Here is a 56,973-nt window from a genome sequence, read left to right on the forward strand (position 1 = left end):
CGACCCGGAGAACTCCGCGTTCTTCCCCGGGTGGGTCACCGGCGCGTCCGACTACGGCACCGGGATGCCGTCGCGGATCGAGGGGATCGGGCGGCCGCGGATGGAGCCGAGCTTCGTGCCGTCGGTGATCGACCTGATGATCCCGGTACCCGACGCCGCGAGCGTCGCGGCGGCGCGGCACCTGCACGACGTCACGGGGCGCTGGGCCGGTGGGTCGACGGGCACGAACATGTGGGGCGTGTGGCAGCTGGTCGCCCGGATGCGCGCGGAAGGGGTGCGGGGCAGCATCGTCACGCTCATCTGCGACGGCGGCGAGCGGTACCGGCACAGCTACTACGACGACGCCTGGGTCGAGGCGCAGGGCATGCAGCTCGGGCCGTACCGGAAGACCATCGAGTCCTTTCTCGACGGTAGCGAGTGGATTCCGCCCGATCTCGGCTGAGTGGATCGTCGATGGTCATCTCCCGTTCACCTCCCGGCCGCGTTGGTGGGAAAGCGTTCGGCCCTGCCGGGGAGCTCACCCCGGGCAGTGCGTGAACGGAGAGACATGACCAAGGGACTGTCGCGCCGCGACCTCCTCCAGCGCAGCGCCGCGGCCGGCGCCGGCGTCTTCCTGATCGGCAGCACCGACATGCTGGTCACAGCACCTTCAGCGGCAGCGGCGCCGCGGCAGGCCGGCTACGGCCCGCTCGTCCCCGACCCGGCGAAGCGCCTCGCGCTGCCGGAAGGTTTCACGTACACGGTGGTCACGGAGGCCGGTGTCACCACGTTGGACACCGGCGAGCCGACGCCTCGGAACCACGACGGCACCGGCGCCTTCGCCCGCCGCGGCGGCGGCACGGTGCTCGTCAACAACCACGAGATCGCCGACCCGTTCGGCACCGACCTGCCCGTGCCGCACCACGAGGGGCTGACCTACGACCCGGCCGCCGCGGGCGGCTGCACGGTGATCGAGGTCGACCGCGGGGGAAATCGGATCAGCGAGCACGTGGGCGTCGCGGGCACGGCGACGAACTGCGCGGGCGGCGTCACCCCCTGGGCCACCTGGCTGACCTGCGAGGAGGTCGACGCGAAGGCCGGGCAGAAGGGGTTCCAGAAGGACCACGGCTACGTCTTCGAGGTCGACCCGTACGAGCGGGAGGCCAACCGCGACCCGAAGCCGATCATCGCGCTGGGTCGGTTCGCGCACGAGGCCTGCGCCGTCGACCCGCGCCGCGGCGACATCTACCTCACCGAGGACGCCGGCGACCCCAACGGGCTGCTCTACCGGTGGGAGGCGCCGAGGGAGTTCCGGATGGGCAAGGACAGCCTGCACCGGCTCGGCCCGACCTCCGGCGGGTACACAGCGATGAAGGCGAGCGACGGCAACGGTCGGCACGTCCCCGACCTCTCGCTCGCGACGCAGCCCGGCACCACCTACGCGGTGGAGTGGGTGCCGGTGCCCGACCGCGACGGCCGTGAGAAGCCGACCCGGCTGCAGCTCGGCGACGGCGACGTCACCCGCTCCCACAAGCTCGAAGGTGCGTGGTGGCACGGTGACGGCGTCTACATCGTCGCCAGCTTCGCCGGTGAGGAGAGCCCGGTCGTGCACGACGGCCAGGTCTGGTTCTACGAGCCGAAGAAGAAGACGATCACCCTTCGACTGCTGCTGACGAAGAACCCGGACCCCGACGTCGACGGCGCGTTCGACGGGCCCGACAACATCAGCGTCTCGCCGTACGGCGGCGTGATCATCGCTGAGGACGGAAAGGGCGTGCAGCACCTCGTCGGCGCGACCCCGAGCGGGCAGACGTTCCCCGTGGCCCGCAACGACTTCGACTCGGGCAAGGCGCAGGGCAGCGAGTTCACCGGCCCCGTCTACTCGCCGGACAAGAAGATCCTCTTCGCCAACATCCAGACGCCCGGCTACATGTTCGCGATCACCGGCCCCTGGCGGCGCCAGACGTGAAAGACGACCAGCCACCCCGGCGCCGCACGGCGAGGGTCAGGAAAGCCTTGTGCGCGAACGGCACTTTCAGGCCAACCTATCGTTCGAAAGTGCCGTTCGCGCAGCTCACGCCCTCGCGTGCGCAACGCACACACCCCGGCCGGCCACCACGGCCCCGGCCCTGGCCGCGGGGTTGGTCGTGCACAGGTTCACCTCCCCGTGCACAGGTTCGAACCTGTGCACGGCGGCACCAACCTGTGCACGAGCGCCCTGCGCGCCCTGTTCGGGCACCCACCCCGGTCTGCGGTCGCGTACCCGGAGCTGCACCCCGGCACGGATTCTCATCCCTCGTGGCGGCCCGGAGGGCCATGGCGGACTTTCCTGAACCACCTTGGCCGGTCGACGGCGCGTCGCTCGACCTCCGTCGGAGGTCGTCTCCGTCCTCCGTCGCGGTGATCCCGACGGAAGGATGACGACAGCCCCGTACCGGTAGGGCATGGTGCTCGCGTGACACACGCACCGACGACAGCGTCCCCACCTGCACGGTTGCGGCTGCGGCCGCCGAACAACCCCGTCCACCCGCGCGCGACGACGTGGTGGCGCCTGCAGGACGCCGGGTTCTACCTCGTTGTGCTCGTCGTCGCCGCAGGCGCGTTGTTCTGGGTGTCCACGGCCTGGCTGGTCGGGGTCGTCGCGGTGATCGTCGTGGTCGGAGCGGTCGACATCGTCGTCACACCGCCGATCCGCTACCGCAAGCACCGGTGGGAGGTCACCGACCAGGCCGTCTACGTCCGGACGGGGTTCTTCGTCGAGGACTGGCGGGTCGCGCCGCTCTCGCGCGTGCAGACCGTCGACACCAAGCGCGGTCCGCTGCAGCAGTGGCTCGGGCTCTCCACGGTCACGATCACCACGGCGTCGACGGCGGGCGAGCTGAAGATCAAGGGCCTGGAACGGGGGTTCGCGGCGGAGCTCGTCGAGCAGCTGACGGCCGCGACCGAGGCGACACCGGGTGACGCGACATGACCGGTGCATCACCGGCCGACACCGCAGTGCAGGGCACGGTCGCGCAGCCCGAGTGGCAGCAGCTCGACCGCAGGTCGATCTGGGTCGCGCCGGTGCAGCCGCTGGCCGGCCTGCTGCTGGCCGGGCTCGTCGCGATCACCTTCCGCGGCTGGGACCGCTTCGGCGTGATCGAGCCGGCCATCGGTGCGGCCGTCGCGATCGGCGTGTTCGCGCTGAGCGCGTGGCACTGGCGCACCACCCGCTATCGCATCACGCCCACGCACGTGGAGATGACCAGCGGGATGCTGGTGCGCAAGCACCGCTCGGTCGCGCGCGACCGGCTCCGCTCCGTCGACCTGACCTCCGACGTCGTGCACCGGCTGGCCGGGCTGTCCGTGGTCGCCATCGGCACCGGGCGGCAGGGCGGCGAGTCGGACGACGAGCTGAAGCTGGACTCCGTAACCACCGAGGAGGCCGAGCGGCTGCGCAGGCTGCTGCTCGACCGCGGATCGCGCGCACCTGCCGTCGCGGTGGCAGATCCAGGGGGCCCAGCCGAGCCTGCTCCGCTGGCGAGGTTCGAGGCGTCGTGGGTCAAGCTCGCGCCGCTCTCGATCATGGGGCTCGTCGCGCTCGCCGTGCTCGCCGGCGGTGCTGCGCAGCTCGCCCGTTCGGTCGGCGGCGACGAGATCTGGCGCTCCGGCCCCGTCCGCGGCGCGTGGGACTGGGTCGTGGCCACCCCGATCCTGACCGTCGTGATCGGCGGGCTGGTCGGGCTGCTGGTGCTCAACGCCGTGCTCTCGACCGTCCTCTACGTGCTGTTCTACGGCGGCTACACCCTCGTCCGCGCCGACGACGGCACCTTGCGGATCTCCTACGGCCTGCTCACACAGCGGTCGGTGTCGATCGAGGAGCGGCGGATCCGGGGCGTGCGGATGGACGAGCCGCTGATGCTGCAGCTCGGCCGTGGCGCGCGGCTGCGGGTCGTTGCGGCCGGCCTGGGCACGAAGGACGGCGAGGGCAAGGAGAAGAAGGACAGCGACATGCTGCTCCCGACCGCTCCCGCCGCCGTCGCGCACCGCGTCACCGCGGACGTGCTGGGCACACCGACGTCACCCGTGGGCGCGCCGATGCGCCGCCACCCGGTCGCCGCGCTGCGGATCCTGCTCCTGCAAGGAGTTTCGCTGGCGTTGGTGCCGGCCGCGGTGCTGCTGATGCTCGCGCTGGTCGGGCTCGTCCCGCACTGGATCTGGCAGGTGCTGTTGCTGCTGGTCGTGCCGGCGGTCGTCGGGGCGTGGCTGGAGTACCGCAACCTCGGGCACGCGCGGGTGGGGGAGTTCCTCGTCGCGCAGGGCGGGCCGGCCGGACGGCACACCGTCGCGGTCCGGACCGACGGGATCATCGCGTGGCAGTTCCGGCGCACGGTGTTCCAGCGCAGGCCGCGCGTGCTGACCGCGATCGCCGCCGTGGCCGCCGGCAAGGGCACGCAGACGATCAAGTACGCGCTGCAGGACGACGTGCTGCCGGTCGCGCGCGACTGCGTCCCCGGTCTGCTCGACCCGTTCCTCGAGCCCGACCACCCGTAGAAGTTCCCCACCGTTTTGTCCACCTGCGCGCCGAAACTGCGCGCAAGTGCACAAAACGGTGGGGAAGTTGGGGGGTCAGACGTAGCTGCGGGGGGCCGCGGCGCCGGTGCGCGGCACCGCCTTGCGCTCCAGCTGGGCCGCCGCGGCGAGCAGCATGGCCTCCGAACCAGGGCGGCCGACCAGCTGCACCCCGGCCGGGCGGCCCTCGACGACGAGCGGCGCGACGACGGCCGGCAGGCCCGCGAGGTTCCACGCCTGCGTGTACGGCACGCGCCTCGCCTGGACCAGCAACGTGCTGAGGTAGCGCCTGCCGGCGGCGGCGTCGACCGGCATCGGCGGGCCGGCAACGGCCGGGCTGATCATCAGGTCGTAGCCGCCGTCGTCCAGCCAGCCGACCATCGCGTCGCGCCACGCCGCCGCGGCCGCCGGTCGCGGCCGGGTGAAACGCCGGACGCGCCGGCCCTTGCGGACCACGGTCGCGGTGCGCCGTTCCAACGCCGAGCGCTCCAGCCCGAGCGCCTCCACGTCGTGCGCCACGCCGGCGTGCCAGCGCCGCGCCCACTGCGCGTGCATGCCCCGCGGGTAGGGCGGCTCGGTGAGCGACACGACCGCCCCGGGGCGGGCCCGCAACCGGGCGGCCGCACCGATCGCGGCGGCGCGGTGGTCGGGGTGCAGCCGGCCGAACGGGACGGGGTTGCGCAATGACAGCGCGATCCGGCTGGGGCTCGTGCCGGCGAGCTCGATCGGCTGCCCGCTCAGCACGCCGAGCATGAGAGCGGCGTCGCCGGCCGTCCTGGCGATCGGGCCGGCCGCGGTGAGCCCGCCCCAGTGCTCGTCGGCGCCGCCCGGCAACGGCACCACCCCGGTGCCGGGCTTGACCCCGACCAACCCGCAATACGCTGCAGGAATCCGGATCGAGCCACCGCCGTCGGTGCCGAGCGCCAGCGCGGCCATGCCGGCGGCCACCGCGGCGGCGCTGCCACCGCTGGAGCCGCCCGGGTCGAGGTCGCCGTCGAGCGGGTTGCGGGTGCTGCCGAGCGCGGAGTGGGTGAAGCCCCAGATGGCCAGCTCGCACAGGCGGGTCTTGCCCAGCACGACGGCGCCGGCCGCGCGCAGCCGTTTGACCAGGTCGTCGTCGCGCTTCGCCGGCTCGGTGGACGTCGCCGCCGAGCCGTGCCGGGTGGGGTAGCCGGCGACGTCGATGTTGTCCTTGATGGCGATCGGGACGCCGGCCAGCGGCAGCGCGAACCGATCGGGCCGCGCGTCGACACCGCCCGCCTCGGCGAGCACCCGTGCCGGATCATGATGTTGGAACGCGCCGGTGGTGCGGTCGAGATCGGCGATGCGGGCCAGGTGGGCCCGCGCCACATCAACCGCGCTGCTGCGTCCGTCGTGCACCCGGGCCGCGATCTCGGCCGCGGTCAACGCGGTCAGGTCGGGGGCCTCCATCCCCCCACCATGGCATTGATCAGGTGTTATGGGAGCCCGACCCGCCGACTCTTCCGTCAACGGCGCCCACATGCACGAGCCTTCCCCGGATCGAGTGATCCACTAAGTTGAGCCGACTGGACTCAACTTAGCTTGACGGGTGATTGCTCCTGAGCTTGAGTACTTGAGCCATGGGGACTCAATTGCAGGAGCGGCTGCCGCGCTCCTTCCGGGTGTGGGTGGGCGCCGCGACGGTCTCGCAGATCGGCGACGGGATCCTGTACTTCGCGCTCGGCTGGACCGCCAGCGCGTACGGCGGCGTCGCAGCAGGGGCGGTGCTCGCCGCGCTGATCGTGCCGAGGACTCTGCTGATGCTCCTCGGCGGCGCGATCGCCGACCGGGTCGGCGCCCGGCCCGTCCTGATCGCCGCCGACGTCGTGGTGCTCGTGGCATCAGCGGTCGTCGCGGTGGCCGCCGCGGCGGTCGGCGGGCCGCTGTGGCTGCTGCTGGTGGTCGCGGTTGTCTTGGGCATCGCGACCGCGTTCGCGTTCCCCGCGGCGGGCTCGCTCCCGGCCCGGCTCGTCGACGCACCGCAACTGCCGCGCGCACTCGCGCTGCGCAACGCCGGTTTCCAGGTCGCGCAGCTCGCCGGTGCGCCGCTCGGCGGGCTGCTCGTCGTGGCCGGTGGGCTGGTCGCCGCGCTCGGGGTGAACGCCGTTTCGTTCGTCCCGGTGGTGGTCGCGACGATGCTGCTGCATGCGAACCCGGCTGGGCCGGCCGGTCGCGCGTCGCTGCTGCGCGAGATGGGGGACGCGCTGCGCGTCGCGGTGCGGGTGCCCGCGTTGCGGGTCGTCCTGGCCGCCTACGCCGTCGCGGGCGGGTTCGTGCTGCCGGTGCAGGCGCTGCTCGTCCCGTTGCTGGCCAGGGAACGCGGTTGGGCGGCCACCGACGCCGGGCTCGTCGAAGGGGCTGTCGGCGCGGCGGCCCTGCTGTGCGCGCTGGTGGTCGCCCGCACCGGGACGTCCCGGCTGGCCGGTCCCGCCGCCGGGCTCGGGCTGCTGGGCACCGCGGTGGGAGCGGGGGTGATCGCGGCCGTTCCCGCGGCGCCCGTCGCGATCGGGGCGGGCCTGCTGCTCGGCGCCGGCCTCGGGGTGTTCATCGCGCACGCGGGCCCGGTGCTGATGACGGCCTCGCCCGCCTCGCACCTCTCCCGGATACAGGCGCTGCTCGGGGTCGTCCAGAGCGGCGTGATGGTCGGCTCGAACCTGCTGCTCGGCTGGCTCGCCGGCACCGGCGGGGCCGCGACGGCGACACTGGCGGCGGCTGCCGTCCTGGCGATCGCGGCGGTGCTGACGGGCACGAGCCGCCCCCTCCGCTGACCCCGCACCGCACCGGCCGACGGGGCGCCGGGGAGGGCAGGAAAGCCACTTTCCTGCCCTGTGAGGGCCTGAAAGTGGCTTTCCTGCCCTCGTGTGCGGGAACGCGCGCGTCCCGATCAGGTCCACCCGACGATCTCGAGGAGCAGTATCAGCGTGTGCTCGGCGCCCGTGCCGAACGCGGTCGCCAGCGCATAGGCGACGGCGACGTCCTGCGGCTGCGGCGAGTGCGGCTCCCAGGTGGCCGTGAGCTCGATCGACTCCGGCTCCAGGAGGATGAGTCCGTAAGGCTTGCCGTCGCGCAGCACGGTGCTGGTGTGCTCGTCCTTGGGCTTCATCCGGTACCGCGTGCCGCCGATGACGCTGTCGACGCGGTGCGAGCGGCGGGTGAAGCTGCCCCGCCCCGGCGTGACGGTGCCAGGCCGGCCGTCGACGGTGATGGTGAGGAACTCCGCCCGGCGAGTGCCGATCGGCACCAGCTGCGTGACGGAGGCGGCCTCCGAGCGGCTCACGACCACCGAGGGCAGGCCGTCGCCGGCGATCTCCACCGAGCCGTTCTCGTTGTCCGTGTGGACGATGACCAGGCCGAACAGGTCGTCCTGCACGGCGCAGGACTGGATCAAGGGCACAGGACCGGAGTATTCCGGCTGCCTGCTCGGGGGAGCAACGCGGTGGCGGAGGCGGACGGGAATCGAACCCGCCTGGCCGAGATGCTCGGCCACGTCGGTTTTGAAGACCGCGGGGGCCACCAGGCACCCTCACGCCTCCCAGGCGTCACCGCGGTCACCGCCCGGCGAGAGCCTCCAGCGCCTGCGGCACCCCGTCGGCGACGGTGAACAGCTGCAGCAGTCCGGTGGCCTCGAGCGCGCGCCTCGCGATCCGCGACCCAGGCACCAGCCAGAGCGTGCCGCCGCGGCTCTCGGCCTCGTCCTTGCCCCCGACGAGCACGGCGAGCCCGGCCGAGCCGAGGAAGGAGACGTCGGTGAGGTCGAGCACGAGGTCGCGCACCTCGGCGAGCTGTTCTTGCAGGCGTTGCTGGAGCACGGGCGAGGTCAAGGTGTCGAGCTCGCCGACGACGTGCAGCACGCGAACACCGGGGCCGTGGTCGACCACGTCGAAGCGAAGGATCTCCCCGACGTCCGCCCCCTGCTCACCGGGTGGATCGAGATTCATGTGCTCCGGCTCCTCGATTGAGCGTCGTGGACTCGTGGCACCGGCCGTTGACCGCAACCGTGCGCGGCCGTTTCGAGCCGCTCGCCGAACCCTACGACGGGCCCGAAAAGCCGACAACAACACCCCTGGGCATGCTGCTCGCATGGAGCGCGAATTCGCCGTGCGGGTGCACGTCCGCAGCTACGAGGTGGACGTGAACGGGCACGTCAACCACGCCAACTACCACCGGTACGGCGAGCACGCCCGCACCGAGCACCTCACCGCCGCGGGCTGCTCGATCGACCGGCTCACGGAGCTCGGCGTCGGGATCGTCCTCTTGGAGACGCATGTCCGGTTCCTCCGTGAGCTGCGCCACGGCGACGCCGTCGACATCAGCTCCGACCTGGCCTTCGGGGAGGGCAAGACCTTCACGATCGAGCACACCCTCCGCAAGACCGACGGGGTGGTCGCGGCCGAGATCAGCTGCCGGATGGGCCTGCTCGACGCCACTGCGCGCAGGCTGGTGGCCGACCCGCGGGCCCGGCTTGCGGAGATCGCGACGGAGCCCGCCGTGCTCGGGATCGACTGAACCCTCGATCGGATCCTCGCCGGCCGGACGGCGCGTGCGGCGCCGCCGGCCCGTACCCTGCTCGCGTGAACCAGGTGGAGCCGCTCCCCTTCGTACACGGCGACCGTGACGTCATGCGGGTGCTTCTGGACCGTCGCGCCGACGGCAGCCGGCCGGGTCAGCGCCACGACGAGCACCACGTCGCGCTCGTCATCGGCGGCGGTGGGATGCGCGGCGCGTACGTCGCGGGCATGCTGCGCGCGCTCGAACGGGCGGGCTTCCAGCAGGGCTTCGACGAGGTCTACGGGGCGTCGTCGGGCTCCTACAGCGCCGCGGCGTTCCTCACCGGCAACGCCGCCGACTGCGCGGCCTGCTTCCACGAGGACCTCGCCACCGACGTCTTCATCAACATGCGCAGGCTGGGCAGCCGCAAGCCGGTGGTCTCGCTCGACCACCTCGTCGACGCCATCGGCAAGCGCAAGCCGCTGGACTGGGCAGGTCTGGGCGACATGCCGGCCCCGCTGCGGGTCGTCGCGACCGACACCGCCGACCTGCGGCCGCACACGCTCGTCGGGATGCGGACCGCGGCCGACTGGAAGCGCGCGCTGCGGGCGAGCGCGTCGATCCCGCTGCTCTGCGGCCCTCCGGTCGAGTGGGACGGGCGGCGCTGGGTCGACGGGTCGGTCGGCGAGCCGCTGGCGATGGCCCGCGCGCTGCGCGGCGGCGCGACGCACGTGCTCGTCATGCTCTGCCGCGGCGCCGACGACCTGCACCACGACGCCGACGCAGGGCTCTCGCTCTGGGCGCGGGCGCTCGACCGGATCGTGCCCGGGCTCGGCACGGTCGCGCAGGGCTCCCGGCGCTACGGCGCCGACCTGCGGCTGATCACCGACGCCGCGCACCCCGACCGCGAACCCGGTCACCTCCTCGCGATCGCGCCGTCCCGGTCCGCGGAGATCGGCGCGCTGTGCATCGAGCGCGATCCGCTGCGCGAGGCCGTCCGCATCGGCGATGAGTCGGTCGTCGCGGCGGTCGAGTCGGTCGCGGCGGAGCGGCGCGACCTCGATCCCGCCTGATGGCGGCCACGGGGGAGCGGCCGCGGGCCGCGGTCGTCGTCACCGGGAGCGAGCTGCTCACGGGGGTGATCGCCGACCGGAACGGGCCATGGGTCGCGGCCGAGCTCAGCCGGCTCGGGTTCGAGGTCGCGCACCTGCTCGTCGTCGGCGACCGGCCGGACGACCTGACCACCGCGCTGCGGTTCGTTGCCGACGCCGGGGTCGAGCTGATCGTCACCAGCGGCGGGCTCGGCCCGACTGCCGACGACCTGACCGCGGAGGTCGTCGCCCGGTTCGCGGGCCTGGAGATGGAGCTCGACGAGGGCATGTACGCCCACATCGCGGAGATCCTCGCCGCGTGGGCGAAGCGGACGGGCTTCGACGGGCCCGCGCTCGACGCGTCGAACCGCAAGCAGGCGATGGTGCCGCGCGGCGCGGTCGCGCTGCCGCCGGTCGGGACCGCGCCCGGGCTCGTCGTGCCGCGCGCGGGCGGGCCGCTGGTCGTCGTGCTGCCCGGCCCGCCGCGCGAGCTGCAGGGCATGTGGCCCGCGGCGCTCGACGCAGCACCGATGCGGGAGCTGCTCGCCGGCGTCCCCGCTGCCGAGCCGCGCCTGCTGCGGTTCTACGGCCTGCCCGAGTCGGAGATCGCCGCGACGTTGCGCGAGCTGGGCGAACCAGCGGGCGTCGAGGTGACGACCTGCCTGCGCCGATCCGAGCTGGAGGTCGACATCCGGCCGCGGCCCGGCACGGAGGGCGCCGCGGCGGCGCTGGCCGACGCGGTCGCCGACCGGCACTCGAAGCACCTGCTCAGCACCGACGGGAGCAGCACCGACGAGCTGGTCGCCCGCGGGCTGCTGGCGGCCGGCGCGATGGTCGCGACCGGTGAGTCGTGCACCGGCGGCATGCTCGCGTCGCGACTGGTCGACCGGGCGGGGTCGTCGGAGTACGTCGCCGGCGGGGTGGTCGCCTACTCGAACGAGGCCAAAACGGCGCTGCTGAACGTCCCCGCCGAGATGATCGCCGAGCACGGCGCCGTCTCGCCGGAGGTGGCCCTGGCGCTCGCCGACGGCGCCCGCGCCAAGTTCGGCGCGACCGTCGGCGTCGGGATCACGGGCGTCGCGGGCCCGACGGGCGGGTCGCCGGACAAGCCGGTCGGGCACGTCTGCTTCTGCGTGACCACCAGCAGCGGCGAGGTGATCGCCCGCACCGTCCGGCTGCCGGGCAACCGCACCGACATCAGGGAACGCGCGACGGACGTCGCGATGCACCTGATCCTGCGCGCGACCCAGCGCCTCTGACCCGGCGCCTCTGACCCGGCGCCTCTGACCCGGCGCCTCTGACCCGGCGCCTCTGACCGCGGGGTCCTCGCGGAGCCGTGCTCTGCGAGGACCCCGCACGGTGGTCACGAGGAGAAGCGCTGCTCCGCGTCGGCCCAGTTGACGACGTTCCACCACGCCTTGACGTACTCCGGCTTCACGTTCTTGTACTGCAGGTAGAACGCGTGCTCCCACATGTCGAGCATGACGACGGGGACGAGGCCGATCGGCACGTTGGCCTGCTGGTCGTACAGCTGGACGATGTGCAGCCGCTGCGCGACGGGATCCTTGGCCAGGATCGCCCAGCCGGAGCCCTGGATCGTCGTCGCGGTGGCGGTGAACTGGCCCTGGAACGCGTCGAACGAGCCGAACTGGTCGTCGATCGCCGCCGCCAGGTCGCCCGTCGGCTTGCCGCCGCCGTCGGGGGAGAGGTTGTTCCAGAACACGGAGTGGTTGATGTGCCCGCCAAGGTTGAAGGCGAGCGCCTTCTCCAAACCGACGATCGCGCCGAAGTCGCCCTTCTCGCGGGCGGCGGCGAGCTTCTCCAGCGTGTCGTTGAGACCGTTGACGTAGGTCTGGTGGTGCTTGGAGTGGTGCAGCTCCATGATCTCGGCGGCGATGTGCGGCGCGAGTGCGCCGTAGTCGTAGGGGAGATCGGGAAGCGAGTACTCGGCCACGAGTTCCTCCTGCTTGCTGCTGTGGATCTGCTGTGCGAATCGCTGGCAACAGCGATACTTCCGCAACAGTGCGCGGGATGCATGTGTGGGGTCCGGCACTCTGTGGCTCTTGCAACTTATTGGCAATTGCGTCTAGCGTCCGGCCGTGATCCGTCGTGCCGTCCTCGCGGTCTGCCTCCTGCTCGTCACAGCATGTTCGGTACCGACCGCCCCGGGGGGTGCGACAGGCAGCGGCGACGGCAGCTCGATGGTGCTCGCCGACGGGTTCGAACCGGAGAGCCTGCACCCGCTGCTCGGTTACGGCACCGAGGGCGCCTCCAAGATCTTCGACGGGCTCGTCGCGCACGATGCGCAGCGGACGTTGCAGCCCGTGCTGGCGGCGAAGCTGCCCGAGCGCGCGCCCGACGCGCTGACCTGGACCGTACCGCTGCGCGCCGGCGTGACCTTCCACGACGGCAGCACGTTCGACGCCGACGACGTCGTCGCGACCTACCGAGCGCTGCTCGACCCCGCCTACGCGTCGTCGATCCGCTCCGACTTCACGACCATCGCGCGGGTCGAGAAGATCGACGCGCAGACCGTCCGGTTCACCACCACCCGGCCCGACGCCGCGTTCCTGCACCGCCTGACGCTGGGCATCGTCCCGGCCGAGAGCGTTGCGACGCCGGCACCCGCCGCCGACTCGCCCTTCGGCACCGCGCCGGTCGGCACCGGTCCCTACCGCTTGGGCGAGTGGCGCAAGGGCAGGTCGATGCGGCTCGTCGCGAACGACGGCTACTTCGGCGGCGCGCCGGCCGTCAAGGAGATCACCGTCGTCTTCGCGGTCGACGACAACACCCGCGCGCAGCGGCTGAGCTCCGGCGAGTTCGACGGCACAGTGCTGCCGCCCGCGCTCGCCGCGACGTTCCAGGGCTCGGAGTACACCGTGCTCGACCACCCGAGCGCCGATTACCGGACGATCACGCTGCCCACGGCGCACCCCGTCACCGGCGATCCCGCGGTCCGGCTCGCGCTCAACTTCGCCGTCGACCGGCAAGGCATGATCGACGCGCTCTTCGCCGGCAAGGGCGCCCCGGCGTCGACGCCGATCCCCGAGGTGCTGACCGAGTACGCCGAGCCTGCGGCGCAGTTCCGGTTCGACCGCGCCGAGGCCGAGCGCATCCTCGACGCAGCAGGTTGGCTGCGCGGCCCCGACGGGACCAGGGCGCGCGGCGGCGTGCCGGCCCGGTTCACGCTGATGTACGCGGCGACCGACTCGATCCGCCGCGACTTCGCGCAGGCCTTCACGTCCGACGCGCGCGCGGTCGGGGTCGACGTCGCGCTGGAAGGGCTCGGCTGGGAGGCCATCGAGCCGCGGATGGGCGCCGACGCGCTCGTGCTTGGTGGCGGCAGCCCGTTCGACCCCGACATCGTCAGCTACCCGCTGCTGCACAGCTCGTACGCCGGCGACGGGTTCAACAACCCGGCGTCCTATGTCAACCCGGCCGTCGACGCCGCGCTGGACAAGGCGCGCGAGGCCGTCGACCCCGCCGCGCGGGTAGCGGCGGTGAAGGAGTGGCAGCGCGCCTACGCGGCTGCGCCGGGCTTCGTCTTCCTGGCCTTCCTCGACCACTCCTACCTGGTCAGGGACCGGTGGGACGGCTACCAGCAGGCAGTCGACCCACACTCGCACGGCACCACCTGGGGGCCGTGGTGGAACGTCGAGGACTGGACCCCGCGGCCGTGAGCCGGGAGCTCGGCGCGCTCGTGCTGCGCCGCCTCGCGTTTGCGGTGCCGGTGCTGGTGATCGTCGCCATCGGGGTGTTCCTGCTCGCGGCGTCCTCGCCGTTCGACCCGATCTACCAGTACTACGGCGTGGACGTCTTCACAGCGACGGACGCCGATCTCGCCGCCACGAGGGCCCGGCTCGGGCTCGACGACGGCGTGTTCCAGCAACTGGGCAGGTGGCTCTCCGGGGTGCTGTCGGGGGATCTCGGAAGCAGCCGCTCGTTCCGGCAGCCGGTCGGCGAGGTGATCGCCGAGCGGCTGCCGTGGACGATCCTGCTGGTCACGGTCGGACTGCTGGTGGCGCTCCTGCTCGCGCTGGTCGCCGGCACGGTCGCGGCCTGGCGGCAGGGTGGGATGTTCGACCGGGTGGTCACGGCGATCGGGCACGCGATGGAGGGCATCCCGCCGTTCGTGCTGGCGCTCGTCGCGATCGCGGTGTTCGCGCTCGGCCTGCGGTGGCTGCCCGTCGCGGGCCTGACCGACGCCGGGGCGCCGGCGACGGTCGGGCAGATCACCCGGCACCTCGTGCTGCCGGCGCTGGTGCTCGGGGTGTCGCAGACGCCGTGGCTGGTGCTGCACGTGCGCGGCTCGCTGCTGGGGGCGTTCGCGGAGGACCACGTCGCCGGTGCGCGGGCGCGTGGGCTCTCCGAGCCGGTTGTGGTGCTGCGGCACGCGCTGCCGACCGCGCTGCTGCCGTTCGTGACGCTGCTGGGCACGCGGGTGCCGGAGCTGGTGACGGGAGCCGTCCTGGTCGAGACGGTGTTCTCCTGGCCGGGCATCGCGGAGGCCGTTGTCACCTCCGCGCTGGCCGTCGACTTCCCGATGATCGCGGCACTCGCCGTGCTCGCGACGGCTGCGGTGTTGCTGGGCTCGTTGCTCGCCGACGTCGCCGTCGCGGTGGCCGACCCGAGGGTGCGGGCCGATGGTTGACACGCACGCGCCTGCGGCGCGCAAGGCCGCGGGGGAGCCGCAATGGCGTTCCGCGGCGCGGGTCAGGGCGGGCACCCCACGCGGCCGCGCCGCCGGCCGGGCCCGATCCCGGCTGGTCGCGGGCGTCGGGCTGCTGGTGGTGCTCGTGCTGGCCGCGGTGCTGGGGCCGTGGCTGGGCGGGCTGGACGAGCGGGCCGTCGACTACAGCGCGATCCGGCTGCCGCCCTCGTTCGAGCACCCGTTCGGCACCGACTCGCAGGGCCGTGACCTGCTGCTGCGCAGCCTCGCGGGGCTGCGGGTCTCGCTGCTGGTCGCGGCGACGTGCGCGGTGGTCTCGACGCTGCTCGGCGCGCTGTTCGGGGCGGCGTCCGGGGTGCTCGGCGGCTGGCCCGACCGCCTGCTCATGCGGGTGGTCGACACCGTCAACGCCGTGCCGCACCTGCTGCTCGGCATCGTCATCGTCGCGCTCTACCGCGGCTCGGTGATCGCCGTGATCGCGTCGATCGCGCTGACGCACTGGACCGGCGTGGCGCGGATCGTCCGGGCCGAGGTGCTCTCGTTGCGCGACCGCCCGTTCATCGATGCCGCGATCTCCGGCGGCGCCACTCGGATGCGGGTGCTGCGCCGGCACCTGCTGCCCGCGATCGTGCCGCAGGCCGCGCTCTCGACGGTGCTGCTGCTGCCGCACGCCGTCTGGCACGAGACCGCGCTGAGCTTCCTCGGGCTCGGCCTGCCGCCGCACCTCGCGAGCATCGGCAACATCCTGGGGGAGGGCCGGGCCGCGGTGCTGCTCGGCGCCTGGTGGATCGTCACCTTCCCGGCGCTGCTGCTCGTGGCGTCCGCGCTCGCCGTCGCCGGGATCGCGGCGTGGTGGCGCGACCGGACGCTGCCGCGTCGCCGATCGGAGCTGGAGCTGTGACCGGGCTGGTGGTGGACGGCCTGTCGGTGCGGTTCCGCCGCGGCCGGCGCGAGGCGACGGTGCGCGCGGTGACCGGCGCGACCTTCACGCTGCGGCCGGGCCGGCTGCTCGCGCTGGTCGGGGAGAGCGGCTGCGGCAAGTCGGTGCTCGCCTCGGCGATCATGGGCCTGCTGCCGGCGAACGCCGAGGTGGCCGGCCGGGTGGAGCTGGACGGGCGCGAGCTGCTCGCCGCGTCGGAACGGGAGCTGCGCCGCGAGGTGCGCGGGCGACGGATCGGGCTGGTCCCGCAGTCCGCGGCCACCCACCTCACCCCGGTGCGCACGGTCGGGTCGCAGCTCGTCGAGACCGTCAAGGCGCTGCGTCCGGACGACCGCGACCCCCGGGCGAGCGTGCGTGCGCTCGCCGCCGCCGTCGGGCTGCCGGAGGTGATGCTGGGGCGCTACCCGCACGAGCTCTCCGGCGGCACCGCGCAACGGGTCGGCGTGGCGGCGGCGCTGGCCGGCGACCCGCCCGTCCTGCTGGCCGACGAGCCCACGGCCGGGCTGGACCGCCCGCTGGTCGACCGGACCGCCGACCTGCTGGCCGAGCGGGCCGCCGCGGGCCAGGCCGTCCTGATGATCACCCACGATCTGCGCGCCGCGCGCAGGGTCGCCACCGACATCGCCGTCATGTACGCGTCGCGGCTGGTCGAAATCGGCCCGGCCGGCGACGTGCTCGGCGACCCGTGGCACCCGTACACCCGCGGACTGCTCGACGCGTTGCCCGGCAGCGGGTTCGTCGCGGTCCCCGGCCACCCGCCCGACCTGACCGCGCTCCCGCCCGGCTGCGGGTTCGACCAGCGCCGTCCCGACCTGCACACCTGCGTCCCCGACCCGGTGCTGAGCTGGCACGGCGAGCGGGCCGTTGCGTGCGCGGAGGTGCCCGCATGACGCTCGAAGCAAGCGGGATCGTGGCCGGCTACCGGCGCGGGGAGCGGGTGCTCGACGGCATAGATCTTGCCGTCGAGCCCGGGGAGGTCGTCGGGCTCGCCGGTCCGAGCGGCTGCGGCAAGTCGACGCTCGCACGGGTGCTGGCGTTGCTGCTGGCGCCGTGGGCGGGCCGGATCAGCATCGACGGGACCGTCGCGCGCGGGGTGCGCTATCGGGCGCCGCGCGAGCTGCGGACGTCCGTCGGGGTGGTGTTCCAGCTGCCGCGGCAGGCTTGCGACCCGCGGATGGTGCTGCGCGACATCGTCGCCGAGCCGTTGCTCGCGACGGGCCGCGGCCGCGCCCCGGAGTGGGAGGCCGAGCTGCACGAACGGGTCGGGCTCACCGCCGAGCTGCTCGGCCGGCGCCCGCACGAGGTGAGCGACGGGCAGCTGCAACGCGCCTGCCTCGGCCGCGCGCTCGTGCTGCGCCCGCGCTACCTCGTCTGCGACGAGATGACCGCGATGCTCGACGCGTCGACGACAGCGGCGCTGGTCGCGGTCGTGAACGCGCAGGCCGCCGACGGTGTCGGAGTGCTCGCCGTCTCACACGACGAGGAGCTGCTGGCCGTCTGGGCGACCCGCGTCGAACGGCCCTGGGTAGCGGCGCCGGCCACCGTGGCGTAACTTGTTGCAAGCAGTTTGCAAGAGCCCAGGGTGATCGTTCTGGCTGCTCGACACCCGTGGGGTGCGCCTGGCCGGCGTCTCGGACCGCCGGCCAGGCGCGACGCAGCCGTCAGTTCCGCTCGTAGACGCAGTGCCCGTTGCCGTCCGACTGCTCCACGACGACCTCGTCGTCGAGGGTGATCCGGCACCCGACGTTCTCGCCGCCGACCACAACCACCTGGAACTGCTGTGGCAGCGTGTCGGGCACCACGAACTCCCGCTTCCACGGCAGGTCCACGTAGGTGATGAAGTCGGACGTGTCGGCGGCCCAGGCGAGGGAGTAGGCCTGGCCGGTGCCGAGCGCCTCCAGCACGAGCTTCTGGGTGCCGCCGGCCGGTGTCGTCCTTGCCGTCTCGGCCTCCTCGGTCGGCGCGTCCTTCTCGGCCGCTGCGGTCGGAGTGGGTGTCGGCGCGGTCCGCTGCTGGGCAGCGGTGGAACCGGGCAGCCCCGAGCAGCTTGCGGTCAGCAGGACCGCGGCCGCCGCCGCGACGAGCGCGCTGCTGATGCGGAACATGGACATGTGCACTCCTCGGATCCGTTCGGTCCGAGGAGCCTCGTCGCGCCGGGGCGACCGCACACGAGTGGTGGACTACCTGATCGCCGGTCAGCGAAGCGGGCGGAAGAAGGCCCGCAGCTCGTCGACGTAGACCTCCGGCTGTTCGAGGCTCGCGAAGTGCCCGCCGGTGGTGGGCTCGTTCCAGTGCCGCAGGTCGGTGTAGCGGCGTTCGATCCAGCTGCGCGGCAGGCGCCACAGCTCCTTCGGGAAGAGCGTGACGCCGGTCGGGACGTCGACCGGGTCCATCCGCCTGCGCTTGAAGCTCTCCCAGTACAGGCGCGCCGACGACGCCGCGGTGCCGGGCAGCCAGTAGAGCATCACGTTGTCGAGCAGCCGGTCGCGCTTGATCACGTTCTCCGGGTGGCCCGCGCAGTCGGTCCAGTCCCAGAACTTCTCGACGATCCACGCGCACTGGCCCGACGGGGAGTCGACGAGCCCGTACCCGAGCGTCTGCGGCCGCGTCGACTGCAAGGCCGAATAGCCGGTGCCGAGCTTCTGGAACGTCTCCCGCTCCGCCAGCGCGGCCTTCTCGGCGGCGGTCAACCGCCCGACCGTGCCGTCCTCGGGGCGCAGCGCGAGCGGCATGGTCAGGTGGATGCCAGCAACGTTCTCGGGCATGCCGGTGCCCAGCGCCGAGGTGATGATCGAGCCCCAGTCGCCGCCCGCGGCGCCGTACCGGTCGTAGCCGAGCCGGTCCATCAGCTGCGCCCACGCGGTCGCGATCCGCTCGACACCCCAACCGTCGACGGTGGGTTTGGCGCTGAACCCGTAGCCGGGCAGCGAGGGCGCGATCACGTGGAACGCATCGCGCGGGTCCTCGGGGTTGGTCAGCTCCTCCAGCACGCCGAGGAACTCGACGACGGAACCGGGCCAGCCGTGCGTCAGCAACAGCGGCATCGCCTTGCGGTACGGCGAGCGTGCATGGATGAAATGCACCTCGACGGCGTCGTCGCCGCCGCCGTCGAGACCGGTCTTGAACTGGGGGAACGAGTTGAGCTCCGCCTCGCAGCGGCGCCAGTCGTAATCGTGGGCCCAGTATTCGCACAGCTCGCGCGCGTAGTCGAGCGGGATGCCCTGTCCCCACCCGTCGGTGGTGGCCGCCTCCGGCCAGCGGGTGCGCGCCAGCCGGTCGCGCAGGTCGTCCAGCTGCGACTCGGGGATCTCTACGCGGAATTCGCGCACTAGAGCTGAACCCCTCTGGTGAGGGCGCCGTCGACGACGAGGTTGGTGCCCGTGATGAACGACGCGCGCGGGCTCGCCAGCATCGTCACGGCGTAGGCGATCTCCTCGGCCCGCGCCATGCGGCCGGTGGGGTTGAGGCCGAGTGCGGTCGAGAACATGTCGGGGTTGCCCTGCTCGATGCCCTGCCAGACACCGCCGGGGAAGTAGGTGTTGCCGGGGGAGACGCAGTTGGCGCGCACCCCGCTGGCGGCGGTCTGGAACGCCAACCCGGAGATGTAGTGCACCACGGCGGCCTTCATCGTGCCGTAGGCGTCCTTGGCGAAGTCGATCTCGCGGCCGGACACCGACGACACCGCCACCACCGAGCCCTTGGTCTGCTCGAGGTGCGGCAGCGCCGCCTCGCACAGCCGGACGGTGTGCATGAGGTCGACCTCGAAGCCGGCCTTCCAGTTGTCCTCGCCCGAGCCGATCGCCAGCGCGCTGACGTTGGCCACGACGACGTCGACCTGGCCGAACCGCTCCGCGGACGCACCTACCCAATCGGTGAGCGCCGCCGCGTCGGCGACGTCGACGGCGCTGCCTGCGACGTCGTGTCCCGCGTCGCGCAGCTCCTTCTCGGCGGCCTCGACGTCGGTGGCGGTCCGGGCGCAGAACGCCACCCGCGCGCCCTCATCGGCGAGCGCCTTGACGACGGCACGTCCGATGCCTTTCGTCCCGCCGGTCACGAGCGCCACCTTGCCGGTGAGCTGCAGATCCATCGCGCGTCCCTTCTTACAGTGAGCGAGCTTGTTCGCGCAGGTGGCGGTGCATGCCACCGAACGCGTCGCCGGCCGGCAGCAATGCCTTCTCGACGAGCGTCAGCGCGCTGTAGTTCGTGTCGACGACGTTCGCCAGCGGCGCTTTGCTGATCTGCGTGAGCAGCTGGTAGGCGTCGAGCTGGTCGAGGCCGTAGAGATCGCCGAGCCAGCGCACCATGCCGATCTGACTGGCCCGCCACGCGTCTTCCAGCGGCCGGGACGAACCGACCACGGCGTAGTGGTCGTCGTGCTCCAGCCGCGGCCATTCCGGCGCGCCACCCTTGATCAGATCGACGATGAGCGTGACGTCCATGGCGCCCTCGACGGCGGTGCCGCAGCTCTCGCCCTCACCCTGGCGGTAGTGGCCGTCGCCGACGGAGAAGAGCGCGCCCTCCACGTTGACGCCCAGGAAGCAGGTGGTGCCGGCCTTCATCTCGGGGGTGTCCATGTTGCCGCCGAACTTGTCCGGCACGAGGCTGGAGCGCACCTCCCGGCCCGCGGGGGCGACGCCGACGGTGCCCAGCATCGGGTTGCAGGGCAGCTCGATCCGCACGTCCGACCGCCGGGCCTCGAACAGGACCGTGTTGGCAGCCCGGTCCAGCTGGTAGATCCACGTCTCCTCGGGGAGCGGCTCGTTCAGCAGCGCGGTGCGGTCGGTGCCGGTCAGCGCGCCGAAGAACGGGATCGTCGTGGAGGCGCCCCAGTCGCGGGCCGGCGTGAGGTCGACGATGTGCAGCGCGAGCGTGTCGCCCGGCTCGGCACCCTCGACGTAGAAGGGGCCCGTCTGCGGGTTCACCTCGGTCATGTCCAGCACCGCGCTGGGGCGGTCGGTCGGCCGCTGCAGCCGCCCGGAGAACGCGTCCTCGGTCCACAGCTTCAGCGCGGTGCCCGGCTTGATCCGATGCGTCGGCGCTACACCGCCGAACGTCCATGCGTACTGATCCGGCTGGGGGCGGAACTCGACGACGTCCACGCGGTGATCGTTGTGCTGGACGGTGGGCGGCGCAACCCCCGTCAGGAGGGGGTCGTGAGTCGCAGCGGGAGCGACTCCAGGCCGCGCAGCGTGTTGTTGAGCATCCGTCGCGGTGGACCGTCGTGCTCGATGCCCGCGGCGTGCCGCGCCAGGGCCGTGAGCACCGCTTCACCTTCGAGGCGGGCCATCGCCATGCCGACGCAGGCGTGGATGCCGAAGCCGAAGCCGACCTGCCCGGTGGCGCGTCGGGAGATGTCGAACGTGTCTGGCGACTCCCACTGCCGCGGGTCGCGGTTGGCGGCCGCGAGGAGCAGCAGCACCTTCTCCCCAGCGGGAATGGTCGTGCCGCCGAGCTCGACGGGGCGCGTCGTCGTGCGGAAGAACGTCTGCACCGGCGCCTCGAACCGGAGCACCTCCTCGAACGCCGCACGCGCGCGGTCCGGCTCGGCGCGCAGCAGCGCGAACTGGCCGGGGTGCTGCGCAAGGCAGAGCAGCGCGTTGCCGAGGCCGTGGACCGTGGTGTCGATGCCGGCGGAGAGGAAGGAACGCACGAGCATCGCGGCCTCGTCGGGGGTGAACCCCTCCGCCGCCGCCCGCGTGTGGATCTCCGCGCCCATGCCTCCCGGTGCGAGTTTCTCCTGGCGGCAGTGATCCATGATCCACTCACGGGTCGAGGCGTTCTCGGCGATGGCGGTGGTGAACAACTCGTTGCGCGGCCCGAACGTGTTGAACACCATCCGCGCGTAGTGCAGGAGGTTCTCCCTGCCCTCGCTCGGCAGCCCGACCGCGTCGGAGAACACCCGCATCGGGTAGCGGACCGCGAGCTCCGGCATGGCATCGAACGTCCGGCCGTCGGCGAGCCCGGCCACCATCTCGTCGGCGGCGGCCTCGAACGTGTCGGCGAGGCGCCGCATCGCCGCGGCCGACAGCACGCCTGCCACCACCCGCCGGGCCCGGGTGTGCTCAGGCGGGTCGGCCTCCAGCAGCAGGGACGGCGGCCGCCACGGAGCTTCCTTCCGGAAGTCGGCCATCCCGACCCCCGCCGACGAGCAGAACGCCTCCGGATCGTGCAGCGCCGCCCGCACCTCCGCGTGCCGCGCCGTCGCCCAGATCCCGTACCGCTCCAACCGCACCACCGCGCCCGCGTCACGCAGCGCTGCGTGAGCGGGGTAGGGGTTGTGCAGGAAATCCGTCGAGAACGGGTCGAGATCGCTCACCGCCACCGGCGCCGTTGCCGTCATGGGGCAAGGATGCAAAACGGAGGGGGTCGGAGTCGCTGCCGCTTCCGGAGAACGGAAGCGCAGCTGCCGCGTGGGTGCGCGGAAGAGGGAGGGCAGCAAAGCCACTTTCCGGCCCTCACAGGGCAGGAAAGTGGCTTTCCTGCCCTCGTGTGCGGAACGCACGCATCCCGGCGTGGCCCCGCGGGGCCGTGCCAGGAGAGTGGCTTTCCTGGCAACGTGTGCGGTGCGCAGGCACCTCGACCGCCTCTTGTCCTATGCCACTGGACGATAGACCGACCGTAGGGTTCGTCGAGTGCGAAACCTTGTTGTTGCCGCCGGCGGCGGCGGTGACGCCATCACGGCGGTTGCTCTTCGCTGTGGCCTCCTCGACGAGCCTGTCGTGCTGACGTACTCGTGGGACCGATTGATGATCGATCCGCTTCCCGGTCCGAGAACGGCGAACGACTTCGACGGGTTGCACCAACTGGCACCCCACGTGAACGAGGTTGCTCCCGCGACGACGACGCGACCGCCCGCCGGTTCGTCCCTTCCGCGCCTTGCGGCCGAGCTGCCCGCCCGGTTGGTGCTGCTCGACCCCTCCGGCGGAGCGGTCGGAATGGCGACCCAGATCGACGCAGCAGCGGCGTACTTCGCGGCGGATGACATCGTTCTTGTCGACGTCGGCGGCGACGCCCTCACCGATGGCGCGGATCCAGGGCTGCGCAGCCCGTTGGCCGACCAGCTCGCGCTTGCGGCATGCGTGCTGGTGGGGCGTCCGGCGCGACTCGTCGTCACGGGCGCAGGCCTGGACGGGGAGATACCGGCGGAGATCGTGCTGCAGCGCCTCGAAGGGCTCGCCGCCCATCGCCTCGCGCCGATCGACGGTGAGGGCGTCGCGTTGATCCGTCATGTGTTCGGCTGGCACCCGTCGGAGGCGTCCGGCATGCTCGCGGCTGCCGCGGACGGGCGACGGGGACGTGTCGAGGTGCGGGACGCCGGAGATCACGTGGAACTGACGGGCCGGACTGCGGAGGTGTTCGCCGTCGATGCGGTTCGCGCTGCCGCCGTGACACCCGCAACTCTGCTCGGTCGTACGACGTCGCTGTCGGAGGCCGAAGCCGTCATCCGGGACGTCACCGGCGTCTCGGAGATCCGCTACGAGTCGACGAAGGCGAATCAGATGCGGGATCGAACGGCTCATCAGCCCTCGGCGGCCGACCTCGCAGCGGTCGACGCACACGCAAGCGCTGCGCGCAAGCGTGGTGCCGACTTCATCAGCGCGCGCCGTCTCGCCGAGTTGATCGGGGCCAGCAGCCTCGACGCCTACGCCCGGCTGTCCAGCCTGCTGTCGGCGCAGAGACCGGATCGATTCGAGCCGTCCCTGTACCGCGTCTGAACCAGACATCTGTCGCGGCCCACCTCACGGCGCCCCCAGCACCCGCGAGATCCCCCGTGCCGCGGCCCGCACCACCGGCACGTACGCCCGCGCATCCGATGTCTCCGCCGGCACGACCACCGACAATGCCGCGACGACCTCCCCGCGTGAGCCGCGCACCGGCGCCGCGATGGACAGCGCGATGAGCTCGATCTGTCCGTCGCTGACGGCCACGCCGGTGCGTCGGACCTCGGCGAGGGCCCAGCGCACCTCGTCGGGGCGGCACATCGTCTTGGACGTGTAGCGGCGCAGCGGGCCGCTGAGCACCCGTTCCTGCAGCTCGGGGTCGGCGTGTGCGAGCAGCACCAGGCCGACGCCGGTGGCGTGCAGGGGCAGCCGGCCGCCCACCCGGGTGATGACGTTGACGGCGCCTCGCCCGGAGATGCGTTCGACGTAGACGACCTCGGTGCCGTCGAGCACGGCGAGCTGGACGTTCTGCTTGGTCACCTCGTAGAGGTCTTCGAGGAACGGCATCGCGGATTCGCGCAGCCCGAGCCCCCGCGGGGCGAGCGCGCCCACTTCCCAGAGGCGCAGGCCGATGCGGTAGCCGCCGGTGTCGGCGCGTTCGAGCGCGCCCCAGCCGGTGAGCTCGCCGACGATCCGGTGCGCCGTCGTGAGCGGTAGCCCGGCCCGCCGGCTGATCTCGGTGAGCGTGAGCTCGGGGCGGTCGGCGGTGAACGCTTCCAGCACGGCGAGCACCCGCGCCGTCACCGATACGCCCATACCAGGCAGTCTTCCGTTCACCGGAAGCCACGTCGAGCTCGACCGGTCGGGTCGGTCAGGCTGGTTCGCATGCGCACACAGGTCGCCATCGTGGGCGCCGGCCCTGCCGGACTCCTGCTTTCGCACCTGCTGGCCCGTCGCGGCGTCGATTCCGTCGTGATCGAGACCCGCAGCCGCGATTACGTCGAGCAGCGGGTGCGGGCCGGGGTGCTCGAACACCCGACCGTGGAGCTGCTCCGCGAGGTGGGGCTCGCCGAGCGGCTCGACCGCGAAGGGATGGCGCACGAAGGCATCACCCTGCGCTTCGACGGCGGCGACCACCGCATCGACTTCGCCGACCTCGTCGGCAACGGCATCACCGTTTACGGGCAGCAGGAGGTCGTGAAGGACATCATCGCCGCCCGCCTCGCCGCCGGCGGCGACCTGCGGTTCGAGGTCTCCGACGTCAGCATCGAGCGCATCGACGACGCCCCGGTGGTCGGCTTCACCGGCGCCGACGGCACGCGGGTCGAGCTGGCCTGCGACGTCGTAGCGGGCTGCGACGGCTTCCACGGCATCAGCCGCGGCAACGTCGGCCCGGACGTGTTCGACCGCGAGTACCCGTTCGCCTGGCTCGGGATCCTCGCCAAAGCGGCGCCGACGCACCATGAGCTCGTCTACGCCAACCACGCCAACGGGTTCGCGCTCTACTCGATGCGCAGCCCCGAGATCACCCGTCTCTACCTGCAGGTCCCACCCGAAACCGATGCCGAGACCTGGTCGGACGCCCGGATCTGGGACGAGCTGGGCACCCGGCTCGGCGCCGACGGGTTCACCCTCAACGAGGGCCCGGTGCTCGAGAAGGGCGTGACGGGCATGCGCAGCTTCGTCGCGGAGCCGATGCGCCGCGGCCGGCTCTTCCTCGCTGGCGACGCCGCGCACATCGTGCCGCCGACCGGCGCGAAAGGCATGAACCTCGCCATCGCCGACGTCGGCGTGCTCGCCGAGGCGTTCACCGCGTTCCTGCAGCACGGCGACGAGGCGGGCATCGACGCCTACTCCGAAACCTGCCTGCGGCGGGTGTGGAGGGCGGAGCACTTCTCGTGGTGGATGACGTCGATGTTGCACAACCAGCCCGACGGCGACCCATTCACCCGCAGGCTGCAGCTCTCGCAGCTGCGCTACACCGTCTCGTCCCGCGCGGCCGCCACCAGCCTCGCCGAGAACTACGTCGGACTCCCACATGGAGCAGAACTGTGATCCGTGGATACCGCCCCGCCCCTGAGGGCACACACCCGCCGCTGGACTTCGAGGGCTACAAGAGCACCCGGCTGCGGGCGCCGTCGCAGGCGCCGATCGTGCTGCGGCAGCGGCTCACCGAGGTCACCGGCCCGCTGCTGACCGGCGACATCGGGCCGTCCGACCACGACCTCACCACCCAGCACGCCGGCGAGCCGATCGGTCAGCGGATCGTCGTGGCCGGGCGCGTGCTCGACGACGACGGTCGCCCGGTGCCCGACACGCTCGTCGAGGTGTGGCAGGCCAACGCGGCCGGCCGGTACCCGCACTCGCGCGACAACACCCCCGCCCCGCTCGACCCGAACTTCACCGGCGGGGGGCGCGTGCTCACCGACTCGCTCGGCAACTACTCGTTCACGACGATCAAGCCGGGCGCGTACCCGTGGGGCAACCACCACAACGCGTGGCGGCCCGCGCACATCCACTTCTCGCTGTTCGGGAGGGCGTTCACGCAGCGGCTGGTGACACAGATGTACTTCCCGGACGACCCGCTCTTCGCGCAGGACCCGATCTTCAACTCCGTGCCGGACGAGAAGGCGCGGCAGCGGATGGTCTCCACGTTCGACCTGGAGGCGACCCAGCCGGCCTGGGCGCTGGCGTTCCGCTTCGACATCGTGCTCCGCGGCCGCGAGCAGACCCCCTTCGAGGAACCCCATGAATGAGACGCCCTCCCAGACCGTCGGCCCGTTCCTCAGCATCGGCCTGACCTGGCCGCAGGGGTACCTCGTCGTCGACGAGGACGCGCCCGGCGCGGTCGTGATCTCCGGTGCGGTGCTCGACGGCGCCGGCGAGCCGGTCACCGACGGCGTGATCGAGACCTGGCAGGCCGACCCCGACGGCCGTTTCGACCACCCCGACGACCCGCGAGGGGCGAGCGGGTCCGGCTTCGGCGGCTTCGGCCGCTGCGCGACCGACACCGAGGGGCTGTTCCGGATCGTCACGGTGAAGCCTGGTGCCATCGGCGACGGGCAGGCACCGCACATCGACGTAACGGTGCTCGCCCGCGGCCTCCTCGACAGGCTGGTGACCAGGATCTACTTCCCCGACGAGGTGGCGGCCAACGCGGCCGACCCGCTGCTGTCGTCGTTGCCGGCCGAGCGGGCGGCGACGCTCGTGGCGCAGGCCGGGGACCCGGGGGAGCTGACCTTCGACATCCGGCTGCAGGGCGCGGACGAGACCGTCTTCCTCACCGTCTGAACCTTCTGAAGGTGCTGCTGATCACCTGTCCGAGTTGGATGTCGCCCCACGTTCACAGCGTTGCCACAGGTGACGCATAGCGCGCGCCATGCTTCCGGTGCGATAACGGGATCAAGCAGCGAGCAACGCGCGGAAGGACGTGGTCGGAAATGGTGGCTTTGACGCCCGTCGCGGGCGGTTCGGCCATCAGGCACCCGCACCACGGGTTCGTGGCGCAGCTCCTGCGCTACGCCGTCGTCGGCGGCCTCGGGACGCTGGCCAACGCGCTGATCTTCCTCGTGTTGCGCACCTGGTGGGACCCGATCCCCGCGAACCTGCTGGCGCTGGTGCTCAGCACGGCCATCAGCACGGAGGTCAACCGCCGGTTCACCTTCGGCGGCTCGGAGATGCACCACTGGCGCGCGCACGTCCAGAACGGCGGCACGGTCCTCTTCTACGCCTTCTACAGCTCGACTGTCCTGCTGCTGCTCGGCGCGGTGATCGACTCGCCGGCGGCGTGGCAGGAGTCGCTCGCCGTCGCGGTGGCCAGCGTCGCCGGCGGGCTGGCCCGGTTCCTGGTGCTGCGGTACTGGGTGTTCGGCGAGCGGGACCTCGAGCCTGCCGGGTTGTAGTCGCTCATCAGGCGGATCGCCGCAGCCACGGGGTTGGGGGAGGGCAGGAAAGCCACTTTCCTGCCCTGTGAGGGCCGGAAAGTGGCTTTCCTGCCCTCGCTCTGCGAGGTCGCCACTCCCCGGCCGTCCTGCGCTAGCGCTCGCCCCACAGCGCGCGCAGCGCGGCCGTGCGTTCGGCGCGGTCCATGCCGCGCAGGTCGGCGCGGCCGCGTTCGGTGACCACCACGTCGACGTCGTGCGACGCCGTCGTCACCGGCCGGGAGAGCCGCTCCACGAGCGTGGAGCGCCCGCGGTGCCGCGACGCGAGCGCGACGATCGAGAGGCCGTCGGGGCACCGGACCCCCGCCTCCGCGTAGTCGGGGTGCCCGCCCACCCCGCCGACCAGCGCCGATGCCGTGCCCTCGACGTTGACCTGCCCGGCGAGATCGATCTCGACGGCCGTGTTGCAGGCGATCAGCGGCGCAGGATCCGCCGCGCACAGGCGGGCGGGGTCGTGCGTGATCTCGAGCGGGTGCAGCAGCGGCCGATCGTGCGCCCACGAGTACAGCCGCCGGGTGCCGACCATGTACGCGCCGAACGCGTCGATCAACAGGCCGCGCTCATCGAGGTCGACGATCGGCTCCGGGAGCAACCCCGAGTCGACCCGCACCGGCACCTCCACGGCGCCCAGCACCGCCGACCCGATCCGGCCCGGACCCACCTGCACCCGCGCACCCTCCGGGACCAGCGCCACGACGTGCCGCGCGATGGCCTTCTCGACCTCTCCCGGCAGCTCGATGCGCACCTCGCGCGGCGGGTCGTCGACCTCGTCGAGGACGGTGATGCCGTCCTCGGGCAGCGGCGGACCGGCGTCGGCATGCGGCGCACCACGTGAGACGACCGCCGCCACGGGCACCCCCGCCGCCACCAGCCCGCGCATCCACGAGACCTCGGAACCGAACCGCAGCCCGTCGTCGCCGCGGACGAGGCCGGCGACCAGCAGGTCGGGCCGCAGCGGGCCGGCGAGCAGCGCGGGGACGGCCGAGAGCCGGGTCGGCACCGACCGCACCGCGCCGTCCGCGATGGCCGACCGCAGACCCCAGCCGGACATCACCGTCCGGGCGTCGGCGAACGCGCGGTGGTCGAGGCCGGGTTCGGGGTGCGGCGTCCAGCCCATGACCAGCCCGACGCCACCGACCCGCGCTGCCGCCGCGGCGAGCCGGCCGAACAGCGCACGCGGTGTCCCGGTGCCGTCGGCGACGGCGACCCGCATGCCGGGCCGGACGAGATCGTCGATGGCGGCCATCCTGTGATGGTCGCATCGACGCAGTACTTTCGAAGTATGTCGACTGACACGGGCGCATTCGAGCGCGAGGCCGTCGCTCTGGACGAGCGGATCACATCGGACGGATCGACGGCGTGGCCCGTCGAATCGGGTCGCTACCGGCTCGTCGTGGCACGGGCCTGTCCGTGGGCGAACCGAGCGGTGATCGTCAGGCGGCTGCTCGGACTCGAGGACGCCATCTCCCTGGCCATCGCGGGCCCGCTGCACGACGAGCGCAGCTGGCGGTTCCACCTCGACCCCGGCAACGTCGACCCGGTGCTCGGCATCGAGTACCTCGGCGAGGCCTACCGGAAGGCCGACCCCGACTTCGATGCCGGCATCACCGTCCCAGCGATGGTGGACGTCGCAAGCGGCAAGGTCGCGAGCAACGGGTTCCAGCAGCTCACACTCGATTTCAGCACCCAGTGGACGGAGTTCCACCGCGAAGGCGCCCCCGACCTCTACCCCGAGGCGCTGCGCGAAGAGATCGACAGCGTGATGGACGAGATCTACGGCGACGTCAACAACGGCGTCTACCGGTGCGGGTTCGCGAGCACGCAGGAGGCGTACGAGAACGCGTACCACGCGCTCTTCGCCCGCCTGGACAAGCTGTCGGAACGGTTGGCGGACCGGCGCTACCTGGTGGGCGACACGATCACGGAAGCCGACATCCGGCTGTGGGTCACGCTGGTCCGGTTCGACGCCGCCTACCACGGCCACTTCAAGTGCAACCGGCAGAAGCTCACCGAGATGCCGGTGCTCTGGGCGTACTCGCGCGACCTGTTCCAGACCGCCGGGTTCGGCGACACCATCGACTTCGAGCAGATCAAGCAGCACTACTACGGCGTGCACCACACCATCAACCCGACCGGCATCGTGCCCGTCGGGCCGGACGTCCGGAACTGGCTCACCCCGCACGGGCGCGAGGAGCTCGGTGGCCGCCCGTTCGGCGACGGCACCCCGCCCGGCCCGCCGCGCGAGGGGGAGCGGGTGCCGGCGCTCGGCTGAGCAAGTCGTACTTCACACCGGCGGCCCGGTAGGTCGCCACGGCGCGTCGGTCGAGGCTCAGCAGCGTGGCGCCGGCCGACTCACCCGGGGGGCTGGGGAGGGCAGGAAAGCCACTTTCCTGCCCTGTGGGGGCCGGAAAGTGGCTTTCCTGCCCTCGCGTGCGCAACGCACACATCCTGGCCGGCCACTACGTCCCGGGCCTGGCCTCGTGGCTTGCTCGTGCACAGGTTCGCCTCCGTGCAGGCGCGGATTCTCATCCTCGTGGCGGCCTGGAGGCCATGGCAGGCTCTCCAGGCAACGCGTGCGCTGCGCACACGGATGCGCCCGACGCCGCCCCGCCGCGCACCACGGACGGGGGAGCGGAGCATGATGGCTCCCGATGCGTTCCCCTTCGATGGCACGTCGTGCCCGCCGCGCCGCGGCGGGGCAGCTGCTCGCGGGCCTCACCGCAGGCGCCCTGCTCGCCGCGCCGGGCGGGATGGCGCAGGCAGCGCCACCGCCGGCGCCCCCTTCCGACCGCCTCCCGGCCTGCGCCGCCGTCGTCGCCGAGATGACGCCGCGGGCGAGGCTGGCGCAGCGGCTGATGGTGGGCGTCGACGCGGCCGATCCGGCCACGACGGCCGACACCGTGCACAGCACGCAGGTCGGCGGGATCTTCATCGGCGGCAACGCCACGCAGCTGCTGCAGAACCAGGCGCTGCGTGGTGTGCAGGCGATGTCGCGGGTGCCGCTCGCGATCGCCGTCGACGACGAGGGCGGGCGCGTGCAGCGCATCGACACGCTCGACGGGAACCTGCCCAGCGCACGCTCCATGGCGGCGACGCTCACCCCCGAGCAGGTGCGGGAGAAGGGCAAGGAGCGCGGGCTCGCGCTCGCGGCGCGCGGGATCACGATGAACCTCGCCCCGACCGTCGACGTCGGCGAGCAGCCCGCGAACTCCGTGATCGGCGACCGCTCGTTCGGCACCGACCCGGACCGGGTCGCCGAGTACGCCGGCGCGTTCGCGCTCGGGCTGCGCGAAGCCGGCATCGCGACCGTGCTCAAGCACTTCCCCGGCCACGGCCGCGCCACCGGCGACTCGCACAAGGGCCGGGTCAGCACCCCGCCGCTGGACGAGCTGCGCGGCGACGACCTGAAGCCGTACACCACGCTGCTCGGCCCGGGCGGCGCGCTCGCGCCGGGCAGCGGGAGCCCGGCCACAGGAGTGATGGTCGGGCACCTCGACGTCCCCGGCCTCACGACCGACCTGCCCAGCTCGCTCAGCCCGCCCGTCTACGAGCTGCTGCGTCGCGACTACGGCTTCGACGGGCTCGTCATGACCGACGATCTCGGCGCGATGAAGGCCATCACCTCGGCGTTCTCGGTGCCGGAGGCGGTGCAGCAGGCACTCGTCGCGGGCGCGGACATGGCGCTGTGGTCGGCGGGCGGCCGCGTGACCCCGGTGCTCGAACAGATCGACGAGGCGCTGGCCGCCGGCAAGATCGACCCAGCGGCCAACGACAAGGCCGTCGAGCGGATCCTCGCGGCCAAGGGCACCTGCGCCCGTCGCTGACGAACTTCCCCACCGTTTTGCCAACCTGCACACGTAGAACCCCGTGCAGGTTGGCAAAACGGTGGGCAACTCAGCCGGATCTCCCCACCGTTTTGGGCACTTGCGCGCGTTTTCGGCGCGCATCCACCCAAAACGGTGGGGAAGTTGGCGTCAGGTGGCGCGGTGCTTCGCCATCCCGCGCTGGACGGCGTCGATGAGGTAGGGCCGCAGCCGCACGGCGGGCACGATCGTGTCGACGGAGCCGACCCGCTGTGCGCGCTGCACGCTGTGCGCGGCGTCGAACTTGTCGGCGACCTCGCCGAACTTCTCCGAACGGACCTCGGGCCGCAGCGACGCCAGCTCGGCGGTGAGGCGCGCGGCGTCGGCCGACGAGTCGCCTTGCTGCGCGTCGGCGATCCGGGCTTCGAGCTCGGCGATCCGCGGGTCGGCGGCCGTGCGCCGGTTCACCTCACCCGGGAACACGACGGCGGCTGCGGGCGCGCCGCCGATCACCGAGGCGTACGAGCCCTCGACGGCCGCAACCTCCATGTTGTCGTTGAGCCGTCCGGAGAACACGACGAACGCGCCGCCGTGGTAGCGGGAGACGACGGTGAAGACGATCGGGCCGTCGAAGTTGACGATCGCCCGCCCGATCTCGGCGCCGTACTCCAGCTGCAGCTGCCGCAGCGACTCCGGCGAGCCGTCGAACCCGGAGAGGTTCGCGAGCACCACGAGCGGCCGGTTCCCGCTGGCCGCGTTGATCGCCCGCGCGGTCTTCTTCGACGACTGCGGGAACAGCGTCCCGCCGGTGAACGTGGACGGTCCGTCGATCGGGATCCGCCCGCGCCGCGGCAGCGGCCGCGACTCGAAGCCGAGCAGCGCGATCGGCTGCCCGCCGAGGTGCGCGTCGAGCACGACGGCGCCCTCGGCGTCGATCATGTCGACCCAGCGCTCCAGCGTCGGGTGGTCGGCGTCGGCGACGGCCTTCAGCAGCGAGCGGATGTCGAACGACTTCTTCCGCTCCGGGTTCGCGTGGAAGATCTCCCCGACGGTGTTGAAGTCGCAGCCGGGCCCGGAGTGCGGCGAGTCGCTGATGTCGCGGTCGACGGGGTCGGCCGTCACCGCGGGCCGCGGGAACGGCTCACCCGGCGCCCGGTAGGTGTGCGCGTAGTGCGCGAGCAGGATGTCGACCGCGCCGGACAGGTCGGGCGCCCAGTACTGCGCCTGCCCGTTCGGGCCCATGATCCGGTCGTAGCCGCCGATGCCGAAGTTGTCCTCGGCCGAGACGCCGCCGGAGTAGTCGAGCGCCTGCTTGCCGGTCAGCACCATCGCCGAGTCGGGCGTCATCACCAGGATGCCCTTGGTGTGCATGAGCATCGTCGCCTCGGCGTTCCAGTACGGCTGGGCGCCGACGTTGATGCCCGTGACGATGATGTTGATCTCACCGCCGTCCTGGGTGAACCGGACGATCGAGCGCAGCGCCCGGGAGATCCAGTCCATGTTCTCGGTGCCGGAGTCCATCGAGATCCGCGCGCCGGACGAGACGGCGAACCACTCGATCGGCGCGTCGAGCCGCGCGGCCAGCTCGATCCCGGCGATCACGCGCGCGCACTCCGCCTCGGCGAGCGAACCCAGCGCCTTGGTCGGGTCGCTGATCAGCACGACCCGCGTCATGCCTTCCGGGTAGCGCTCGGTCCGCGTCGTGACGGTGCCCAGCACGATGTTGGCGGTGTTGCCGCCGGGCGCGCGCTCGACGGGCACCGCGACGCCCTCGCCGTCGAGGTCGTACTCGGTGAACACCCCCTGATGACCGTTGCGGTCGGGGCTGCGCAGCAGCATCGGCACCAGCTCGTACGGGTACACCGCGCCGCGTCGACGGGCCCGGATCACCTTCTGGTCGTACGCGTCCAGCTCGCGCAGCGGGGCCGTGGGCGGCTCGGTGATCCGCACGGTCAGCCCGGCGCCCGGCGGGCGGGACATGCGCAGCATGAACTCGCGCGGTTCTCCGGTGCCGTCGCCGACGTGCCGGAACTGGACGAGCACCTGCTCCAGCCCCATCCCGACCGAACGCGGCGCGAGCACCCGCACGATCGAGTCGAGGTCGTCGAGCGGCACGTCCACGACCGGCCAGACGTAGAGCAGCACGCGGTTCCACTCGAGCTTCGCGTCGCCGCGGTCGGTCGCGCGTGTGGAGCGCAAGGCGTCGAGGCAGGAGTCGAGCACCTGCTCCAGCTGCGGCAGCGCCCTGATCCGGCCCTTCTTGTCGCGCAGGACGGTGAGGTCGCGGACGTCGGAGAGCACGATGAGCCGCTTGTCGTCGGGCACGTTCTTGCCGGTCGCCCGGAACAGGTGCACGTCGACAGGGGAGGGCAGGCGGGTCAGCTCGAACTCGGAGAGCCGCCAGAGGCCGAGCCGCTCGGCGACCATCGGGTGCAGGCCGCGCAGCGTCCGGTCCTCGACGGGCCGGCGGTCCGGTCCCGCGGTGAACGTGAACCACGCCGAGCGCTCGTCGCCGCCGGGCCTGCGCACGGCGACGGCGACCCTGGCGAGCCGGTCGGGCAGCCGCCCGAGCATCGCGCTGATCTTCTCGGCGGACCGCTCCGGGTCGGAGTCGGGCGCCTCACCTGCGATGACGTACAGGTCGAGCAGCGCGACCGGGCCCTCCGGCAGCTGCGCGATGATCCGCCGCAGGTCGCCCTGCACGGCCATCGGGTCGCCGGCGGGCGGCGCGTCGGGGGCGGTGTGCACGGTGGTCGCGAGCACGACGTTCTCGCGCCCGCTGTGCGTGTAGGTGGCCCGCAGCAGCGGGCGGCCGCCGCGGTCCTCCAGCGTGACGCCGGTGAGTGTGCGGACCCGGTAGTAGCGGCGGGTCATGACTTCGAGCATCGCGGCGTGGTGCTTGGCGCCGAAAACGCCGAGGATCGGCTCGGCGGCCGAGACGATCGTGTCGATCTGTGCGGAACGGGTGGCCGGGTCGTCGGAGAGCCGGTCCAGCTCGGCGCGGACCGCACGCTGCCCGCGGGCCCGCTCGGCCGCGATGAGCGGCGCGTCGAAGCACGTGTAGCGCACCCGCCTGGCCAGCCCGCCGACGACGGGGTGGCGCAGCTGGGTGGCGGTGACGAGCTGGTCGAGCACCCGCTGGTACTCCTCACGGGCGCTCGGGGGCAGCGAGTCGGGGTGGCGCAGGCGCCACTGCAGCAGGTCGAGGATCACCGGCACGTGCGCGGCGGACCTGCGGTGCGCGAGGAACATCCGGTAGAGCGCACTGGACAGCGCATCGGACGGTTCGAGGTCGGGCACCCCGTAGTGCGCGAGCGCGCTGCGCAGCTTCTGCAGGAACGACTCGGGCAGCCCCTCCGCCTCGGCGTCGCGGGAGCGCAGGTAGGCGTAGAGGTACTCCTGCGGGTTGCGCGCCTCTTCGCCCGCGGGGTCGATCTGCTGCGACTCGTCCTCCGGGCCGCGCCGGTTGCGGGAGAGCGCGCAGAGGTCCGCGAAGATCCGGAACGCGGCGATCTCGCCGGTCAGCACGCGGATGTCGTCCGGAGCCAGCTCGTCGCGCGCGTCGCGCAACGCCGTGAGCAACGGCCGCGCGTCGCGCTCGTCGATGTCGAAGCCGAGCACCAGGTGACGCAGGGAGTTGAGCGCCTCCGCGGCGACGCTCGCCGGGCCGGGGCGTTTCGTCGAGGTGGTGACGAGGGACGCCAGGTCGACCCGCTCACCGGCCTCCGCGGTGTCGCCGTCGGCGTCCGGGGCCAGCCGCACGAGCTTCGTGCCGCCCTCGACCTGCGTGTTCGCCGCTACCAGGATCTCCTGGACGCGACCGGCGACGGGCGCGCGCAGCGCCGTCTCCAGCTTCATGCTCTCGACGACGACCACGACGTCGCCGGCCTCGACCACATCGCCGGGCGCGATCGGGATCGAGACGACCATCGCGGGGGCCGGCGCGCGGACCAGCCCGGCCTCGCCGCCGGAGATGCGGTGGACGGCGCCGTCGACCTCGATGAGGTAGTCGGAGCCCTGCGGCACGGAGAGCACCGTGTAGGACTGCCCGCCGACGGTGAGCTTGCGCTCGAACCGGCCGGTGCGTTCGGCATCGACGTCGAGCGCCTGCCCGTCGAGCTCGACGCGGTAGCGGTTGCCGCGCGGCTGCGCGACCCGCAGCCGGTAGGTCTGGCCCGCGGCGCGGACGTCGACCTGGTGCCAGGTCTCGTGCCCGACCTCCGGTCGGCCGCGTTCCGCCGAGACGAAGAGCCGCTCGCGCTGGCGGGCGACGTGCGCGTCCTGCGCCTCGACCGCGGTGGCGAGCAGCGCGACGTCGAGGCGCCGCGGCGGCGTGTAGCCCTCGGCCATCATGCCGTCGAGCCAGGTGGTGTCCGTCTCGCCGGAGCGCACCTCGGGGCGGTCGAGCAGGTCGAGCAGGAACGCCTTGTTCGTGGTGCCGCCGTCGATCACGGCGGCGGTCTGGCGCAACGCGCGTGAGAGCCGCGCCCGGGCCTCGGCGCGGTCGCGGCCCCATGCGATCACCTTGGCGATCATGGAGTCGAACTGCGGCGGGATGAGGTCGCCGGTCGCCACGCCCGTGTCGACGCGGATCCCGGGCCCGCTCGGCAACGCGAGGTGCTCGATCCGGCCGGGTGCGGGCGCGAAGCCCTGCTCGGGGTCCTCCGCGGTGAGCCGCGCCTCGATGGCGTGCCCGCGCGCGGCGGGCGCCTCCGGCGCGATGTCGGCGAGCTTGCCGCCCCCCGCCACGTGCAGCTGCAGCTTGACGATGTCGACGCCGGTGGTCGCCTCGGTGACCGGGTGCTCCACCTGCAACCGGGTGTTGACCTCCAGGAACGACAGCAGCCGCTCCTTCGGCTCGTACAGGAACTCGACGGTGCCGGCGTTGACGTACCCGGCGGCCCGTGCGAGCGCCGCGGCCGACGTGCGCAGCAGCTGCTCCTGCTCGGGGTCGAGCGCGGTCGACGCCGACTCCTCGATGACCTTCTGGTTGCGCCGCTGCACCGAGCAGTCGCGGATGCCGAGCGTCCAGACGTCACCGCTGCTGTCGGCGATGACCTGCACCTCGACGTGGCGCCCGCCGCGGATCGCGCGCTCCAGGAAGACGGTCGCGTCGCCGGCGGTCTTGGCCGCCTCGGAGCTCGCGCGCTCGAACGACTCCTCGAGGTCGGCGGCCAGCTCGACCTTGCGGATGCCGCGCCCACCGCCGCCGGCCGTCGCCTTGACCATCAGCGGGTAGCCGATGCGGTCGGCGTGCGTGCGGGCCGCCGCGACGTCCGCGACCGGCCCGTGGCTCCATGCCGCGAGCGGGACGCCGACCTCCTCGGCGAGCTTCTTCGCCGCGATCTTGTCGCCGAGCCGCTCCATGACCTCGGGCGACGGGCCGATGAAGACGATCCCCAGCTTGCGGCACAGGCGCGCGAACTCGGCCTTCTCCGAGACGAAGCCCCAGCCCGGCCACACGGCATCGGCCCGGGAGACCTGCAGCGCGTGCTCCAGCTCGTTGTAATCGAGGTACGGCGAGGCGGCGAACGCCTGGTCCGGGTCGTCCGGGCCGATCAGCACCGACTCGTCGGCCTCGCGGACGAACATCGCGTGCCGGTCGACCGCGGTGTGGACCGCGATCGTCCGCAGCTGCCTGCGGCCCTCCGCGTTCCACTCCCGCACGGCGTTGATCAATCGCATCGCGGGTTCGCCGCGGTTGACGATGGCCACACGCGTGAACGCGACCTGCGGAAATGCCACTGAGTTCGCCCCTGTCACTCTCTCACTCCCCGGACGCCACGCGGGCGTCGTCGCTGCTGGCCGACAGCCTCGGCGCCGAACCCTGGCGGGAATACTCGCACGTGGCGGGGGCCTGTGCCGCCGCCGACCGCAACCGGCCAGTACGGCGCCCGACGTTCGGTTGCACGGCACCCCCACCGGCCGGGATCTCCGGCCGCTCAGCCCCACCCAATCGAGTGGGCATGGGGGAGCACAAGCGGCGAGCGGGGGAACTCACGGCTCGCCGATCCCGGAGCCGTCGGCGCGACGAAAGTTCCCCACCGTTTTGCCAACCTGCACGGGCTGCGGGGTGTGCAGATCGGCAAAACGGTGGGGAAGTTCGCCGTTTAGACGGGCTGGACGCTCTTGCGGCCGACCATCGTCTTCGCGAGCACCCCGCGGTGCGTGCCGATGGCCTGCGCGTGCCGCTCGCGACCGGCGGCGGTCAGCTGGACGCACACGCCGCGCCGGTCGGTGTCGCACATCGCACGTGTGACGAGGCCCTCTGCATCGAGCCGGGCGATCACCCGCGACAGGGCGCTCTGGCTGAGGTGGGTGCTCGCGCCGAGCTCCTGCATCCGCAGCCCGGCCTCCTTCTTGGGGGCCTCGACGAGCTGGTCGAGCACCTCGAACTCGCTGGCACCGAGGTCGTGGCCGTCTCTCAGGGCACGGTCGAGAGCGCACCACGTCGAGTGGTACTCGGCCAGTAGGTCGCGCCAGCCCGCGACGAGCTCGTCCTCGGTCACGAGCCGCATCCTACCATGCGCCTGCATAGAATTCCTCTGCATTAAATGCTCTCGCATTAGATGCAGCTGCATGTATATGCTTCCTCCTCGTGACCACAACGGCAACACCTGTCCTCGCACCCGCCGCGGAGACTCGCTGGTCCGCTCGTACCTGGGCGGGCCTGTTCCTCCTCTGCGGGGTGCTGTTCCTCGATGGGCTCGACGTCTCGATGGTCGGCGTCGCGCTCCCGTCCATCGGCGCTGATCTGGGCATGTCCACCTCGTCGCTGCAGTGGGTCGTCAGCGGCTACGTACTCGGCTACGGCGGCTTCCTGCTGCTCGGCGGGCGCATCGCCGACCTCATCGGCCGCCGCACCGTCCTGCTCGTCGCGCTCGGCGTGTTCGCGCTGGCGTCGCTGCTCGGCGGGATCGTCGACGATCCCGCGCTGCTCATCGCGGCCCGTTTCATCAAGGGCGTGAGCGCCGCGTTCACCGCCCCCGCCGGCCTCTCGATCATCACGACGACGTTCGCGGAAGGCCCGGCGCGCAACCGCGCCCTGAGCATCTACACCGCGTTCGGTGCCAGCGGCTTCTCGTCGGGTCTGATCCTCGGCGGCCTCATGACGGAGGTCGGCTGGCGCGCGACCTTCCTGCTCCCGTTCCCGATCGCGGTGCTCGTGCTCGCGCTGGGCATCAAGCTGATCCCGCGCAGCCCGCACGTCGACCTCTCGCACCGCAGCTACGACATCGGCGGCGCGCTGACCAGTACCGCCGCGTTGTTGCTGCTGGTGTTCACCGTTGTGTCGGCCGAGACGGCCGGCTGGACGAGCCTGCGCACGCTCGGCTCGTTCGCGGCGGTGATCGCGCTCGGCGTCGCGTTCGTGCTGATCGAGCGGCGGGTTGCGTTCCCGCTGCTGCGCCTGGGGATCCTGCGCAACCCCAACGTCCTCGCCGCGAACCTCGCCGCGATGGCCGTCTTCGGCTCCTACATCGGCTTCCAGTTCATCGGGGCGCTGTACATGCAGTCGCTGCTGGGCTGGTCGCCGCTCGGCATGGCGCTCGCGTTCCTGCCGGCCGGTCTGATCGTCGCGTTCGGCGGGCCGCGCACCGGCGCGCTGGTCAACCGGTTCGGCTCCGGACCCGTCGTCATCGCGGGGCTGGTCGCCTTCGCCGTCGGGTACGCGCTGTACCTGCGGGTGGCGCTGGTGCCCGACTACCCGGCCGTGATCCTGCCCAGCATGATCCTGATCGGCGTCGGGTTCGCGCTCGCGTTCCCAGCGCTCAACATCCAGGCGACGACGGGGGTCGTCGACGGCGAGCAGGGCCTGGCCTCCGGGCTCGTGCAGACGTCGTTCCAGGTCGGCGGGGCGATCAGCCTCGCCGTCGTGACGGCGCTGATCGGCGGCGGGCACGCCACCGCGCCCGTCGAGGTGCTCGACAGCTACCGGCCTGCCCTGTGGCTCGTCACTGTGCTCGCGGTGGCCGGGCTGCTGGTCGTCGGGACGCTCGGACGCGTCCGGCGAACCGCTGTCGCTGCCTGACACCTGCGGGTCCCGGCCGGGGTCTTCGTGGAGCGAACGCTCCGCGGAGACCCCGGCCGTGCACTATCGGCTCGTGACCGACGACCAGCTGATCCGCCAGGGCGTCCGCGACGTCTGCTCCGCGTTCGACGACGCGTACTGGCGCGCCTGCGACGCCGAGCACCGCTTCCCGTGGGAGTTCTACCGCGCGCTCGCCGAGGGCGGCTGGATCGGGATCGCCATCCCCGAGGAGTACGGCGGCGGCGGGCGCGGCATCACCGAGGCGGCGGCCGTGCTGGAGGAGGTGGCGGCGTCCGGCGCGGCGATGAACGGCGCCAGCGCGATCCACCTCTCGATCTTCGGGATGAACCCGGTCGTCCGGCACGGCGCCGACGAGCTGCGACGGCGCTACCTGCCGCGGGTCGCGAGCGGCGAGCTGCACGTCGCGTTCGGGGTCACAGAGCCGGACTCCGGCAGCGACACCACCGCGATCACCACCCGGGCCCGCCGCTCCGGCGATCACTACGTCGTGCGCGGCCGCAAGGTCTGGACGTCGAAGGCGCAGGAGTGCCAGAAGGTCCTGCTGCTGGTGCGCACGACCCCGCTGGAGGAATGCGCTCGGCGCACCGACGGCATGACGCTGCTGCTCGCCGACCTGCAACGACCCGAGGTCGACATCCGGCCCATCGCCAAGGCCGGCCGCAACGCGGTGGCGTCGTGCGAGGTGCGCTACGACGACCTCCCGGTGCCGGTCGCCGACCGGGTGGGGGAGGAGGGCAAGGGCTTCCGGTACCTGCTCGACGGGCTCAACCCCGAGCGGATCCTGATCGCGGCGGAGGCGCTCGGCATCGGCCGGGTCGCGCTGCGCAGGGCCGTCGCCTACGCGAAGGAGCGGCGGGTGTTCGGCCGGGCCATCGGGCAGAACCAGGGCATCGCGTTCCCGCTGGCCGAGGCGCACATGCGGCTGGAGGCGGCGGCCGTGCTGGTGCGCGAGGCGGCCGCCCGGTACGACGCCGGGCTGCCCTGCGGCGAGCAGGCCAACACCGCGAAGTTCATGGCCGCGGAGGCGGGGCACTTCGCGGCCGACCGCGCGATGCAGACGCACGGCGGATTCGGCTACGCGTGCGAGTACGACGTGGAGCGGTACTGGAAGGAGTCGCGGCTCATGCAGATCGCGCCCGTTTCGCAGGAGATGGTGCTCAACTACGTCGCCGAGCACGTGCTGGGGTTGCCGCGCTCGTACTAGGACTGGGCCTGCGGGGGCCGCGGGGAGGGCAGGAAAGCCACTTTCCTGCCCTGTGAGGGCCGGAAAGTGGTTTTCCTGCCCACGCGTGCGGAACGCACGCATCGCGGCTCGGCCGGTTACGCGCCGGTGTGCACCGAGCGCAACGGTTCGTCGCGCGTGATCAGGTGGTCGGCGGCGCAGCGCAGCTCGACCCGCACCGGCTCGCCGCACCCGTCGTGCTCGACCCGGACCGGCGGGCCGCCGGGCCCGGGGCGGTGGGTGTCGCCCCACGCCAGCATCGCCTGGATCACCGGTCGCAGGTCGCGGCCGGCCTCGGTGAGCTGGTACTCGTGCCGCTCGCGGCTGCCGCCCTCCCGGTAGGGGACGCGCACGACGATCTCCTCGTCGATGAGCGTCGTGAGCCGGTTGGTGAGCACGTTGCGGGCGATGCCCAGGCTCTCGGCGAGGTCGTCGAAGCGACGCCTGCCGCGGAAGATGTCGCGCAGCACGAGCATCGTCCACGCGTCGCCGACCACGGCCGCCGTGCGTGCGACTGAACATCTGACAGAGCCGAGCGCCTTCCGATCCATGGTCGAGAGCATACCCGCTGAGTTGCGCAGAGAAACTCAGATCTCTACTCTGCGTCTCTTGTGACAACTCAGCCGGCGCGACCCGGTCTGGTCCTCGCCGTGACGGCACTCGGCGCCTTCGTGGCGTTCCTCGACGTCACGATCGTCAACATCGCCTTCCCGGCGATCACCAGTGAGTTCTCCGGCTCGTCGCTCGCCGACCTCTCGTGGGTGATCACGGCCTACAACATCGTCTTCGCGGCGTTGCTGATCCCGGCCGGGCGGCTCGCCGACCAGCTCGGCCACCGCAGGGTGTTCCTCGCCGGGCTCACGCTGTTCGGGCTCGCCTCCGCGGCGTGCGCGTGGGCGCCGAACGTTCCCGTGCTGGTCGCCGCGCGGGTGGTGCAGGCGGTGGCTGCTGCCGCGATCGCGCCGTCGTCGCTCGCCCTGCTCCTCCCGGCGTTCCCGCCCGAAAGGCGCGGCGCCGCCGTCGGGATGTGGGGCGCGACGAGCGCGGTTGCCGCCGCGACCGGCCCGGCGCTTGGTGGGCTGCTCGTCGACGCGCTCGGCTGGCGCTCGGTGTTCTTCGTGAACGTGCCGCTGGTGGTCGTGGTGGTGCTCGCGGGCAGGGTGTTGCTGACGGAGTCGCGCGACAGCCGGGCCGGTATCCCCGACCTCGTGAGCGTCGGGCTGCTCGGGCTCGGCGTGGCGATGCTCTCGCTGGGGATCGTGAACGGTGAGGGCGGCGCGTGGACGTCGCTCGGGGTCGCGGGGCCCCTCGTGCTCGGCGTCGCGCTGCTCGGCGGGTTCGTGCTGCGCAGCATGCGGGTGTCGAACCCGCTCGTCGAACTCGGGCTGTTCCGGCTGCGCGCATTCGCCGGCGCGACGGTGGGCTACTTCGTGTTCTCCTCGGCGTTCTTCGCGCTGCTGCTGGCGAACGTGCTGTTCCTGACCGGCGTCTGGCAGGTCGACGTGCTGCTCGCCGGGCTCGCCGTGACGCCCGGACCGATCATGGCGGCCGTCTCGTCCGTCGTCGGCGGCCGGCTGGTCGACCGGTTCGGCCTGCGTGCCGTGGTGCTGCCGGGCGGCCTGCTCTTCGCGGCGGGCTGCACGATATTCGCGACCGCGATCGGCCCGGAGCCGCACTACCTCACGGCGTTCCTGCCGGCGACGCTGCTGACCGGGATCGGCGTCGGCAGCATCTTCTCCGGACTCAGTGCGGCCGCCGTCGCGCAGCTGCCGCCCGCCCGCTACGCGACGGGCAGCGCCGTCGGCAACTGCGCGCGCCAGATCGGCGCCGTGCTCGGCATCGCGCTGCTGCTCTCCTGGCTCGGCACAGCAGGCCCGGACGCCGACGCCTTCCGCACCGCGTGGGCCGTCATGGCGTTGGGCGGGGTCGGGGCGGCGATCTGCGGCGTGGTCGTCGGCGCGGCACGGGCCGCCGTCACCCTCAGTAGCGCCCCCGCGCTGCGCGCGGGTTCAGGAAAGCCACTTTCCTGAACCCACAGGACAGGAAAGTGGCTTTCCTGAACCTCCCCGCTCGCGGGGGCGGCTACGGAAGGTCACGCGGCGCTGCGGGCGGCGGGGATGCCGGCGAGGGCGGGGTCGAGGGGCGAGCGGGGGGTGAGTGCCGCGATCACCCCGCCGCCGAGCGCGGCGACGGCGGCCGCCACGAACACCACCGTGTAGGCGCTCGCCGAGGGCAGGACGTGCCCGTCGACCTGCGTGACGAGCCCGCTCGCCACGGCCGCGACCACCGCGCTGCAGGACGACGTCCCGAGCATCCGCATAAGGGTGTTGAGGCTGTTCGCCGCGGCGGTCTCGGTCGGCGGCACCGCGTCCATGATCAGCAGCGGCAGCGCGGAGTACGAGAGCGCCGCGCCGATCGCCGAGACCGATGCCGCCAGCATCACCAGCGGCACCGACGCAGGCAGCAGCGACATCGACACGTTGCCGACGGTCAGCACGGCCGTGCCGGTGACGAGCGTCGTGCGCGCGCCCCATCGCCGCGACACCCGCGCCGAGACCGGGGAGAAGATCGTCATCGCGCCGCCGGTCGGCAGCATCACGATGCCCGCGACCAGCAGCGACAGCCCGAACCCGTACCCGGTGGCGATCGGCGCCTGCAGGATCTGCGTCGTCACGAGGAAGCCCGCGAACATGCCGAAGCCGATCAGCACCGACGCGATGTTCGTCCAGAGCACCGCGGGCCGCGCGGTGACCCGCAGGTCGACCAGCGGCGATCGCGTCCGCAGTTCGTAGCGCCCCCACGCCGCGAACAGGACACCGGCCGCCACGAACAGACCGATCACGAGCGTGCTGCCCCAGCCCCACTCGTTGCCCTTCGAGACGGCCAGCAGCAGGCACACGAGCGCGGCACCGAGCCCGGCGGCGCCGAGCACGTCGAACCGGCCCCCCGAGCGCAGCGACGACTCCTTGACCAGCCGGAACACCAGCGTGATCTGGACGATGCCCAGCACGGCCGCGCCGGCGAACAGCCACCGCCAGCTCGCGTGCTGCGCCACGAGCCCCGTCACCGGCAACCCGACGGCGCCGCCGATCCCCAGCGACGAGCTCATGAGCGCGATCCCGCTGCCCACCCGGCCCGCCGGGAGGATCTCGCGCATGATGCTGATCCCCAGCGGCACGACGCCGAGAGAGGCGCCCTGGAGCACCCGGGCGACGATGAGTACCCCGATGTCCGGCGATGCTGCGCCCAGCGCCGAGCCGACGGCGACCAGCCCGAGCGCGACGAGCAGCATGCGCCTCTTGCCGTACATGTCGCCGAGGCGCCCCAGCATCGGCGCGCAGACGGCGCCGGCCACGAGCGTCGCGGTGACCAGCCACGCGACCGTGGCGGTCGACGCCGAGAGCAGTTGGGGGAACTGCGGGAGCAGCGGGACGACCATGGTCTGGTTCAGCGAGACGCCGAGCCCGCACGATGCCAGCACGGTGATGACGAGCGCGGGACGGGGAGCGGGGTCGGCCACCCGATCAGGTGACCACGCGGTAGTTGCCATTGGCAAGTTCGTAAAGGCACGCCCTGGGCTGTTCAGGTCGCCCGGCGAATTGCATACTGGAACGGTCAAGTGCCATCGACCCCAACGGTGTGGGGTGGCTTTCGCGCAGTTCAGAGCCGAAGTTGGAGCGCTGTCGTGAGCTTCGCTCTCGGGGACCCCACCACGGGTGACGACCACGGCAACGTGGTGGCGCTGCCCCGTTCCCAGCCCTCTCCCGACCTCACCATCACCTCGCTCGGGCCGTGCCGCATCGAGTCGCCGATGAGCCCGCTGCTCGATGCCCGCGGGACCAGCGAGCACTACGTCGACGAGCACGACCGCGTGCTCCTCGACGACACGCTGGCCGGGATCTCCTCCCGCGGCGTCCCGCCGAGCGAGCTGCCGGGCATGGAACCGTGCGGCCCTCGCCGGAAGATCTTCTTCGACCCGGCGAAGACGCGTGCCGCGATCGTCACGTGCGGTGGGCTGTGTCCCGGCCTCAACGACGTGATCGCCGGGCTCGTCCGCACGTTGACCTACCACTACCGGGTGCGCCGCGTGATCGGTATCCGCAACGGTTACCAGGGGTTCGTCGCCGGTTACGGGCACGACGTCGTCGAGCTGACCCCCGAGTCGGTGCGCGACATCGCCACCGACGGCGGCACCGTGCTCGGCACGTCACGCGGCCCGCAGGACCCCGACGAGATCGTCGACTGCCTCGAACGCCTGCACGTCAACGTCCTGTTCGTGGTCGGCGGCGACGGGTCGATGCGCGGCGCGATGCAGATCGCGGAGACGGTCGCGCAGCGCGGGCTGTTCATCGCGGTCGTCGGCGTCCCGAAGACGATCGACAACGACATCCCATACATCGACCAGAGCTTCGGCTTCCAGACCGCCTTCAGCCACGCGAGCGACGCGATCAGGGCGGCGCAGGTCGAGGCGAAGTCGACCGCGAACGGCATCGGTCTGGTGAAGCTGATGGGTCGGCACTCCGGCTTCATCGCAAGCTACGCCGCCCTCGCCCGGTCCGGCGCCGACGTGGTGCTCATCCCCGAGGTCCCGTTCGCGTTGGAAGGGGAGGGCGGGCTGCTCGCGCACCTGCGGCGGCGGGTCACCGAGCGCGGGCACGCCGTCGTCGTCGCTGCCGAAGGCGCGGGCCAGGAGTTGCTGGCGAGCTCCGAGGGCCACGACGCCTCCGGCAACACGAGGCTCCAGGACATCGGGCCGTACCTGCGGCGCCGGATCGGCGACCACTTCGCCGACGCCGGCATCGAGACCTCGATCCGCTACATCGACCCCAGCTACGCCATCCGCAGCGTGCCGGCCAACCCCTACGACAGCGTCTACTGCGTGCGGCTCTCGCAGGCGGCGGTGCACGCCGCGATGTCGGGGCGCACCCAGATGGTCGTGGGCCGCTACCGCCGCCGGTTCGTCCACGTCCCGATGGCTGCGGCGGTGAGCCGGCGCAACCAGGTCGACCCGCACGGCGACCTGTGGCTGGCGGTGCTGGAGTCGACGGGACAGCCGGTCCGGTTCGTCTGACGCGAATTCGAACCATATTTCTGCTTTATCGAAATTGCCGCTGCAGATCTTGCGTGGTCGATGATGATCGCTATAGTCCGACCGAGTTGGTCTTTCAGCTGATCTCGGGGGGAATGCACGTGAAGTTCCGTGTTGTCGCTGTGCTGGCCAGTTGTGCCGCCGTCATGGCATTGACCGTGGGGCCCGCTTCCGCGGATCCGACGCATTGCAGTCCCAGCGTCAAGGAGAAGGTTCGCGACTACCGAGGCGCCAACCTGGCCCTCCGCCGCTGCCCGTCCGACCTCGCCGACCACTACTCGTACTTCGCGGTCATGAACGACGTGCCGGTCGGCAGCTACGTCCACCTGTACTACGTCGACGGCAGGGGTCAGGTCCCCGGCGCCGTCGACGGGCCGAGCGACGAGTGGGCGCACGAGGAGACCGATCCGACCTATGGCAGGCTCGGCGAGCTGAAGGCCTGCGTGACGATGGGCGACGACGGCGAGTTCTGGTGCGCCTGAACCTCGAAGCCGCCGGCTGAGCCCGAAACTTCCCCACTGTTTTGGGCACTTGCGCGCGATTTCGGCGCGCATCCACCCAAAACGGTGGGGAAGTTCTACAGCCCCATCGAGCGCCCGATGACCTCTTTCATGATCTCGGTCGTGCCACCGTAGATACGGGTGATGCGCGCGTCGGCGTAGGCGCGGGCGATCGGGTACTCGTTCATGTACCCGTACCCGCCGTGCAGCTGCAGGCACTTGTCGACGACCTTGCCCTGCAGTTCGGTGCACCACCACTTCGCCTTCGAGGCGTCGACGGCGGTGAGCTCGCCGGCGTCGAGGGCCCGGATGCAGTCGTCGGTGTAGTGCTCGGCGATGTCGATCTCGGTGGCCAGCTCGGCGAGCACGAACTTCGAGTTCTGGAACGAGCCGATCGGCTTCCCGAACGCCTTCCGCTCCTTGACGTAATCGAGCGTCATGTCCAGCGCGGTGCGCGCCGCGGCGACCGCGGAGACGGCGATGGACAGCCGTTCCTGCGGCAGCTTCGTCACCAGCTGCGTGAAGCCGTGCCCCTCCTCGGAGCCGAGCAGGTTCGCCACCGGCACCCTGACGTCGGTGAACGACAGCTCGGCGGTGTCCTGCGCGTGCTGGCCGAGCTTGTCGAGGTTGCGCCCCCGTTCGAAACCGGGCATCCCGCGCTCGACCACGAGCAGGCTCATGCCCTTGTGCTTCTCCGCGGGGTCGGTCTTGACCGCGGTGATCACCAGGTCGGCGTTGATGCCGTTGGTGATGAACGTCTTCGCGCCGTTGACGACGTAGATGTCGCCGTCGCGGCGTGCGGTCGTGCTCATCGACGCGAGGTCGGAGCCGATGCCCGGTTCCGTCATCGCGATCGCCGTGATCAGCTCGCCGGACGCGATGCCGGGCAGCCAGCGTTGCCGCTGCTCATCCGAGCAGTAGGCCATGAAGTACGGCAGGCAGATGTCGTTGTGCAGGGTCAGGCCGAGGCCGGCAGCGGCCGCGTTGGCCCGCATGACCTCCTCGGCGATCACCGCGTTGAACCGGAAGTCGCGCACCCCGCCGCCGCCGAGCTCCTCGGGGATCTCCATCCCGAGGAAGCCGGACTTCCCGGCGGTCGCGAACAGCTCGCGCGGCACGATCCCGGCGGCGTCCCACTCGTCGACATGCGGGACGACCTCGGCTTCGAGGAACCTCCGGAACGAGTCCCGGAACGCTTCGTGATCATCTTCGAACAGCGAGCGACGCATGCCGTGGACGTTAGCGTACGTTAACGTCGCTGCGCGACGCGCTGTGACGACCGACCTCCCCACCGTTTTGCCAACCTGCACGCCGTCCGGCCTGTGCAGGTTGGCAAAACGGTGGGCAAGTTCGGGTCAGTTGATCAGCGGGTCGCGCGGCAGGCCGAGGATGCGCTCCGCGACCTGGTTGCGGGCGATCTCCGACGTGCCGCCCGCGATCGTGAGGCAGCGCGACCAGAGGTACGAGCGCATCACCAGCTCGTTCCCGCCGCTGACGGCCGCGGCGCCGGCGAGCCGGACGCCGAGCCCGGCCACCCGCTGCGCGTGCTCGCTGGAGAAGAGCTTCGAGAGGTTGCCCTCCGGGCCCGGCTCGTTGCCGCCGACCGCCCGCGCGGCCTGGCGCAGCAGCATGAGCCGCATCGCCAGCTCGTCGACGATCAGCGTGCCCACCTCCCGCTCTGCGGCCGCCGGGTCGGCCGCGGCGGCAGCGAGCGGCAGCAGGTCCCGTGCCCGGATCGGCAACGCCCCCGCCGTGCCGCCGCCGATGGAGACCCGCTCGTTGCCCAGCGTCGCGCGCGCGACCCGCCAGCCCTGCCCGACCTCGCCGACGACGTCCTCGTCGGGCACGAACACGTCATCGAAGAACACCTCGTTGAACAGCGCGTCGCCGGTGAGCTCGCGCAGCGGCCGCACGTCGACGCCCTCCGCCCGCAGATCGATCGCCATCATCGTGATGCCCGAGTGCTTCGTGCCGGACGAGTCGGTGCGCACGGTCGCGAAGCCCCAGTCGGACCGGTGCGCGCGGGTCGTCCACACCTTCTGCCCGGTGACCCGCCAGCCGCCGTCGACCCTGGTGCCGCGCGTCGAGATCGCGGCGGCGTCGGAGCCCGCGCCGGGCTCGGAGAAGAGCTGGCACCACTCGATCCCGCCGAGCAGGGTCGGGCGCACCCACCGTTCCAACTGCTCGGGGGACCCGCGCTGGCTGATCGTCTGGATCACCCACGCGGTGATGCCGAGGTTGGGCACGTCGACGCCGCGGAATTCCTCCTCGATCACCAGCTGCTCCGCGGCGGAGGCCGATCGGCCCCACGGCGGCGGCCAGTGCGGCACCAGGTACCCGGCCTCGACGAGCGCCGCCCGCCTGGCCGCGGCGTCCTTGCCGGCGAGCGAGGCGACGAACGCCCGTGCGTCGGCCCGGTAGTCCTCGGCCTCCGGTGGGAGGTCGAGGTCGGGCGTCCGCTTGACGCCGGCGCCCACCAGCGTCGCGACGTCGCGCTCGGCGTCGCCCGCCCGCGCGACGAACGCCGAGAGCGTCAACGCACGCCGCAGGTAGAGGTGTGCGTCGTGCTCCCACGTGAAGCCGATGCCGCCGTGCAGCTGGATGTTCATCTCGGCGGCGCGGACGCCGGCGGGGACGGCCCGCGCGGCGGCGACCGCTGCCGCGAGGTCCGCCTCGGGGCTGCCGGCTCCCGCGCGGGCGGCGTCCCAGGCTGCAGCGGTCGCCAGCTCGGCGTCGAGCAGGAGGTTCGCGCAATGGTGCTTGACGGCCTGGAACGTGCCGATCGTGCGGCCGAACTGCTGGCGCTCCTTGGCGTAGGCGAGCGCCATGTCGAGGCACGCGTGCGCGCTCCCGGACGCTTCGGTCGCCGCGAGCGTCCTGGCCAGCCGGCGTGCGACGGCCGCGGCACCGGGGATCGTCGCCAGTGCGGCGGACGCCTCGGCGGTCACCGCGACCGGTCGGCGCGTCGGGTCGAGCGGGTTCGCCGCCGCCTGCCGCAGCACCGCCGCCTCGAAGACCAGCATGTCGTCGCCGGCGGCCAGCAGGATGACGTCGGCAAGGCCGCCGCCGAGCACGAGATCGTCCTGCACGGTGGCGCCGTCGAGCGTTGCGCGCAGGCCGACAGCGCCGATCCGCGACCCGTCGGCGAGCCCCGGCAACAGCGCCGCGGCCACCTCGGCCGATGCCGATTCGGCGATCACCGCGGACGCGAGCACGGTCGGGAGGAACGGCCCGGGCGCGACCACTCGGCCCAGCTCCTCGAGCACGACGGCGAGCTCGGGGATCCCGGCGCCCTCCCCGCCGTGCTCCTCGGGAACGTGCAGCCCGAGCCAGCCGAGCGAGGCCAGCTCCTTCCAGAAGGCGGGCAGCGTCTCGGCGGCAGGCGTGCCGGCGCGGTCGGGGAGGAGCTCGCGGGCCGCCGTCCGCTTCCCGGAGAGGAAGGAGCGCGCCACCTCGGCGAGAGTCCGGTGGTCGTCGCTGATCGCCAGAACCATGTTCTGAGATTAGCCCGTCCATCGTTCTGCGACGAGACGATCCCGCTCTGAACAGTTGGTATCCTGACCTAATGGACATGCGGCCTGACGAGGAGATCCGCGGCGACCTGAGCTTCCTGTTCGACAAGGGCAGCCAGCGCCTCGCCGCGCGGGTTGCGGCGGCGCTGGCCGAGGTGGGGCTCACCGCGAGGGAGTACTGCGTGCTGTCGAAGGCCGTTCCCGGCCACCTCACGCAGGGCGAGATCGCCGAGATCGCCTTGCTCGACAAGACGACCATGGTCGTGACCATGGACAAGCTCGAGAACGCGGGCCTCGCCCGGCGGACGCCCTCGCCGCACGATCGCCGGGCCCGGATCGTCGAGGCGACGAGCGAGGGCGCCGAGCTGGCCGTGAAGGCGCAGGCGATCACGAAACAGGTTTTCGACGAGGTGCTCTCCGTCCTGCCGGACGCGCTGCGCGAGACCTTCCTCGACGCCATGGTGCGGCTGGTCGGCGTGGGCGGGCCGCTATCGGACACTGCAGCAGCGCCGACGAAGTCGTCCCGCACGGTCTAGTAAAACTCGGGATAGTTCCGAACAGAACTATCTGATACGGTCCTTCTTGGTAGTTCTCACCAGGAGGTTCCGATGGCTGTACCCACCCAGCAGGCCGCCCCGCGGGCCGCGAGGTCGCGCTGGCTCGCGCTCGCCGTGCTCTGCGGCGGCATGCTCATGATCATTCTCGACGGCACGATCGTCAGCGTCGCGCTTCCGGCGATCCAGGAGAGCCTCGGCTTCACGGCGACCGGGTTGGCCTGGACGGTGAACGCCTACCTCGTGCCGCTCGGTGGGCTGCTGCTGCTCGCCGGCCGCCTCGGCGACCTGCTCGGCCGCCGCCGGATGCTCGTCACGGGCCTGACGCTCTTCGTGCTCGCCTCGCTGCTGTGCGGGCTCGCGATCAGCCCCGAGATGCTGATCGGCGCCCGGTTCGTCCAGGGTGTTGCGGCTGCGATGGCCTCGGCCGTTGTGCTCGGCATGATCGTGGAGCTCTTCCCTGAGCCGGTCGAGCGGGCGAAGGCGATGGGCGTCTACTCGTTCGTCGGCGCTGCCGGCGCCTCGGCCGGGGTGATCCTCGGCGGGCTGCTCACGGAGACCGTCGGCTGGCGGTGGATCTTCCTGGTCAACGTGCCGATCGGGGTTGTGGCCGTCGTGCTCGCGATGTGGGTTGTGCAGCGTGATGGCGGGGCGCCCACCGGCGCGCGGCCGGACGTGCTCGGCGGGGTGCTGGTGACGGCCGGGCTCGTGCTCGCGGTCTACACGATCGTCGACGAGTCGGGGCTCGCGTTCCGGGTCGCCACTGGCGTGCTCGCCGTGCTGTTGCTCGTCGGGTTCGTGATCCGGCAGCGACGCATCGCCGAGCCGCTCGTGGACCTGTCGATCTTCCGGTCGCGTGGGGTGTCCGTCGGGAACGTCGTCCAGCTGCTCTTCGTCGCCGGGATGATGGGCTTCCAGTTCACCGCCGCGCTGTTCCTGCAGCAGGCGCTGGGCTTCACGCCGGGACAGGCCGGGCTCGCGCTGCTGCCCGTGCCGGTCGTCATCGCCGTGGTCTCGATCGGCATCGCGGGCCCGCTGATCGGGCGGTTCAGGCCCGGCCGCGTGCTGATCGTCGGTGAGGCGGTGCTCGTGCTCGGCCTCGGCCTGCTGGCGTTCGGGCCCTCCACCAGTGGATACGTCGTCGGCGTGCTGCCGTCGATGATCCTGCTCGGCATCGGCGGCGGGCTCACGCTCCCTGCGGTCAGCACCGTGATGATGGCCGACGCGACGCCGGGCAATGCCGGGCTCGCGTCCGGGCTGGCGAACACCAGCCAGCAGGTCGGCGCGGCGCTCGGCATCGCCGTGCTGGCCGCGATCGCGGCGGCGCACACCGCGGGGTTGCGGGCCGGCGGGGTCGCCGAGCTCCCGGCGCTCGCCGGTGGCTTCCAGCTGGCCTTCGCCATCAGCACCGTGCTGGTGCTGGCCTCCGTCGGGCTGACGGTCGGGCTGCTGCGCCGGCGGTAGCGGTCACTCGCCTCGCCAGACGGGAGGGCGCTTCTCCGCGAACGCGGTGGCGCCCTCCTTGGCGTCGGCCGAGGCGAACACCGGCCCCATGATCGCGTTCTGGCGCGACCACCGCTCGTCGGCGGGCCAGTCGGGGGACTCCGTAATGATCTTCTTGGTCGCCCGGATCGCGAGCGGCCCGCTCTCGGTGATCTTGGTGGCCAGCGCGACCGCGGCGGTGAGCGCGTCACCCGGCTCGGTCAGCCGGTTCACCATTCCCCAGCGGTGGGCGTCCTCCGCGCTGAAGAACTCGCCGGTGAGCGCGTACTCCATCGCGAGCGCCCGCGGGATGCGCTGCGGCAGCCGGAACAGCCCGCCCGCGCCCGCGACGAGCGAACGTTTGGCCTCGGGCAGTCCGAACTTCGCCTCGCGCGACGCGATGATCATGTCGCAGGCCAGCGCGACCTCGCAGCCACCGGCCAGCGCGTACCCCTCGACGGCCGCGATGATCGGCTTCTGCGGCGGCGCGATGGTGATCCCCGCGAGCCCGCGGCCGGGGAGGCTGGGGACCTCGCCGACGAGGAAGGCCTTGAGGTCCATGCCCGCGCTGAACGTCCCACCGGCGCCGGCGAGGATGCCGACGCTGATCTCGTTGTTGCCGTCGAGCTCGTCCAGCGCTTCGGCGACTCCGTGGGCCAACGCCCCGTTGATGGCGTTGCGCGCTTGCGGCCGGTTCATGGTGATCACCAGCACGGCGCCGTGGCGCTCGGTCAGGACCTCGTCGGACACATGGCCTCCTCGAAGTGTGACGTGGCTCGCTGCGCTGTCGGCCACGATCCGAGCCTATCCTGAAACAGGCAGCACTGACTGGAACTGCAGCGGAGGAGTTCGTCATGCGAGATGCCGTGATCGTGGAAGCCGTCCGGACGCCCGTCGGGAAGCGAAATGGCGGGCTGTCGGGAGTGCACCCGGTCAGCCTCTCGGCGCACGTGCTGAAGGCGCTCGCGGAGCGCACCGGCGTCGACCCCGCCGTCGTCGACGACGTGATCTGGGGTTGCGTCTCGCAGGTCGGCGAGCAGACCTTCGACATCGGGCGCAACGCCGTGCTCGCGGCCGGGTGGCCCGAGACCGTCACCGGCGTGACCATCGACCGCCAGTGCGGCTCCAGCCAGCAGTCGCTGCACTTCGCGGCGGCCGGGCTGATCGCGGGACAGTACGACGTCGTGGTCGCTGGCGGCGTCGAGTCGATGAGCCGCGTGCCGATGGGGGCGTCGTCGCAGGGCGCCGACCCGTTGGGGCCGGAGTTCGCGGCCCGCTACGGCGGCGTGCGGCCCAACCAGGGCGTCGGCGCCGAGATGATCGTCGAGCGGTGGGGCCTCTCGCGCACGCAGGTCGACGAGTTCTCCGTCGGCTCGCACGAGAAGGCCGCCGCGGCGCAGGACGAGGGTCGCTTCGACGCCCAGATCGCGCCCGTCACGACCCCCGACGGCACCGTCGTCAGCAAGGACGAAGGCGTCCGCCGCGGCACCAGCGTGGAGACGCTCGCCGGGCTGAAGACCGTCTTCAAGCCGGAGGGCGGGGCGATCACCGCCGGCAACTCGTCGCAGATCTCGGACGGCTCGGCCGCGCTGCTGATGATGACGTCGGAGAAGGCACGTGAGCTGGGGCTCACGCCGATCGCCCGCGTGCACACCGCCGTGCTGGCCGGGGCCGACCCGGTGATCATGCTGACCGCGCCCATCCCGGCGACGCAGAAGGCGCTGGCCAAGAGCGGCCTCGGGATCGACGAGATCGGGGCCTTCGAGGTCAACGAGGCCTTCGCGCCGGTGCCGCTGGCGTGGCTGGCCGAGCTCGGGGCCGACGCGAAGGCGCTCAACCCCAACGGCGGTGCGATCGCGCTCGGCCACCCGCTCGGCGGCTCCGGGGCGCGGCTCGCGACCACGCTGGTGCACCACATGCGCGACAACGGCATCCGGTACGGCCTGCAGACGATGTGCGAAGGCGGCGGCCAGGCGAACGCCACCATCCTCGAACTGCTGTAATCGGGGCATGCTCGACACCACGCCGGCCACCGGACCGCTGGCCGGGGTGGTCGTCGCCGACTTCTCCCGCATCCTCGCCGGCCCGTACGCGACCATGCTGCTCGCCGACCTAGGCGCCACCGTGATCAAGGTCGAGGGGCCGGGGACCGGCGACGACACCCGCACCTGGACGCCGCCACGCGCTGATGACGGCACGGCCACGTACTACCTGTCGATCAATCGGAACAAGCACTCGATCGTGCTCGACCTGCGTGATCCCGGCGACCTCGACGTCGCGCGCACGCTCGCGGCGCAGGCCGACGTCATGATCGAGAACTTCAAGCCGGGCGGGCTGGTGCGTTTCGGGCTCGACCACCCATCGGTCGCGGAGACGAATCCCGGCGTCGTCTACTGCTCCATCAGCGGGTTCGGGCCGGCCGAGGGGGCGGCGCTGCCGGGGTACGACCTGCTCGTGCAGGCGACGTCCGGGCTGATGAGCCTGACCGGGGAGGCCGACGGGCCTCCGTTGCGGGCCGGGGTCGCCGTCTTCGACGTGATCACGGGCCTGCACGCCGCGGTCGCGATCCTCGCGGCGCTGCGGCACCGCGAGATCACCGGCGAGGGTCAGCACGTCGAGACGAACCTACTCTCGGCGGCCCTGTCCGGGCTGGTCAACCAGACGTCGGCGTACCTGGCGGGCGGCGTCGTGCCGGGGCGGATGGGCAACGCGCACCTGAGCCTGTTCCCGTACGAGCCGCTGCCGACCGGCGACGGAGACCTGATCGTCATCGCGGCCAACGACGGGCAGTTCCGCAAACTCGCGACCGCCATCGGCGCGCCCGAGCTGCTCGACGACCCGCGCTTCGGATCGATGGCCGACCGCAACGCCAACCGCGACCAGCTGCGCCCGCTGCTTCTGGAACGGCTCGCGACGCGCTCGGCGCAGGAGTGGTTCGACGTGCTCAGCGCGGCCGGGGTGCCGTGCGGCCCGATCAACACCATCGACAAGGGCATCGAACTGGCCGGCAAGCTCGGCCTCGACCCCGTTGTCGAGCCCGACGGCGTACCCAGCATCCGCAACCCCGTCAGCTACTCCGCCACCCCACCCTCCTATCGCCGCAAACCACCGGCCCTGGGCGCCGACGGCGACGCCGTCCGCGCCTGGCTCCAGGACCAATGAGTCGCGCGTTCGGGAGCGGTGAGTCGCCGCTCTTGGCACGGTGAGTCGCCACCTCCGGCACGGTGAGTTGTCACTTTTGGCACGGTGAGTTGTCACTTCTGGCACGGTGAGTCGCCACCTCTGGCACGGTGAGTCGCCACCTCTGGCACGGCGGATCGCACGTCCTGGCGCGGTGGCGCACCGTGCTGCAAGTGTCGACTCACCGTGCTGGAGGTGTCGACTGACCGCTGGGGCGTGGGACTCGCGCGCGGAAATGTGGCATTCGCGCGCGGAAACGTGGGACTCGCCCGCTGGGACGTGGGACTCGCGCGGTGGGACGTGAGACTCGCCCGCTGGGACGTGGGACTCGCGTGTTGAAACGGGGGACTCGCCGTGCTTGGGGTGTCGACTCGGCTGGACGTGCCGGAGCCGCGACGGCCTGATCTCCGTCGCGGCTCTGGCAGGCAGGGCGTCAGTCAGTTCCCGAAGGGGCTGCTGCCGCCGAACGGTGTGGACGACGGGGTCTGCCCGCCGGTGGTGGTGGCCGCGCGGTCGGGCTGGCTGCCGAGCGTGACCTGGACGGTGCGGGTGGTGCTGCCGCTGCCGACGGTGAGGCTGATCTGCTGGCCGGGGGCGTAGGAGCCGATGCGGGCGATGAGGTCGGCGAAATCCTCGATCGTCGCGTCGCCGACCTTCGTGATGACGTCGCCTGCCACCAGTCCGGCCTGCGCCGCGGGCGAGCCCTCCTGCACGGTCGCGAGCTGCGCGCCCGCGCCGCCCGTCCCGGTCGACGTCGACCGCCCGGTCACGCCCAGCACGGGCTTGGTGGCCGTGCCCGTGTCCATGATCTCCTGCGCGATCCGGCGCGCCTGGTCGATCGGGATCGAGAAGCCGAGGCCGGTGCTGCCCTGCGAAGCGATGGCGGAGTTGATGCCGACCACCTGCCCGTCGAGGTTCACCAGCGGGCCACCGGAGTTGCCGGGGTTGATCGGCGTGTCCGTCTGCAGCCCGTTGTAGACGACGGCCTGGCCGTCCTCGCCCTGCACCTGGACGGTCCGGTTGAACGCGCTCACGATGCCGGTGGTGACGGTGCCGGTGAGGCCCTGCGGCGAGCCGATCGCGACGACCGGCTGCCCGACCTGCAGACCCGCGCTCTGGCCGAGCGCCGCGGGGGTGAGCCCGGACGCCCCCTCGATCTTGATGACGGCCAGGTCGTAGCTCGGCGAGGTGCCGACGACCCGTGCGCTGTGCGTGCTGCCGTCCGCGAGCGTGACGGTGATGTCGCCCGTCGAGCCGGCGACGACGTGGTTGTTGGTGAGCACGTTGCCGTCGGCGGTGAGGACGACGCCGCTGCCCTCCGCCGCGCCGCCGTTCAGCGCGACCCTGATGTCGACGGTGCTCGGCGTGGCCTTCGCCGCGGCGGCGGCCACCGACCCCGGCACGAGGCTCGCGGAGCTCGACGACCCGGGAGCCGCCGTGAGCTGCGGGTTACCGCTGCCGTTGCCGAGCAGCGCGTACGCGCCGCCGAACCCGGCGCCACCGCCGATGACGCCGGCGATGAGGGCAGCCGCCACGATCCCTTTCATCGTGCGCGGCGCCCGCGGCTGCTGCGGTGGTGCGTATGTCCGGTCGGGGGGCCAACCACCGTTCGGCGGGCCGCCTGCCGACCAGGCCGGGCCGGCGGCGGGGGGAGCCGCCGGCCCGGGGTTCTGGTACCCGCCAGGATAGGGCGCGAACGGCGTTCGGCTAGGGGTTGCCTCCGGCGCGTCGGGTGCAGGTGCCCCCGCGAAGGCCGGAATGCGGTGCTGCTCGTGCTGCTGATCGGTGCCGACGGTCGAGGCGCTTGCGTCCCGGCCCAGCTCCCTCTGCTCGTCGCTCATGACTCCAAGTTGCGCCCGGAGTCTGGGAACCAGCTGAGTGCTGGCTGGGAATGCGGTCTGGAAACTACGGGCGGGTCAGGACCTCCGCGGCCGCTTGCGCATGCACCATCCCGTCGCCCCACACCGTCACGGACGGCGCGGACGGCACCCACCTGGCGTCCGGCAGCCCGACGTGGACGAGCACGGCGTCCGGCCGTGAGGCCCGCACGGCGTCGACGACCGGCCGCGGCCCGTCGACCACGCCGACCACCGGCCGCCCCGCGGCGACGGCGAGCGCCGCGTCGACATCGGCGAGCTCGGCGACAGCCGTCGAGGTCACGCCCGTGTCGAGCCGCGCGAGCGCCGTCACGAGCCGGGTATCGTGCTTCCCCGCCGCGATACCCGGCCCGGACGTCAGGT

Annotated in this window: 49 protein-coding genes and 1 tRNA gene (2 of these 50 only partly in view); 29 read left to right on the forward strand and 21 right to left on the reverse strand. The window is 72.2% G+C overall.

Annotation, left to right across the window (positions count from 1 at the left end; translation table 11 throughout):
* The 4 genes from LL648_RS22860 to LL648_RS22875 form a co-directional block, all read left to right on the forward strand.
* Window positions 1-442 carry the 3' portion of a PLP-dependent cysteine synthase family protein gene (locus tag LL648_RS22860; RefSeq protein ID WP_232664724.1) on the forward strand. It extends 665 nt beyond the left edge of the window, so the window shows 442 of its 1,107 coding nt (coding positions 666-1,107); its start codon lies off the left edge, out of view; it ends in the stop codon at window positions 440-442.
* Window positions 443-547: 105 nt separating this feature from the next.
* The gene (locus LL648_RS22865; RefSeq protein WP_232664725.1) at window positions 548-1,948 is read left to right on the forward strand and encodes an alkaline phosphatase PhoX; all 1,401 of its coding nucleotides are present in this window, start codon (window positions 548-550) and stop codon (window positions 1,946-1,948) included.
* Window positions 1,949-2,434: 486 nt separating this feature from the next.
* Complete coding sequence (locus LL648_RS22870; protein WP_232664726.1) at window positions 2,435-2,950, forward strand: PH domain-containing protein; 516 nt, start codon at window positions 2,435-2,437, stop codon at window positions 2,948-2,950.
* A complete protein-coding gene (locus LL648_RS22875) occupies window positions 2,947-4,512 on the forward strand; it encodes a PH domain-containing protein (RefSeq protein WP_232664727.1) in 1,566 nt (521 codons plus the stop codon). Before LL648_RS22870 ends, LL648_RS22875 begins: the two co-directional genes overlap by 4 nt.
* 75 nt (window positions 4,513-4,587) lie before the next feature.
* On the opposite strand, the gene LL648_RS22880 is transcribed toward LL648_RS22875, so the two are convergent.
* On the reverse strand, window positions 4,588-5,961 hold the full coding sequence (locus LL648_RS22880) for an amidase (protein WP_232664728.1): 1,374 nt from the start codon (window positions 5,959-5,961) through the stop codon (window positions 4,588-4,590).
* Between the two features lie 170 nt (window positions 5,962-6,131).
* On the opposite strand from LL648_RS22880, the gene LL648_RS22885 reads away from it, so the two are divergent.
* Window positions 6,132-7,319 carry an MFS transporter gene (locus tag LL648_RS22885; RefSeq protein ID WP_232664729.1) on the forward strand — a complete coding sequence of 396 codons (1,188 nt, stop codon included), beginning with the start codon at window positions 6,132-6,134 and terminating at the stop codon, window positions 7,317-7,319.
* A 116-nt stretch (window positions 7,320-7,435) separates the two neighbouring features.
* Here LL648_RS22885 and LL648_RS22890 read toward each other — a convergent pair whose 3' ends face one another.
* From LL648_RS22890 to LL648_RS22900, 3 genes are all read right to left on the reverse strand, one after another.
* Entirely contained in the window at window positions 7,436-7,945 is a 510-nt protein-coding gene (locus LL648_RS22890) for a hypothetical protein (RefSeq protein ID WP_232664730.1), read from the reverse strand.
* Between the two features lie 43 nt (window positions 7,946-7,988).
* Window positions 7,989-8,084, reverse strand: a tRNA-Sec gene (locus LL648_RS22895).
* Window positions 8,085-8,099: 15 nt separating this feature from the next.
* A complete protein-coding gene (locus tag LL648_RS22900) occupies window positions 8,100-8,489 on the reverse strand; it encodes an STAS domain-containing protein (protein ID WP_232664731.1) in 390 nt (129 codons plus the stop codon).
* A gap of 142 nt (window positions 8,490-8,631) precedes the next feature.
* Between LL648_RS22900 and LL648_RS22905 the strand changes: the two genes are divergently transcribed.
* The 3 genes from LL648_RS22905 to LL648_RS22915 all read left to right on the forward strand — a co-directional run bounded on the left by LL648_RS22905 (window position 8,632) and on the right by LL648_RS22915 (window position 11,389).
* Entirely contained in the window at window positions 8,632-9,057 is a 426-nt protein-coding gene (locus tag LL648_RS22905) for an acyl-CoA thioesterase (protein ID WP_232664732.1), read from the forward strand.
* 113 nt (window positions 9,058-9,170) lie between these two features.
* Window positions 9,171-10,112 carry a patatin-like phospholipase family protein gene (locus LL648_RS22910; protein WP_232664733.1) on the forward strand — a complete coding sequence of 314 codons (942 nt, stop codon included), beginning with the start codon at window positions 9,171-9,173 and terminating at the stop codon, window positions 10,110-10,112.
* Window positions 10,112-11,389: a competence/damage-inducible protein A gene (locus tag LL648_RS22915; RefSeq protein ID WP_232664734.1), complete on the forward strand. Its 1,278-nt coding sequence runs from the start codon at window positions 10,112-10,114 to the stop codon at window positions 11,387-11,389. Before LL648_RS22910 ends, LL648_RS22915 begins: the two co-directional genes overlap by 1 nt.
* Window positions 11,390-11,493: 104 nt before the next feature.
* Here LL648_RS22915 and LL648_RS22920 read toward each other — a convergent pair whose 3' ends face one another.
* On the reverse strand, window positions 11,494-12,084 hold the full coding sequence (locus LL648_RS22920; RefSeq protein WP_232664735.1) for a superoxide dismutase: 591 nt from the start codon (window positions 12,082-12,084) through the stop codon (window positions 11,494-11,496).
* Window positions 12,085-12,229: 145 nt separating this feature from the next.
* On the opposite strand from LL648_RS22920, the gene LL648_RS22925 reads away from it, so the two are divergent.
* From LL648_RS22925 to LL648_RS22945, 5 genes are read left to right on the forward strand one after another with little or no spacing between them, the layout of a single operon-like run.
* Entirely contained in the window at window positions 12,230-13,810 is a 1,581-nt protein-coding gene (locus LL648_RS22925; RefSeq protein WP_232664736.1) for an ABC transporter substrate-binding protein, read from the forward strand.
* Window positions 13,807-14,781, forward strand: coding sequence for an ABC transporter permease (locus LL648_RS22930; protein ID WP_232664737.1), 975 nt, complete (start codon window positions 13,807-13,809; stop codon window positions 14,779-14,781). The genes LL648_RS22925 and LL648_RS22930 overlap by 4 nt, the downstream gene beginning before the upstream one ends.
* The gene (locus LL648_RS22935) at window positions 14,774-15,700 is read left to right on the forward strand and encodes an ABC transporter permease (protein ID WP_232664738.1); all 927 of its coding nucleotides are present in this window, start codon (window positions 14,774-14,776) and stop codon (window positions 15,698-15,700) included. Before LL648_RS22930 ends, LL648_RS22935 begins: the two co-directional genes overlap by 8 nt.
* The gene (locus LL648_RS22940) at window positions 15,697-16,629 is read left to right on the forward strand and encodes an ABC transporter ATP-binding protein (protein ID WP_232664739.1); all 933 of its coding nucleotides are present in this window, start codon (window positions 15,697-15,699) and stop codon (window positions 16,627-16,629) included. The genes LL648_RS22935 and LL648_RS22940 overlap by 4 nt, the downstream gene beginning before the upstream one ends.
* The gene (locus tag LL648_RS22945) at window positions 16,626-17,291 is read left to right on the forward strand and encodes an ABC transporter ATP-binding protein (RefSeq protein ID WP_232664740.1); all 666 of its coding nucleotides are present in this window, start codon (window positions 16,626-16,628) and stop codon (window positions 17,289-17,291) included. The genes LL648_RS22940 and LL648_RS22945 overlap by 4 nt, the downstream gene beginning before the upstream one ends.
* 109 nt (window positions 17,292-17,400) lie before the next feature.
* Here the strand turns inward: LL648_RS22945 and LL648_RS22950 are convergent, their stop codons facing one another.
* From LL648_RS22950 to LL648_RS22970, 5 genes are all read right to left on the reverse strand, one after another.
* A complete protein-coding gene (locus LL648_RS22950) occupies window positions 17,401-17,850 on the reverse strand; it encodes a hypothetical protein (protein ID WP_232664741.1) in 450 nt (149 codons plus the stop codon).
* Between the two features lie 84 nt (window positions 17,851-17,934).
* A complete protein-coding gene (locus LL648_RS22955) occupies window positions 17,935-19,068 on the reverse strand; it encodes an epoxide hydrolase family protein (protein ID WP_232664742.1) in 1,134 nt (377 codons plus the stop codon).
* On the reverse strand, window positions 19,068-19,826 hold the full coding sequence (locus LL648_RS22960) for an SDR family NAD(P)-dependent oxidoreductase (protein WP_232664743.1): 759 nt from the start codon (window positions 19,824-19,826) through the stop codon (window positions 19,068-19,070). The genes LL648_RS22955 and LL648_RS22960 overlap by 1 nt, the downstream gene beginning before the upstream one ends.
* Window positions 19,827-19,839: 13 nt before the next feature.
* A complete protein-coding gene (locus tag LL648_RS22965; protein ID WP_232664744.1) occupies window positions 19,840-20,838 on the reverse strand; it encodes an acetamidase/formamidase family protein in 999 nt (332 codons plus the stop codon).
* Between the two features lie 41 nt (window positions 20,839-20,879).
* Complete coding sequence (locus tag LL648_RS22970; protein ID WP_232664745.1) at window positions 20,880-22,079, reverse strand: cytochrome P450; 1,200 nt, start codon at window positions 22,077-22,079, stop codon at window positions 20,880-20,882.
* 292 nt (window positions 22,080-22,371) lie between these two features.
* Between LL648_RS22970 and LL648_RS22975 the strand changes: the two genes are divergently transcribed.
* Entirely contained in the window at window positions 22,372-23,454 is a 1,083-nt protein-coding gene (locus LL648_RS22975) for a DUF1152 domain-containing protein (RefSeq protein ID WP_232664746.1), read from the forward strand.
* Window positions 23,455-23,478: 24 nt separating this feature from the next.
* Here LL648_RS22975 and LL648_RS22980 read toward each other — a convergent pair whose 3' ends face one another.
* The gene (locus tag LL648_RS22980) at window positions 23,479-24,216 is read right to left on the reverse strand and encodes an IclR family transcriptional regulator (protein ID WP_232664747.1); all 738 of its coding nucleotides are present in this window, start codon (window positions 24,214-24,216) and stop codon (window positions 23,479-23,481) included.
* A 69-nt stretch (window positions 24,217-24,285) separates the two neighbouring features.
* Between LL648_RS22980 and LL648_RS22985 the strand changes: the two genes are divergently transcribed.
* The 4 genes from LL648_RS22985 to LL648_RS23000 all read left to right on the forward strand — a co-directional run bounded on the left by LL648_RS22985 (window position 24,286) and on the right by LL648_RS23000 (window position 27,302).
* On the forward strand, window positions 24,286-25,455 hold the full coding sequence (locus tag LL648_RS22985) for a 4-hydroxybenzoate 3-monooxygenase (protein ID WP_232664748.1): 1,170 nt from the start codon (window positions 24,286-24,288) through the stop codon (window positions 25,453-25,455).
* Entirely contained in the window at window positions 25,452-26,156 is a 705-nt protein-coding gene (gene pcaH / locus LL648_RS22990; RefSeq protein WP_232664749.1) for a protocatechuate 3,4-dioxygenase subunit beta, read from the forward strand. Before LL648_RS22985 ends, pcaH begins: the two co-directional genes overlap by 4 nt.
* Window positions 26,149-26,691, forward strand: coding sequence for a protocatechuate 3,4-dioxygenase subunit alpha (gene pcaG / locus LL648_RS22995; protein WP_232664750.1), 543 nt, complete (start codon window positions 26,149-26,151; stop codon window positions 26,689-26,691). Before pcaH ends, pcaG begins: the two co-directional genes overlap by 8 nt.
* Window positions 26,692-26,840: 149 nt before the next feature.
* Complete coding sequence (locus LL648_RS23000; protein WP_232664751.1) at window positions 26,841-27,302, forward strand: GtrA family protein; 462 nt, start codon at window positions 26,841-26,843, stop codon at window positions 27,300-27,302.
* Between the two features lie 133 nt (window positions 27,303-27,435).
* Here LL648_RS23000 and LL648_RS23005 read toward each other — a convergent pair whose 3' ends face one another.
* Window positions 27,436-28,587, reverse strand: a complete 1,152-nt coding sequence (locus LL648_RS23005; protein WP_232664752.1) for an acetyl-CoA hydrolase/transferase C-terminal domain-containing protein — start codon at window positions 28,585-28,587, stop codon at window positions 27,436-27,438.
* A gap of 36 nt (window positions 28,588-28,623) precedes the next feature.
* Here LL648_RS23005 and LL648_RS23010 point away from each other — a divergent pair, with 36 nt between their 5' ends.
* Complete coding sequence (locus tag LL648_RS23010; RefSeq protein ID WP_232664753.1) at window positions 28,624-29,613, forward strand: glutathione S-transferase family protein; 990 nt, start codon at window positions 28,624-28,626, stop codon at window positions 29,611-29,613.
* Between the two features lie 379 nt (window positions 29,614-29,992).
* Entirely contained in the window at window positions 29,993-31,165 is a 1,173-nt protein-coding gene (locus LL648_RS23015) for a glycoside hydrolase family 3 N-terminal domain-containing protein (protein WP_232664754.1), read from the forward strand.
* Between the two features lie 150 nt (window positions 31,166-31,315).
* On the opposite strand, the gene LL648_RS23020 is transcribed toward LL648_RS23015, so the two are convergent.
* Window positions 31,316-36,829, reverse strand: coding sequence for an ATP-binding protein (locus LL648_RS23020; protein ID WP_232664795.1), 5,514 nt, complete (start codon window positions 36,827-36,829; stop codon window positions 31,316-31,318).
* Between the two features lie 425 nt (window positions 36,830-37,254).
* Window positions 37,255-37,653, reverse strand: a complete 399-nt coding sequence (locus tag LL648_RS23025) for a MarR family winged helix-turn-helix transcriptional regulator (protein ID WP_374112092.1) — start codon at window positions 37,651-37,653, stop codon at window positions 37,255-37,257.
* Between the two features lie 89 nt (window positions 37,654-37,742).
* Here LL648_RS23025 and LL648_RS23030 point away from each other — a divergent pair, with 89 nt between their 5' ends.
* Window positions 37,743-39,173 (forward strand): MFS transporter, encoded by a 1,431-nt coding sequence (locus tag LL648_RS23030; RefSeq protein WP_374112093.1) that lies wholly within the window; start codon window positions 37,743-37,745, stop codon window positions 39,171-39,173.
* 73 nt (window positions 39,174-39,246) lie between these two features.
* Window positions 39,247-40,398, forward strand: a complete 1,152-nt coding sequence (locus LL648_RS23035; protein ID WP_232664756.1) for an acyl-CoA dehydrogenase family protein — start codon at window positions 39,247-39,249, stop codon at window positions 40,396-40,398.
* Between the two features lie 116 nt (window positions 40,399-40,514).
* Here LL648_RS23035 and LL648_RS23040 read toward each other — a convergent pair whose 3' ends face one another.
* Window positions 40,515-40,967, reverse strand: coding sequence for a winged helix-turn-helix transcriptional regulator (locus tag LL648_RS23040; protein ID WP_232664757.1), 453 nt, complete (start codon window positions 40,965-40,967; stop codon window positions 40,515-40,517).
* Between the two features lie 99 nt (window positions 40,968-41,066).
* Between LL648_RS23040 and LL648_RS23045 the strand changes: the two genes are divergently transcribed.
* On the forward strand, window positions 41,067-42,446 hold the full coding sequence (locus LL648_RS23045; protein WP_232664758.1) for a DHA2 family efflux MFS transporter permease subunit: 1,380 nt from the start codon (window positions 41,067-41,069) through the stop codon (window positions 42,444-42,446).
* A gap of 62 nt (window positions 42,447-42,508) precedes the next feature.
* Here LL648_RS23045 and LL648_RS23050 read toward each other — a convergent pair whose 3' ends face one another.
* A complete protein-coding gene (locus tag LL648_RS23050; protein ID WP_232664759.1) occupies window positions 42,509-43,966 on the reverse strand; it encodes an MFS transporter in 1,458 nt (485 codons plus the stop codon).
* 183 nt (window positions 43,967-44,149) lie between these two features.
* On the opposite strand from LL648_RS23050, the gene LL648_RS23055 reads away from it, so the two are divergent.
* Both LL648_RS23055 and LL648_RS23060 read left to right on the forward strand, forming a co-directional pair.
* Window positions 44,150-45,487, forward strand: coding sequence for an ATP-dependent 6-phosphofructokinase (locus LL648_RS23055; protein WP_232664797.1), 1,338 nt, complete (start codon window positions 44,150-44,152; stop codon window positions 45,485-45,487).
* Window positions 45,488-45,651: 164 nt separating this feature from the next.
* Window positions 45,652-45,987 (forward strand): hypothetical protein, encoded by a 336-nt coding sequence (locus LL648_RS23060; protein ID WP_232664760.1) that lies wholly within the window; start codon window positions 45,652-45,654, stop codon window positions 45,985-45,987.
* Window positions 45,988-46,082: 95 nt separating this feature from the next.
* On the opposite strand, the gene LL648_RS23065 is transcribed toward LL648_RS23060, so the two are convergent.
* Together LL648_RS23065 and LL648_RS23070 are read right to left on the reverse strand one after the other, a co-directional pair.
* Window positions 46,083-47,234: an acyl-CoA dehydrogenase family protein gene (locus tag LL648_RS23065; protein WP_232664761.1), complete on the reverse strand. Its 1,152-nt coding sequence runs from the start codon at window positions 47,232-47,234 to the stop codon at window positions 46,083-46,085.
* Window positions 47,235-47,360: 126 nt separating this feature from the next.
* Window positions 47,361-49,499 carry an acyl-CoA dehydrogenase gene (locus LL648_RS23070; RefSeq protein WP_232664762.1) on the reverse strand — a complete coding sequence of 713 codons (2,139 nt, stop codon included), beginning with the start codon at window positions 49,497-49,499 and terminating at the stop codon, window positions 47,361-47,363.
* Window positions 49,500-49,570: 71 nt separating this feature from the next.
* Here LL648_RS23070 and LL648_RS23075 point away from each other — a divergent pair, with 71 nt between their 5' ends.
* Both LL648_RS23075 and LL648_RS23080 read left to right on the forward strand, forming a co-directional pair.
* Window positions 49,571-50,053, forward strand: coding sequence for a MarR family winged helix-turn-helix transcriptional regulator (locus tag LL648_RS23075; protein WP_232664763.1), 483 nt, complete (start codon window positions 49,571-49,573; stop codon window positions 50,051-50,053).
* Between the two features lie 72 nt (window positions 50,054-50,125).
* Window positions 50,126-51,535 carry an MFS transporter gene (locus LL648_RS23080; RefSeq protein WP_232664764.1) on the forward strand — a complete coding sequence of 470 codons (1,410 nt, stop codon included), beginning with the start codon at window positions 50,126-50,128 and terminating at the stop codon, window positions 51,533-51,535.
* Window positions 51,536-51,538: 3 nt separating this feature from the next.
* Here LL648_RS23080 and LL648_RS23085 read toward each other — a convergent pair whose 3' ends face one another.
* The gene (locus LL648_RS23085) at window positions 51,539-52,303 is read right to left on the reverse strand and encodes a crotonase/enoyl-CoA hydratase family protein (protein ID WP_232664765.1); all 765 of its coding nucleotides are present in this window, start codon (window positions 52,301-52,303) and stop codon (window positions 51,539-51,541) included.
* Between the two features lie 104 nt (window positions 52,304-52,407).
* On the opposite strand from LL648_RS23085, the gene LL648_RS23090 reads away from it, so the two are divergent.
* Window positions 52,408-53,556 (forward strand): thiolase family protein, encoded by a 1,149-nt coding sequence (locus LL648_RS23090; protein WP_232664766.1) that lies wholly within the window; start codon window positions 52,408-52,410, stop codon window positions 53,554-53,556.
* Between the two features lie 7 nt (window positions 53,557-53,563).
* Entirely contained in the window at window positions 53,564-54,715 is a 1,152-nt protein-coding gene (locus LL648_RS23095) for a CaiB/BaiF CoA transferase family protein (RefSeq protein WP_232664767.1), read from the forward strand.
* A 455-nt stretch (window positions 54,716-55,170) separates the two neighbouring features.
* Here LL648_RS23095 and LL648_RS23100 read toward each other — a convergent pair whose 3' ends face one another.
* Both LL648_RS23100 and LL648_RS23105 read right to left on the reverse strand, forming a co-directional pair.
* Window positions 55,171-56,268: a S1C family serine protease gene (locus LL648_RS23100; RefSeq protein ID WP_232664768.1), complete on the reverse strand. Its 1,098-nt coding sequence runs from the start codon at window positions 56,266-56,268 to the stop codon at window positions 55,171-55,173.
* Between the two features lie 370 nt (window positions 56,269-56,638).
* Window positions 56,639-56,973, reverse strand: the final stretch of a protein-coding gene (locus LL648_RS23105) for a glycoside hydrolase family 3 protein (RefSeq protein WP_232664769.1). Its footprint extends 1,114 nt past the window's final position; only the last 335 of its 1,449 coding nucleotides appear in the window; its start codon lies beyond the right edge, outside the window — the gene reads right to left on this strand; the stop codon is at window positions 56,639-56,641.

This window comes from Pseudonocardia sp. TRM90224, from assembly GCF_021245725.1.
Taxonomy (GTDB): domain Bacteria; phylum Actinomycetota; class Actinomycetes; order Mycobacteriales; family Pseudonocardiaceae; genus Pseudonocardia.

What these genes read in the sequence shown, in the direction of transcription:
- LL648_RS23075 (WP_232664763.1), top strand. Translation starts at nt 49,571, where the DNA reads ATGGACATGCGGCCTGACGAGGAGATCCGCGGCGACCTGAGCTTCCTG.
- LL648_RS23095 (WP_232664767.1), top strand. Translation starts at nt 53,564, where the DNA reads ATGCTCGACACCACGCCGGCCACCGGACCGCTGGCCGGGGTGGTCGTC.
- LL648_RS22865 (WP_232664725.1), top strand. Translation starts at nt 548, where the DNA reads ATGACCAAGGGACTGTCGCGCCGCGACCTCCTCCAGCGCAGCGCCGCG.
- LL648_RS22880 (WP_232664728.1), bottom strand. Translation starts at nt 5,961, where the DNA reads ATGGAGGCCCCCGACCTGACCGCGTTGACCGCGGCCGAGATCGCGGCC.
- LL648_RS22905 (WP_232664732.1), top strand. Translation starts at nt 8,632, where the DNA reads ATGGAGCGCGAATTCGCCGTGCGGGTGCACGTCCGCAGCTACGAGGTG.
- pcaG (WP_232664750.1), top strand. Translation starts at nt 26,149, where the DNA reads ATGAATGAGACGCCCTCCCAGACCGTCGGCCCGTTCCTCAGCATCGGC.
- LL648_RS23020 (WP_232664795.1), bottom strand. Translation starts at nt 36,829, where the DNA reads ATGCGATTGATCAACGCCGTGCGGGAGTGGAACGCGGAGGGCCGCAGG.
- LL648_RS23000 (WP_232664751.1), top strand. Translation starts at nt 26,841, where the DNA reads ATGGTGGCTTTGACGCCCGTCGCGGGCGGTTCGGCCATCAGGCACCCG.
- LL648_RS22945 (WP_232664740.1), top strand. Translation starts at nt 16,626, where the DNA reads ATGACGCTCGAAGCAAGCGGGATCGTGGCCGGCTACCGGCGCGGGGAG.
- LL648_RS23070 (WP_232664762.1), bottom strand. Translation starts at nt 49,499, where the DNA reads ATGGTTCTGGCGATCAGCGACGACCACCGGACTCTCGCCGAGGTGGCG.
- LL648_RS23050 (WP_232664759.1), bottom strand. Translation starts at nt 43,966, where the DNA reads ATGGCAACTACCGCGTGGTCACCTGATCGGGTGGCCGACCCCGCTCCC.
- LL648_RS23080 (WP_232664764.1), top strand. Translation starts at nt 50,126, where the DNA reads ATGGCTGTACCCACCCAGCAGGCCGCCCCGCGGGCCGCGAGGTCGCGC.
- LL648_RS22935 (WP_232664738.1), top strand. Translation starts at nt 14,774, where the DNA reads ATGGTTGACACGCACGCGCCTGCGGCGCGCAAGGCCGCGGGGGAGCCG.
- LL648_RS23060 (WP_232664760.1), top strand. Translation starts at nt 45,652, where the DNA reads ATGGCATTGACCGTGGGGCCCGCTTCCGCGGATCCGACGCATTGCAGT.
- LL648_RS23015 (WP_232664754.1), top strand. Translation starts at nt 29,993, where the DNA reads ATGCGTTCCCCTTCGATGGCACGTCGTGCCCGCCGCGCCGCGGCGGGG.
- LL648_RS22900 (WP_232664731.1), bottom strand. Translation starts at nt 8,489, where the DNA reads ATGAATCTCGATCCACCCGGTGAGCAGGGGGCGGACGTCGGGGAGATC.
- LL648_RS22980 (WP_232664747.1), bottom strand. Translation starts at nt 24,216, where the DNA reads ATGGGCGTATCGGTGACGGCGCGGGTGCTCGCCGTGCTGGAAGCGTTC.
- LL648_RS22950 (WP_232664741.1), bottom strand. Translation starts at nt 17,850, where the DNA reads ATGTCCATGTTCCGCATCAGCAGCGCGCTCGTCGCGGCGGCGGCCGCG.
- LL648_RS23040 (WP_232664757.1), bottom strand. Translation starts at nt 40,967, where the DNA reads ATGGATCGGAAGGCGCTCGGCTCTGTCAGATGTTCAGTCGCACGCACG.
- LL648_RS23005 (WP_232664752.1), bottom strand. Translation starts at nt 28,587, where the DNA reads ATGGCCGCCATCGACGATCTCGTCCGGCCCGGCATGCGGGTCGCCGTC.
- LL648_RS22960 (WP_232664743.1), bottom strand. Translation starts at nt 19,826, where the DNA reads ATGGATCTGCAGCTCACCGGCAAGGTGGCGCTCGTGACCGGCGGGACG.
- LL648_RS23010 (WP_232664753.1), top strand. Translation starts at nt 28,624, where the DNA reads ATGTCGACTGACACGGGCGCATTCGAGCGCGAGGCCGTCGCTCTGGAC.
- LL648_RS23090 (WP_232664766.1), top strand. Translation starts at nt 52,408, where the DNA reads ATGCGAGATGCCGTGATCGTGGAAGCCGTCCGGACGCCCGTCGGGAAG.
- LL648_RS22875 (WP_232664727.1), top strand. Translation starts at nt 2,947, where the DNA reads ATGACCGGTGCATCACCGGCCGACACCGCAGTGCAGGGCACGGTCGCG.
- LL648_RS22970 (WP_232664745.1), bottom strand. Translation starts at nt 22,079, where the DNA reads ATGACGGCAACGGCGCCGGTGGCGGTGAGCGATCTCGACCCGTTCTCG.
- LL648_RS23065 (WP_232664761.1), bottom strand. Translation starts at nt 47,234, where the DNA reads ATGCGTCGCTCGCTGTTCGAAGATGATCACGAAGCGTTCCGGGACTCG.
- LL648_RS22885 (WP_232664729.1), top strand. Translation starts at nt 6,132, where the DNA reads ATGGGGACTCAATTGCAGGAGCGGCTGCCGCGCTCCTTCCGGGTGTGG.
- LL648_RS22910 (WP_232664733.1), top strand. Translation starts at nt 9,171, where the DNA reads ATGCGGGTGCTTCTGGACCGTCGCGCCGACGGCAGCCGGCCGGGTCAG.
- LL648_RS22915 (WP_232664734.1), top strand. Translation starts at nt 10,112, where the DNA reads ATGGCGGCCACGGGGGAGCGGCCGCGGGCCGCGGTCGTCGTCACCGGG.
- LL648_RS22985 (WP_232664748.1), top strand. Translation starts at nt 24,286, where the DNA reads ATGCGCACACAGGTCGCCATCGTGGGCGCCGGCCCTGCCGGACTCCTG.